Genomic DNA, 57,671 nt, shown 5'->3' on the forward strand with positions numbered 1-57,671 from the left:
AAAAACGAAAAATATAAGCCGCTTCTGTGGACTCGCTCACTTACTCAAGCTATCGCCATACTCGACGACGAACACGACGCAAGCACCTACTCTGGCGCGCTTACCGACGCAACTCCTGGCACGGAAGCCGAGCGTTCAGCCAAATACTACGCGTACGTGCTCGCCGCCATGCGCGTTGTGGACGCCTACGCTCGCGAATGTAACGCGCCAAATATGGAGCGTCGTTTGTACAATCTGCACGTCGACAGCGAACTCGACGATGCGAAATCGGGGCGAAAGTACGGGCTTGGTTCCTCTGCTGCGGTGACGGTTGCGACGGTGCGTGCGCTGTGCGAATGGTATGGTTTGAGCGTTTCTACGCCGACGATCGCTAAGTTGGCGTTGATTGTGTCGTCGACGGTTGCGAAGTCCGGTTCCGGCGGCGACGTGGCGGCGAGCGCGTACGGCGGGTGGATTATGTACCGCGCGTACAACCGCGAGTGGCTTGGGGCTGAGTTGACGCTGGTTGAGTCGGGGGAATCCAGTTTTAGTAAGTTGTTGCGCAAAAAATGGCCGCGCTTGGAGGTGAGGCGACTTAACGTGTCGCCGTCGCTAAAGTTGCTGGTTGGTTGGACTGGTTCGCCGGCTTCGAGCGCGGAGCTGGTGAGTAGCGTGGAAAGTGGCGTGGGAAGTAGCGTAGGAAGTGGCGCTGCAGAAATGCAACTTTCTGTACAAACGCAACCTTCGCGTCAAACGCAACCTTCGCGTCAAACGCAACCTTCGCGTCAAACGTTACCTTTTACTTACGAAGATTTTTGCGCGTGTAGCGAGGCTTGCGTTCAGCGTTTAATAATTACTTTGGAATCGTACGATTTGTTGGGAATTGCCCGCGGTTTTGCCTGCAATCGTCAGCTTTTGAATGATTTAGGTGCGCTCACCGGCACGACTATTGAAACGCTGCAATTGACGGAACTTATTGAAAGTGCCACAAACGTTGGTTTGCCGGCGAAAACAAGCGGAGCCGGCGGTGGTGACTGCGGAATTGCTGTGGTGAGTGTAGACGATACGGATCGTGCCGACTTTGTGAAATCGCGTTGGAAAGAGAAAAAAATACAGCCCTTGAACTTAAAAATTGCAAAAATTACGGGAACTGGTAAATCTTCCGAAAATATTGTACTTAAGTGCGCGTGTGACTTTGGTGCCGCAAATCGCCTGAGGATGAAGAAACTTAAGGCAAGAACCAAGGACGTGTGGCGGAACCAGGCTGGTTTGACGTCTGGTTTGACGTCTGATTTGAACTTTGACGACATTCGTTTTGACGACATTCGACTTCCTAAAGCGGGAGATTCGATTACAGCGGCGGCGTTCGCAACGTCTGCAACGTCTGCAAAGTTCGCAACGTCTGCAACGTCTGGCGAGACTCCGAAAGTTGAGCGTAGCGTTGGCGAGGCGTCGCTTATTACGCAACGCCGAAAAAACGAGCATATTGCCCTCGCAACTGAGCAATATCAAGCGCAAGCCGATGCAGGATTTGATGCAGTGCGGCTTATGCCGAACGCGTTGCCGCAGATTGCGTTGGAGGAAGTTGACGCTAGCGTACGCGTGCTCAACGTCGGCGGAAATAGCGTCGGTGGGAATAGTGCTGGCGAAAACAACGCTAAATGGCGCTCGCCGCTGTACATTAACGCCATGACCGGCGGAAGTGCGGCAGCGCAAGAAATAAACGCACAACTCGCGCGCGTCGCGGCAAAAACTGGAGTCGCAATGGCAAGCGGGTCCTTAAGTGCCGCCCTTCGTGACGCAACTTTGCGCGATACGTTCAGCGTGATTCGAAGCGAAAATCCGCATGGCTTCGTGATGGCGAACGTGAGCGCGGGAACGAGTTCTGACGATGCGCTGCGAGCCGTCAGCATGCTGCAAGCAAACGCGCTGCAGGTGCATTTGAACGCGGCTCAGGAGCTGGTTATGCCGGAAGGTGACCGCGATTTTCGCGATTGGTTGCACAATATTGAGCGAATTGTGCGCGCGTGCGAAGCGGAGCGAGTGCCGGTTATTGTGAAGGAAACCGGTTGTGGTATGACGGCTCGAGATGTTTTGCGTTTGCGCGATGTTGGCGTGCGAACGGTGGACGTGTCCGGGCGCGGCGGCACGAATTTCGTGGCTATTGAGAACGCTCGTCGCGCGCGTGGTGCGAATGTGCTTGGTGCGCGTGGTGCGAATATGCTTGGCAACTACGATTATTTGGCTAATTGGGGTCTTACTACCGTTGAATCGTTGCGTGATATTCGCAATTGCGAGGCGCTTAAGTCTGATCCGGTGGAAATTTTCGCGAGCGGTGGCGTTCGCACGCCGCTAGATGTGGTGCGCGCGCTTGCGTTGGGTGCGTCAGCAGTGGGTGTTGCCGGCGAGTTTTTGCACACGCTTGTGCACGAAGGTGAGGACGCACTTGCGCAACAAATTACGGAATGGCAGGAGCAGATTCGCGTAATTATGGCGCTGCTCGGTTGCACTACGGTTGCGGATTTGCAAACGAATGTGAACATTCAATTGTCTTAGTGAGTGATATACTTGTGTAGTTGTGCATTCAGGCATGCTCATTTGTTTATGCGATGTGCGTGAGTAATTTGTGTGGTTGAATGACGCAAGACTTGCAAGTCAAAGAAAATAGGAGTCCATTATGGCAGCTCGTTGCGCAGTATGTGGCAAGGGACCGCAGACCGGTTTCAGTGTTTCACATTCGCATATCCGCAATAAGCGCACCTTCCGCCCGAACCTTCAGCCGGTTCGCACCACCATTGATGGCGAGAATGTTCGCCTTCGTGTGTGCGTAAAATGCATTAAGGCTGGCAAGGTTCAGCGCGTTGAAGCGTGAATCGCGTATTAATTGCGTTGAATGGTAAAGGCCCTGAGCGATGCTCGGGGCTTTTTTGTATTCGCAGATTCTCCGGCAAATGTTCCATAAAAGCGCGAAAGTAGCTACAAAACCCGGAAAAACTCCGGCAAATGTTCCAAAAAACGGCCAAAACGCTCGCACGGATTGCGACGCGCTCGCTACGAAACTCGCGTTGGAAGTCCCCCGGACTTCCAACTTAAGCGAGTTTCCGCTCCGAGTTGCTTTCGCGCGCTAAATCGCAGCGCTCAAGCAGGTCGTCGCGCAAACCCCGGAGATTTTCCGGCAAATGTTCCATAATGTGGCTGATGTAGCTACAAAACCCGGAGAAAAAACTCCGGCAAATGTTCCATAAAACGGCCAAAACAGCAACAAATGCCGGAGAAAAAACTCCGGCAAATGTTCCATAAAACGGCCAAAACAGCAACAAATGCCGGAGAAAAAACTCCGGCAAATGTTCCATAAAACGGCCAAAACGCTCTCGCGGATTGCGACGCGCTCGCTTACGAAACTCGCGTTGGAAGTCCCCCGGACTTCCAACTTAAGCGAGTTTTCGCTTTGAAGGAGCTTGAAATCCCAATGATTTCAAGCTCGGTCAAAGCGCTCGCGCAGCGCGCTAACTGCACGCGGGTCTGAAGAACGGGATTATGGGACACTAATGCAGCGCGTAATCTGCACTGGTGTCCCAAAACGGGTGAAATGAGACCCTAACGCAGCGCGCTAACTGCACGCGGGTCTGAAGAACGGGATTATGAGACACTAATGCAGCGCGTAATCTGCACTAGTGTCCCAAAATAGGTGAAATGAGACACTAATGCAGCGCGCAGAACGCTACGCTCAGGCAGGTCGGAGCGCCAATGACTTATAATCTAGGTATGCCAAATATGCCTACGAATTCAGCTCAAATGCACACCGCGCTTGCTTCAATAATCAGCAATAAGCGTCGCGTCTCAGCGCTGAAATCGCTCGGCATCACCACTGTAGAAGACGCGCTTACTTACTACCCGTTTAGGGTCACAAATCCCCTGAAAGTCGCGCGTCTTCGCGATATCCGTATCGGCGAAGAAGTGGTGTTTTACGCACAAGTTCAGTCAATTAACGTTGTACCAATGAACGCTCGCCGCGGATCGAGGCTCGAAATCAACGTTGTACAAAATCAGTGTGACGTGGCTCAACTTATTTATTTTGCAAACAACCGTCAGTATCTTCAGTGGCTTTCTGCAAAGCTGCACGTAGGCGCAATGATAGTCGTGGGGGGTATGTCGAGTGCGTTTAATGGACGTTTGCAATTTACGCACCCTCGGATTGTGACAGTGGTTGCGGAGGAAGTAAGTAGTAACGTTGCGCAATCCGACGATACCGTTCGCAGCGTTGAGGAAGGTTTGGCGCGTTTGAGTGCGCCGCAGCCTATTTATCACGCCAACTCGCGCATTTCCAGCGAGCGTATTCACGAAACCATACTCGACATACTTTCGCTAATGCAGCCCGCGGAATCTTTGCCAACCCCAACCACAACTCCCACCCCAGCCCACCTTTCAATTCCCGACATTCTCCCCGAATCGGTGCGCACCAAACGCAATCTTATGACCCGCGCGCAAGCCATATACGCCGTGCACCATCCGCAATCAACCGAGGAATTCCACAAAGCTTTGGCAACTTTGCGCTACGAAGAAGCGTTTATTTCGCAAATAGCGGTGTTGCAATCGCGCGAAAATGTGAAAAATAATCGAGCAATTACGTGCGATAATTCCGAATTGCGGCAACAGTTCGTAGCGAGTCTCCCGTTTGCGCTTACGCACGGTCAGCAGGAAGTAATTGACGAAATTGTAGGGAATATGCGCGAGTCGCGTCCTATGCGTCGCCTGTTGCAGGGTGAAGTTGGCTCCGGCAAAACGGTGGTGGCTCTTGCGGCCATGCTTGAGGCCGTGGGATCGGGGTATCAGACGGTGTTGGTGGCGCCAACGCAAGTGCTCGCAGCTCAGCACGCCGAAAATTTGCGGCAGATGGTTGCTCGCGCGAATATCGACGTTCCGGTTGTTGTGGTGACGGGCGGCATGAAACTTGCGGAACGTAGGCGCGCGCTCGCGAGTGTGGCGAGTGGGGAGCCGGCGTTGATTGTGGCCACACACGCTGCGTTTTCTTCGAGTTTTAAGCCGACTCGTTTAGCGTTGGTGGTGATTGATGAGCAGCATCGTTTTGGGGTTGAGCAGCGAAATGTGCTGATGCGCAACGTGAGCGTAAAGGCGCGCGACGTGAGCGTAACTTCACGCAACGCAAGCGTAAGTGTAACTTCGCACGACGTCGAGTGTACGGAATATACCCCGCATCTTTTGGTGATGACAGCGACGCCAATTCCGCGCTCGGCTGCTATGACTTGGTTTGGTGACCTTGACGTTTCGTATTTAACGGAGCTTCCGGGAGGTAGAAAGCCGATTCGCACGTTTGTTGTGCAGGAAAGTGACGCGCGCACTATGGCGAGCATGTTTGCGCATATTCGTACGCGTATTGATGCGGGGGAGCGTGCGTACGTGGTTTGTGCGCATATTGAGGATGATGCTGGCGGTGACGGCGAGTCTGAAGAAGCTGAGGGCTTTGACGATATTGCGCGCTCGCTGAACTATTCGCAGCTTCCGCAATCTTCCAACTATTCGCAATCTCCCAACTATCCGCAATCTCCTAACTATCCGCAATCTCCCCAGCTTAATGAAACCCCAAACGCTCCTATTCGTAAGCTGCACACGGTTACGGGAATTATTAAGCGTCTTTCCGCACTTCCGCAGTTCAAAGGTATTAAATTTGCTCAGCTCACCGGCCGTGACGACGACAACACTAAGCGCGAAACTATGGAACGGTTTATGCGCGGCGATGTGCAGGTGTTGGTGTCTACAACCGTGATTGAGGTAGGCGTGGATGTGCCACAAGCGAGTTGCATTGTTATTTTTGATGCTGATCGTTTTGGTTTGGCACAATTGCACCAATTGCGTGGTCGCGTTGGTCGCGGCGGCACGCAGTCGTGGGCGTTTTTGGTTGCGCAAACCGAGGCTGCTAGCGTTGCTCAGGAGCGTTTGCAGGTGGTTGAACGTTCGTTGGACGGTGCGGTGATTGCGCAGAAGGATTTGGAATTGCGTAATGTTGGCGACGTTTTGGGAAGTAGTCAATCTGGGGGACATTCGAGTTTGAAGTTGCTTCGGGTGGTTCAGGATGCGCAGGTGATTGTGCAGGCGCGCGACGATGCGAAGGAGACGTTGCGTAATTGCGGAGTGAGTCTTGATTCGCTGCCGTATCTTGCGGGAGCTGTGCTGGACTTTACGCGTGGAGGAAGTGCGCAAATCGTAAGTAATTAGGATTGTTGCGTATAAAAGTGCGCAAAAAAGATAACAAAGATAACAAAATAACAAAAAAATAAAGAAAATTTATAAATTTACGTGCATATTATGAGATTTGTGAATATTCTAGAAAGTAGAGGTTTTAACAATCGCACTAGAGAGTAGGCGACCATGACTGAACGCGAACAGCAAATCTTGGCTTGGATTCAACAAAACCCGATGATTAGCCAGCAGGAGCTTGCTAATTTAGCGGGAATTACGCGTTCTGGAGTGGCGGCTCATATTTCTAATCTCATTCGCAAAGGCTACTTGCGCGGCAAAGGATATATTGTGACGCCGCCAAGTTACGTCACTGTTGTCGGCGGCATCAGCATGGACGTGCTGGGAATTGCGTGCGGCGATTTGATGGACTACACGTCTAATGCTTCCCGCGTGCGCTACATGCTCGGCGGCGTGGGGCGCAATATTGCGGTCGCGTTGGAGCGGCTTAATTTGCGCACGAGCATGGTTTCGGTGTACGGCGGTGACCATAACGGTGAGCTTTTCAGGATTGATGCTGCGGCTAATGGTCTCGATATTGGTTATGCGAAGCAGCTTCCGGATGCTATGACAGCATCCTACATGTACGTTGGTGATGCTTCAGGGCAGCGTTTGCTTGCGTTGGATGACATGAGTATTTACGATCACATGACACCAGATTTTCTGCGCGAGCGCATGTCGATTATTGAAAATGCGGATATTTTGGTGCTGGATACTAATATTCCGCAAAGGTCGATTGAATGGTTGTGCGATAGGTATCGTAGGCCTATTGTGATGCGTGCTATTACTGACGCTAAGGCTTCGCGAGTGCTTTCCAGACTGAGTTGTATTGATACGCTGATTTTGGATACGGCTGAGTCGCAGGCTTTGACTGGTATTTCGGCTGTTGACGAACGTTCTGCTATGCGTTGCGCGAGCGCGCTGCTTAAGCGCGGGGTAAAGCATGTGTTTGTGAACGCGGGGCGTGCTGGTGTCGCTTATGGTGTTGCCGAGGAAGGTGTGGCGTTTTATCCTGTGCAGGTTAAGCGTATGCAGCGTATGATGCTGGCTCGTGGCAATGGTAACGACGGTGTGCGAGCTGTTGGTAATGATAATGGTTCGAGCGATGTGGCTACTGCTGCGTTGATTTATGCTCGTTACAATGATTTTGATTCCTCTAAGACGGGGCGTTTTGCGGTTGCGGCGGCTGCTTTGAATACGGAGTCTGTGCAGCCGGTGCATGAGTCGTTCACACCTGAGTTGGTGTTGGAGCGCATGAAGAATATTCACGAGCGCGCGTAGATTAAGCGCTTGCTTTTGCGCGACGACCTGCTTTCGCGCTGCGATTTAGCGCGCGTTAGTTTCTTTACAACGCTGTAAAGTCACTGTCGCTTTTTGGGTAGATTTCGTTAGTTTCTTTACAACGCTGTAAAGGGACTGTCGTGTCGCCTAAGCCACCTCTTGCTTCCCAGTTATATTCCGACATTTCCTTTACACTCATGTAAAGTAACTGTCGTTTTTTAGCGTGATTTCGTTAGTTTCTTTACAACGCTGTAAAGTCACTGTCACTTTTTAGCGAGATTTCGTTAGTTTCTTTACAACGCTGTAAAGTCACTGTCGCGTTGCCTAAGCCACCTCTTGCTTCCCAGTTATATTCCGACATTTCCTTTACACTCATGTAAAGTAACTGTCGCTTTTTGCTGAGATTTCGTTAGTTTCTATACGTGACTGTAAAGTCACTGTCGCTTTTTGGGGAGATCCCGTTAGTTTCTTTACACGCTTGTAAAGGGAAAATCGTTTTTTATGGAACATTTGCCGGAGAATTTCCGGAGCTCGCGCAGTACGTTTTCTAATTAATTACGCAATATTATTGCGTCAAATTTAAGCCCTGCTATACTTGTAAATGGTCATTTGTTTACTTATATAAACAAATGTCAGTTTTGGTGGGTATTGCTTTTACGCAAGCTTTACGCAAGCTAGTCGTAACCAACCTTACGCAAAGGAATATTCCACTAAACGCATGTTGTTATATAAGAAGTTAGTTATATACAAAGGAGTAGCGATGACTTCAATTATTCTCGATTGTGATCCTGGTCACGACGACGCCATGGCCATTGTGCTAGCGCTTGGCAATCCTAATATTGATTTGCTTGGTGTCACCACCGTTGGCGGCAACCAAAGCCTCGAAAAAGTCACGTATAACGCGCGCGCAACGCTCGAAATGGCGCACGCAACCAACATTCCAGTACACGCCGGCTGCGATCGCCCTATGATTCGTCCGCTGGAAGTTGCGGCTGCGGTGCACGGCGAAACCGGCTTGGACGGCGTCACCCTTCCAAAACCTACGCGCCCACTCGACGAAGGCCACGCAGTCAACTGGATTATCGACACCATTATGAGCCACGAACCTGGCACAATTACGCTGGTACCAACCGGCCCACTCACCAATATTGCTATGGCAGTGCGCATGGAGCCGCGAATCGTGAGCCGCGTGAAAGAAGTTGTGCTCATGGGCGGCGGATACCACGTCGGAAATTGGAGCGCAGTGGCTGAATTCAATATTAAGACGGATCCGGAAGCCGCGCACGTGGTGTTCAACGAGCCGTGGCCTATTACCATGGTCGGCCTTGATCTGACGCACCAGGCGCTTTGCACACCGGCTGTGCAGGAAAAGATTAACGCAATCGGCACCCCGTTGGCAACGTTCGCCAGTGGTTTAATGGACTTCTTCCGCAAAGCCTACCAGAACAATCAGGACTTTATTGATCCGCCTGTGCACGATCCTTGCACCGTGGCCTATTTGATTGACCACAGCGTTGTGAGCACGCGTCGTTGCCCTGTAGACGTTGAGATTAAGGGCGATTTGACGCTTGGTATGACGGTTGCGGATTTGCGTGGACCGGAGCCTTCCGCGGAGGAGTGCCATACGCAAGTTGCTACGAAGCTTGATTTTGACAAGTTCTGGGATTTGATTATTGACGCGCTTAAGCGTATCGGCTGATACGAATGTTACTAAACGTAGCTATTAAACGTAAGTTACTAAACGTATCCTTTAATTAATCAAATTAATAAAGCAAATAAATTAATCAAATTAAGCCTTTAAATTTATACAAAATTTGATACGGAGGTTATTATGACTGAGGTTTCATCTCCGACGCCTTCCATGTTAGACAAAGGCGGTCGCTCCATTGTGGCGCTGATGACAGCGCTTCTGGTTGCCATTTTTGCGTTCCAGCTCAACGCTTCTATGCTGTCACCTGCACTGGCAACAATGACGAAAGAGCTTCACACAACCGATACGCAAATTGGCTTAACGCAAACGGTATTCTTCACCGCAGCCGCGCTATTCTCACTGTTTTTGCCTCGCTTAGCCGACTTAGTTGGCCGCAAAAAGGTGCTTATTGGAATACTTATTTCCACGATTGCGGGCTGCGTTGTTTCTGCCCTTGCGCCTGACGTAACCGTTCTTATGATCGGCCGCATTTTGCAAGGTGCCTCCGGACCTGTGGTGCCAATGTGCCTGATTATGCTGCGCGTGCGTGTTAGCGAAGAAAAGCGTTACGCAAAGCTGATGGCAATTTTGACATCCGTAAACGGCGGTATTGCAGGCGTTGACGCGTTACTTGGCGGCTGGCTTGCAGGAAAATACGGTTTCCGCTCGGTATTCTGGACGATGGCTGGTATTGCTGTTGTTGCAGTTCTTATGATTATTTTCGCTGCGGAAGAATCGCATGCGGACGATACTCCACGAATGGATTGGCTTGGCGTTATAACGCTCGGCATTGCGTTCTTGGCTGCCTACCTTGCTATTAACGAAATCGACAAGCTCGCCGCAGCAAACTGGACCATGGTCGCAGGGCTTGTGGTTGTGGCTGTTGTGTTCTTCGTTGTGTTCTGGAAGATTGAGGGCAATAGTGCGGCTCCGCTGGTTTCTACGCATTACATGAAGCAGCGCCGTACGTGGGGCTTGCTTTCCTGCACGCTTTTGACGATGACTGGCGTGTTCGCTTTGATGAACGGCGTGGTGCCGCAGTTGGCTCAGGATACTAAGTTTGGTGCGCACTTGGGTGCAGACGTGGTGAGCTTCGCAACGCTTACGCCTTACGCAATTATTGGCTTACTGTTTGGACCGGTTGCTGGCATGTTGGCGGCAAAGTTTGGGTACCGTTTGGTGCTCCGCGCTGGCATTTTGGTAAGTATTATTGGCGTGCTTTTTGGCATTTATGTTGCCGGAGTGCCATCCGTTTGGGCGCTGGTTGTGCTTTCTCTCGCCTTGGGCGTTAGCTACGCTGGCGTTGCGAACATTATGCTTAACGGCCTTGGTATTGTGCTTTCGCCAAAGGATAATCCAGGTTACTTGCCGGGTATGAACGCGGGCGCGTTTAACTTGGGTGCTGGCTTGAGTTTCGCGATTCTTTACGCTGTGATGACGAATGTTGCTGGAACTAATGGCGCAACAGGCGGATACATGGCTTCTATGGTTGCTGGAATCGTTCTTCTCGTGCTTGCGTTTGCTTGCTCCTTCTTGATTCCAAATCCTGAAGAGGTAAATAAGTAAAGGTAAGTAGGGTTGTTTTTGACTGCAAACGCCGGGGAATTTTCTCCGGCGTTTGTTGTTGTTTTGGCTGTTTTTTGGAACATTTGCGGGAGTTTTTTCTCCGGAAAATGTTGCTGTTTTGGTGGTTTTTTGGAACATTTGCGGGAGTTTTTTCTCCGGAAAATGTTGCTGTTTTGCTGGTTTTTTGGAACATTTGCGGGAGTTTTTTCTCCGGAAAATGTTGCTGTTTTGCTGGTTTTTTGGAACATTTGCGGGAAAATTCCCGGCGTTTGCGCGATGAACTGCTTGAGCGCTGCATTGTGCGCGCGAAAGCAACTCGGAGCGTGAGCTTGCTCAAGTTGAAAGCACGATATGCTTTCAACGCAAGCTCAATAGCGAGCGCGTTACCCGCGCGAGCTTAAGTGTTGATTTGTAACATTTGCCGGAAAATGCGCGGCATTTATTTCCGTTTGAGGCTGCAGCTAAGCTAGAAGTATGCATATTATTGCCGGACGTTTCAAATCTTTGCCACTTACTTCAGCGCAGTCTTGTACAAGGCCGACCACGGATCGCACGAAAGAAGCCATATTTTCGAGGCTTGATTCGTGGAATGTGTGCGGCGACGCGCGCGTGCTTGACTTATTCGCCGGCACGGGTGCGCTCGGAGTTGAGGCGCTATCTCGTGGAGCGCGCGAGCTGGTGTCGGTTGAGGCAAACGCTCAGGCGGCGGCTCTTATACTTCGTACGGCGAAGGTTTTGCAGGGTGCGAAAGCGTGGGATAGTGCGCTTTCGATGCGCGTGGTTCGTAAGCGCGCGGAGCAGTTTGTGGCGGATTATAGTGGGGAAGCGTTCGATTTGGTGTTTATTGATCCGCCGTATGCTTACGAGACCGCGGATTGTGAGAAGCTGCTTGCTTCAATGGTTGAGCATGGTGTTGCGAATGCGGCGGTTGATACGCTGATTGTGTTGGAGCGTAGCGCGCGCAGCGTTTTGCCGGCGATTCCTGAGGGTTGGGAGCTGTTCGATACGCGCAATTACGGCGAAACTGCCGTGTTGTTTATTCAGCCTTCTCGCGACTAATTTATTTTCCGGCGTTTGCGCGACGACCTGCTTGAGCGCTGCGATTTAGCGCGCGAAGGCAACTCGGAGCGGGAACTCGCTTAAGTTGGAAGTCCGGGGGACTTCCAACGCGAGTTGCGTAAGCGATTATAATCCGAGTTTGCGCGTTAGTTTCTTTACACCCGTGTAAAGTCGCTGTCGCTTTTTGGCGAGATTCCGTTATTTTCTATACGCGGCTGTAACGAAACTGTCGCTTTTTGGTGAGATTCCGTTATTTTCTATACGCGACTGTAAAGTAACTGTCACTTTTTGCGCGGGTGGTCGGCAGAAACTTCCCAACCGAGCGCTATCAACGTTTTGCGATCTGCTTTATCTAGCGCGCTGCAATCAAGTCGTTCAATTAAATCAGGGCGAATCTCGCTAGTTCGCGCAATCGCTTCATCGCGACGGAACCGGTCAACTTTCGCATGATTCCCAGAAGTCAACACTTCCGGCACACTCAATCCACGCCACGTAGTCGGCCGCGTATACTGGTGATGCTCCAAAAGCGCGTCCGCACCCGTGTACGATTCCTCAACAATCGAATCCGGATTCCCCATAAAGCCCGGAAGCAAGCGCGTAATCGCCTCAAGCATAACGCTCACTGCCACTTCACCGCCGTTAAGCACGTAATCGCCAATCGAATATTCTCGCACATCCACGCCCTGCGCACGGTAGTATTCCGGAATTCGCGCGTCGTAGCCTTCGTAGCGGCCGCAACCAAATACCAAATGATTAGCGTGACTTAATTCCGTGGCGTCTCGTTGCGTAAACAAAGGCGCGGAAGGATTAGGGAAGATAAGAATCGGCTTACTTTCAGCTTCCGGTAAATCGAGCAGCTCATCCAAGCATTCAGCCCACACTTCCGGCTTCATCACCATGCCGGCGCCGCCACCAACCGGAGTATCGTCAACCGACTGATGCACATCGTGCGTCCACTTGCGCAAATTGTACGCGCGAATCTGCAGCAAGCCGTTATTTTGCGCCTTGCCGAGCAGACTCAAGTCGAGCATGCGAAAATACTCGGGGAATACGGAAATAATATCGATGTTCATCATAATGTACTCTACTAAACAAAGTTGCGAAGGTTGCGGAAGTTTCGGAAATTACCAGAATTACGAAAGTTACGAAAGTTACGTAAGCTACGTAAGTTACGTAAGTTACGGAAGCTACGTAAGTTACGGAAGCTACCAGAATTACGAAAGTTATGGAAGTTACGAAAGTCCTGGAATCAAGCCGCCCGGCGGATCAATCGTCAAAAAGCCCGCAGCAACGTCAACTTCCGGCACAAGCGCCTCTACAAACGGCACGAGCGCAGTCTTATTCTCGGTCTTATTCGCAGTAGTATTCGCAGTCTTATTCTCAGTCGTATCCTCAGTCGTATTGTCGCCGTCAGCCGGCTGATTTAAGCGGATTTTTAGTAAGGATTGCGCGCCGTCGAGCACGTCCACCACTTTTCCAATAGTGCCAGCCGGAATTCCAAGCTGATTTCCTTCGTAAAGTCGCGCTTCCAAGCCGACTAAATCCTTAATATACCAAGCGTTTTCTGCTGCAAGTACCTGCGCGTCTTCCGCCGGCACGTATAATTCCAAGCCGTTAAGAGCTTCAGCGTCGTTGCGATTTTGGGATTCTTCAAACAGCAGAATCCAACGGTTTTTGAAGGTGCGTGCGCGTTCGATAACAAATTCTTGAGAACCGTCGGCAGTGTAGAGCACAGTGCCAGGTTCAAAACGTTCGTACGGCTCGTCAGTGAAGACTTGTACTGTAACTTCGCCCTTTAATCCTTGGGCTTTTCCGATACGACAAACCCTCAGCAGGTCATTACGACGTTGCTGAGGGTTGTCAAAAGATTGTTGGTCTAAGGCCACGTTCATCTCACTTACGTACGTCCATGATGTCTACGCGCACGTTGTGATCGCTTAAAGCTTGCACAACAATGCGAATAGCATTAGCGGTACGACCATTACGGCCAATAACGCGACCGATATCCTCAGGGTTCACGCGCACACGCAGCAGTTCGCCGCGAGCGTTTTCGTGAGAGCGTACCGACACGTCATCGGGGAAGTCCACGATGTTCTTGATGAGATGTTCCACAGCTTGAGCCAGCATGATTACTCAGCCTTTTCCTCGGCTTCAGCGGCTTCTGCAGCTTCAGCTGGGGCTTCTTCAGCCTCGTTTGCGGCGGCTTCAGCGGCAGCCTGTGCCTTAGCAGCGGCTTCAGACTTAGCGGCCTTCAACTTCTGAGCTTCAGCTTCAACAGCTTCCACGCGAGCCTGAGCGTCTGGACCAGCTTCAGAAGTCTTCAACGTGCCTTCAGCACCGTCGAGACCCTTGAACTTCTGCCAATCACCGGTAATCTTCAAAAGCTTCAACACTGGTTCGGTTGGCTGTGCGCCAACGCCAAGCCAGTACTGTGCGCGCTCAGAATCAATCTGAATCAGAGATGGCTGCTTGTTTGGATCGTATACGCCGATCTCTTCAATGGACTGACCGTTGCGCTTGTTACGAGCGTCGGAAATGACCACACGGTAGAAGGCATAGAATTTCTTGCCCAATCGCTTAAGACGAATCTTGGTTGCCAAAATGGCTCTCCTTATAACTAGAGTCGCGGAATTTCGTTCGGGTGTGGGGCACTCCTTGCGAGCTTCCACATGTTCCTCACGTGGTCGGGAAGAGGGCGCCGATTCACGCGAATAACTTATCTATTATGCCTGTTCGTACGGACGTTTTTTGCCTGGTGTTAAAACGTTTTTATTTAGTGGATAGAGGTTTTAGTGGATAGTTGATTTAGTGGATAGTTGATTTAGTGGATAGATGTCGATTTCGGCGAGGTAGGCGAGATGATCGGTGCCGTCGATTACTTCAGTTTGTTGCCAAACGGCTTGAGCGCGGCAGTTCTTTGCGCAAAATAGCACGTGATCCAGCGTAAGATTTGGCCACTTAAGCCACGTAGGCCATGTTTGCAGGCGCTTGCCAAGCGAAATTCCGGTATCTGTAAAACCGGCTTTTAGCAGCGTGCGGAAGCTGGGGTGGTCGATTGTGGAGTTGAGATCGCCTGTGAGAATCGTAAGTGTTGGTATCGTTGAAAAATCAGTACTTTCCGTAGACCTATCCGCAATGTTTGAAAGCGCGCGTATGCCCTCGCTCCAAGCCTCACACCCTCGCATAGGCGACTTTGGATGCGCGGAAGCGAACTTCACGCTAATCTGTTGCGTTTGTGCAGGGGAAGTGAGGTGAGTTGTAACGCTTGGTATGCTTGCCGCCTCAATTTTTACGGCATTGTCACAAGTAGAAATTGCGGAATATTGCGTAAAAATAGCGTTAAATCCGCCATTGTTGTGCTCACTTTGCGCACCTATGCACAACGTTGGAAAAATTTCGGAAATTCCTAGTTTTTTAAGATTTTTTACTAAAGATTCGCTTAATTCTTGTAAAAGTAACGTATTTACATGATATTTTTTCGCGATTTCGATTATTTGGTGCGCGCTCGCCTTTCCGTACCTGCAATTAAGCGTCATTACGCGGATTTCTTGAGGCTGATTTTTCTGGCGTTTGTTGTTGTTTTGGTGGTTTTGTGGAACATTTCCCGGAGTTTTTTCTCCGGCAAATGTAGCTACATCAGCCATTTTGTGGAACATTTGCGGGAGAATTTCCGGCGTTTGTTGTTGTTTTAGCCGTTTTTTGGAACATTTGCCGGAAAATTCCTGGAGTTTGTTGTTGTTTTGGTGGTTTTGTGGAACATTTCCCGGAAAATTCTCCGGCGTTTCTAGCTGCTCTCTTAGCAACTTCTGCAACTTACGCAACCTACGCAATCTCCCAAACCAGTACGGCGTATACGACTTAAGTGAAATCAAAAATAGTACCGCGTAAGCAATGCATAAATATGCGTAAGCTTGAGCGAAATTATACGATTGCGGATTTTTAGATGCGTACAGCACTTGCCATTCTGTAGCGAAAATACTAAAGAAAAGCAACACCCCTACAACATAAGTCGAAAGCGGCAAAAGCGCAATAATATACGGAAGTGGGTTATATTTGTCCATGCCAGCCGGCAGCCAACGTAGCAACTGCCAGCAAAGAAGCGCCGCAAATATAACCCACAGAATTGCTAATACAAAACTCATCTTCCGAATAACCGCTTATTTTCCAAATAATCCAGCAAGTCCGCCGCCAAAGTTTGGTGGTAGCTGTGATTCTTCGTCAGCAAGCCCCGGATTTGCGTTCATAAGTTCCTGCAAGCCGGCGGGAAGATTTGGCTGCTGCGGCTTTGCGAAAGCGGAGCCAGCAACGTCGTCACCATTTCCACTTCCGGAAGATTCTCCCGAAAGCCTCTCGCGCAGCGCGCGCTCCTCAGCTTCGCGGCGCATTGGATTGCCGGACTTTCCGCCCTTCTTCTTGGACTTTTTATCCTTGCGCTTCGACTTTCCTCCAGGGCCGCCAAAGCCAGGCATGCCACCCATTCCAGGCATTCCAGCGCCGCCGCTCATGCGCTTCATCATCTTCGCAGCCTGCTCAAAACGCTGCAACAGCGCGTTCACCTGCGACACACTCACGCCAGCACCAGCCGCAATGCGCGCGCGACGCGAGCCATCAATAATCTTCGTGTCCCTGCGCTCGGCCGGAGTCATAGAGCGAATAATCGCTTCAGTGCGGTCAATTTCCTTCTCGTCGAACTGCTCAAGCTCCTGGCGGTGAGCGGCCATTCCAGGCATCATACCCAAAAGCTTCTTCATCGAACCAAGCTTACGAACCTGCTGAAGCTGATCCAAAAAGTCGTCCAAACCAAAGCTGCCTTCAGCAATTTTCGCAGCAGCCTTGCGCGATTCTTCCTCGTCAAACTGCTTCTGTGCATGCTCAATAAGCGTTAAAATATCGCCCATATCGAGGATTCTGGAAGCCATGCGGTCAGGATGGAAAATTTCAAAATCCTTTAATCCTTCGCCGGTGGAAGCGAACAGAATCGGCTTTCCAGTAACGCTTGCAACCGAAAGAGCAGCACCGCCTCGCGCGTCGCCGTCGAGCTTAGAAAGCACCACGCCCGTAAAGTCCACGCCTTCGTTAAACGCCTGAGCCGTGCGCACCGCGTCCTGGCCAATCATGGCGTCAATAACAAACAGCACTTCCTGAGGCTGCACAGCATCGCGAATATTTCGCGCCTGCTTCATCAAAGTCTCGTCCACACCCAAGCGGCCGGCGGTATCAATAATCACCGTGTCGTACATTTTTTCGCGCGCAAAATCGACTGCCTTTCGCGCAACTTTTACTGGATCTCCTTTAGAAGCCCACGGCAAAGAAATTGCGTTACCACCCGTCTGCACGCCCTTTTCTGGAGCGAAAACTGGCACTCCCGCGCGCTCGCCCACAACCTGCAGCTGCGTGACGGCGTTAGGACGCTGCAAATCTGCCGCAACCAGCAGCGGAGTGTGACCCGCATCCTTAAGCCAGTAGCCGAGCTTTCCGGCGAGCGTAGTCTTACCGGCGCCTTGCAAACCAGCAAGCATAATCACCGTCGGCGGATATTTCGCGAAATTAAGCGGCCTGTCAACTCCAGCGCCAAGCACCTGAGTCAACTCGTCGTTCACAATTTTCACAACCTGCTGAGCCGGGTTCAACGCTTGCGAGACTTCCTCGCCGAGTGCGCGCTCGCGGATTTTAGCTGTGAAGGAACGCACCACTTCCAGCGCCACGTCGGCGTCGAGAAGGGCGCGTCGGATTTCGCGGATCGTGCCGTCGATATCCGATTCGGAAAGTTTGCCTTTACTGCGCAAATGCTTGAAAGCATTGGAAAGGCGGTCTGTTAACGAACTAAATGCTGCCATAATCTTCCTATTCTATCTGCTGTTGTTAACGTTTACGTTTGCTAGCGTTGCTGTACTCACTGCAATACTTGCTGCAATACTCACTGCTGCACTCACTTCCTCACTTACTGCAAGTGCCATGAGGAGCCTTGCGCACTATCTTCAATCACAATTCCCGCCTGATTCAAAGCGTTACGAATTGCGTCGGCAGTGGCGAAATCCTTGGATTTGCGCGCGTCTGCTCGTGCTTGAAGTTGGGACATTACTAACGCGTCTAACGCCTCGTGTTCTTTGTTTGCGCTCGTATTATTGCCGGAAGCTTGCCCCGCGTTTGTGGTCCACGGCTCTGCGCATGGATCTAGGCCGAGCGTGTCAAGCATAGCGCGCACTTGCAAAACCGCGGTGTATAGCAGCTTTTTCATGCCATCGCTTTGAGCTTGTGCAGGATCTTGTGCGCAATCGTCGAGAAGCGCGTTGCCTTGGCGGATTGTGGTAAAGATAGCTGCGTTTGCGCCGGAAACGTTAATATCGTCGTTCATTGCGCGCGTAAAGTCTTCCGGAAGCTTGTCCGCGTTTACGTTTACTACTTCCTCTCGCGTCGGCTGCGCTTCAATTACGCGTCCGGCGCGTTCGAGGAAATTGCTGATGCGCTCGTACGCTGCTTGCGCTTCTGCCAACGCTTGGTCGGACCATTCCAGCATGGCTCGATACTGTACTGCTCCCAAAGCGTATCGCACTACCCAAGCCGAATTTTTCGCCAAAACAACTGGTACAGAAAGGCCATTTCCCAACGATTTCGACATTTTCTCACCTTTGGCGGTTACCCAGGCTGAGTGCATCCACACGTTTGCGCTTTTCCAGCCTGCAGCAAGCGTTTGTGCCATCTCGTTTTCGTGGTGTGGGAAGCGCAAATCCAATCCGCCGCCGTGAATATCAAAATTCTCGCCAAGGTAACGGTGGCTCATAGCAGAGCACTCAATATGCCAACCTGGGCGACCTTCTCCGAAAGGCGTTTTCCAACGCGCGTCCGGCTGATCGAAGTCGCAAGGGGCTTTCCAAAGTGCAAAATCGCGCGGATCGTGCTTGTCTGGGGAAGCGTCGGCTGGGTCGGTCGGATTGTACTTATCGTTGCCGGCTGCGTCGACGCTAGGGCCTTGTGCGTCCGCAATTGCGGCGGCTACGTCCACAGCTGCGCCCACGGCTACGTCACCATTATTTCCATTGCAATTTTGATTTTGGTGCGTTAGCTCGCCGTAACGTTCCCAACTTGGCACGTCAAAGTAGACGTTGCCGGTAGGATTTCCCGAATCGTCTCGAATAACGTACGCGTGCCCGCGCTCAATTAAACGCTCAATCAGCTCAACCATATCCGTAATATGGCCGGTGGCGCGTGGCTCAACCGTTGGCGGCAGCACGCCTAAAGTGTTATAGGATTCAGTAAATTCGCGCTCGTAAATGTAGGCGCGTTCCCACCAAGTCTGGTCGGCTTCGCTCGCTTTTTTCATAATTTTGTCGTCAATATCGGTGACGTTGCGCACAAAAGTAACGTTGTAGCCTAAACGTAGCATCCAGCGGCGGATTACGTCGAAGGCGATTGCTGCGCGAATGTGGCCAATATGTGGGGAACTTTGCACGGTGGCGCCGCACACGTACATTCCAACATGGCCTGGTTTGCTAGGCGCAAAGGCGTTGGTTGCGTGGGAGGCGGTGTTGTATAAGCGCAGGTTTTCCGCGGCTTTAGTAACGTTTGCGGTTTCTTCGTTCAAAGTCTTATTAAGCATACTTGCTATTATAAATGTTTCTTTATACTGCGATTTGACTATAGTCAACATACTCAGCCTTGGCTATAGTCAACCGCGCACGCTTCCGCGCGACATTTCTTTTACAGCCGTGTAAAGTTTTAATCGCTTTTTCGCAAAATTCCGACATTTTCTGTACATGCTTGTAAAGTTTTTGTCGCTTTTTGGCGAGGTTTCGTTAGTTTCTTTACACCTTTGTAAAGTAACTGTCGCTTCGTTCATTTGGAACCTTCTCGGCTCTTTAGTTAGCGATACAATTATTGCGATTTAGTTTTAACGATTTAGTTTTAGCGATTTAATTATTGCGATTTAGTTTTAGCGATTTAACTAGATTCGTTTAACTAATTTTGATTTGTTCGTTGCCGAAAGGAATGAAGGAATATCATGGTTGAGATTTCATCTGCGCTTATGACTGATATGTATGAGTACACTATGCTCGATGCAGCTCTTAAAGACGGCACCGCAAATCGCAAGTGCGTATTCGAAATTTTTACGCGTCACCTTCCTCAAGGTCGTCGCTATGGCGTTGTTGCCGGCACCGGCCGTATTTTGGAGGAGTTGCAAAAGTTCCACCTTTCGGAAGAAGATTTACGTTTCTTAAGTGATCGTAAAATTGTTAGCGCTGAAACCATTAAATGGCTGGAAAATTTCCGCTTCCACGGTAAAATTTCCGGATATCGCGAAGGTGAGATGTTCTTCCCAAATTCGCCAATTTTGCAAGTAGAAGGCACTTTTGGCGAGTGCACTTTGCTTGAAACCGTGCTGCTTTCCGTGCTTAATTACGATTGCGCGGTTGCGTCTGCTGCAGCCCGCATGGTTTCTGCCTCCGCCGGGCGTCCTTGCATGGATATGGGCGGCCGCCGCACGAACGAGTATTCGGCTGTCGCTGCGTCTCGTGCCGCAGTAATTGGCGGTTTTAAGGGTACGGCAAACCTTCTTGCTGCAAAAATTTACGGTTTGAAGGCGATTGGCACAGCTGCTCACTGCTTTACGCTCGTGCACGACACTGAACGCGACGCTTTTACTTCCCAGATTGCCGCTCTGGGCAAGGGTACGACGCTTCTTGTGGACACTTACAACATTGAGGAGGCTGTAAAGACGGCTGTGGAAGTTGCAGGTCCGGAGCTTGGCGGTATTCGTATTGATTCCGGGGATTTGTGCGCGTTGGCTCGTCGTGTTAGGAATCAGCTTGACGATTTGGGCGCTAAGAACACGAAGATTACGGTTACGAACGATTTGGACGAGTACGCGCTTGCGTCACTGCAGAACGCCCCGGTTGATTCGTACGGCATTGGCACCATGCTGGTGACTGGTTCTGGCGCTCCAACTTGCGCAATGGTTTATAAGCTTACCGAACGCGAGGGTGCGGATGGCGTGATGCAGCCGGTTGCTAAGAAGTCGAAGAATAAGGCGACTGTGCCGGGGCGTAAGTTGGCGTATCGTTCCTACGATTACAGCAGCGATTCTAACGGTGTGGCCGATTGCGAGCGCGTAATTTCCGGCTCGGAAGTTGCGCTTGCTCAGTTTAAGCCTGAGGATTCGTGGGAGAATTTGCTGGTTGACTACGTGCGTGGTGGTGAAGTGGATTCGCAATACATGGGTCACGATGCGATTATGCGCGCTCAGGATTATTGCGCTTCGGCTTTGAAGCGTTTGCCGTTGGCTGCGCAAAGTTTGATGCGTGGGGATCCTGCAATTCCTACCGAGATTCACATTTTGTAGATTTCTGCTATAGGCGACAGTTTCTTTACACTAACGTAAAGTGACTGTCGCTTTTTGTGGAACATTTGCGGGAGTTTTTTCTCCGGCGTTTGTTGTTGTTTTGGTGGTTTTGTGGAACATTTGCCGGAGAATTTCCGGCTTTTGTAGCTACATCGACGTTATTTTGGAACATTTGCCGGAAATTGCCGGAAATTGCCGAAAATTGTATAAAGTCAAAAATTATATAAAAGTTATACTTTTATACTTCTTAATTACTTCTTGGTTACTAAAAATTATTGGTTACTAAAATTTTTAGTTACTAAAAACTAAACTTTCCTATTTCGTCGTAAAGTCGCTTGCACTCTGGGCATACCGGGTAATCTTTCGCCTCGTGTCGCGGAATCCAAACTTTACCGCACAACGCAACCACCGGTCGTCCAGTTAAACGCGATTCTTCAATACGATCTTTAGAAACGTAGTGTGCAAAACGATCCGCATTGCCGCCATCGTCTAAGCGGGCATCCTCGTCGACTTCAGGGCGCTCCAAAACCGAAGTGCTAGTGCCGGAACCAGAATCAGGAGCGGACTGCGAATCAGCTTCCATTGCTGCGTAAAACGCTGTATGAGACGTCATATTGTCAGTCACTAATGTTGAAAACATTGCCGCATCCTTTTTCTCAAACCAACCAAGTTGCGTAACCCAAGTCGTGCAAACTCAAGTCGTGCAAACTCAAGTCTTGCAAACTCAAGCCTTACAAACCTAAGCCTTACAAACTCAAGCCTACACGCAGTTAAGCATAAAATATTATCGCAACAAAAACCGCCTCCGCCGCGCGCCCTAATTTTTACTCTGAGCCTAATGGGTGCTACGCTAAAAGCATGACTATAGCTGTGTGTCCCGGCTCGTATGATCCAGTCACTGCCGGCCATTTAGACGTAATACAACGCTGTGCGCATCTATTTGACGAAGTGCACGTGCTGGTTGCGGTGAACGCTGCAAAGAAGCCGCTGTTTTCGGAAGCAGAACGAGTGCAAATTATTAGTGACGCTGTGCGAAAGTTCCCCAAAGTAGAGGAATGTAACTATTGCAAACAGCACACCAACAGGTTTTCTTGCAAACACGGCGGAACAATAGTCGTCACTTCAACAACAGGGTTGATTAGCGACTACTGTACGAAAGTTGGCGCAACCGCAATCGTCAAAGGACTTCGACAAAACGGAGATTACGAAGCGGAACTCGGCATGGCGTTAGTAAATCGCAAATTATCCGGTATCGAAACGCTATTTTTGCCAGCTGATCCGGTACTTGAGCATGTTTCAAGTTCGGTAGTAAAAGACGTTGCGCGTCACGGAGGTAACGTTGCTGGTATGGTTCCAGACAACGTAATACCGTTGTTGCGCAAACTTTTTGGTGGCTGTCAGTCGGATTGTAGTTCGGATTGTAGTTCGCCTTGCGACGGCAACGGTAGTAGTTCGGAATATAATTCAGCACAGAGTTCGGCGCACAATACCGTATATAATATCGTGCAAAATACTGCGCAAGGTGACGTTACACAAGACGTTGCTGCGCAAGATACCGTACAAGAACCAAAATAGGAGAGTAGAAGAATGGACGAGAACAAAACGATTAAGCCGGCTAATTTCGCCGACGCAGGAAGCGACGACACTATGGAAAGCGAAGTGCAGGTTGATAAAAATCAAAAGCTTCCGCTGCATCCGATTCTTGTTGACGAAAATGAGGAAGATGCGCCTAATGCGGCTGCGGGTGATGCTGTCGTAGATGGCGTGCCGGTTGTGCAAAATCCTGTTTTTGCAACTACGGGAAGCGGTGCGCTAATTGATACCGGTGACAACGGCGACGGCGACGTTAACGCAATTTCCGACCCCGACGATACGGAAACCTCTTCTGTTGCGGCAGTAACAAACGCTGGTAAAAACTCTCCAATTACGGCGTTCCCTATGCCAGATTTGCGCGAGCGCGAAGATGGTGGAGCAATAGATTTTGAAGAAGACGAGCCAAAAGAATCGTCAGTAGCGCAAGAAAACGTGAGTGAATCCGCGCGTTTGAAGAGTCGCGCCGAATTTACCACCGTTTACGACATTATCGACGCTATGGAAGCGATGCTTGCGGAAGCAAAAGGCGCTATTTTTGCTCCAGGAATGGTGAAAATTGATCGCGACAATTTCGTAGATCAGTTGGCACGTTTGAAAGACATGCTTCCGGTGCAATTGGAGCGTGCTTCGGCGTTGATGCGCGAAGCCGAACGACATTTGCGCACGGCACAGGCTCAGGCAAGCTCAATCGTGTCTTCGGCGCAACTGCAGTCGTCGCAAATTATTGACGAAGCGCAAGAACGTGCGCAATTCTTGGCGGGACAAGAAAACGTCACCGCTTTAGCAAGGCAGAAAGCGCGAGAAATTCTTGCTTCGGCGCAGGCGAAATCAGACAAGCTGACCCAGGGTGCAGACCAGTATTGCGCAACCGTTATGGAAGGCTTAAAGCAGCAGCTTGATAAGCTGGAACAGGACGTTCAAGCGGGGCAGCGCGTGTTGGAGGAGCGTCGTCAGGCGGCGGCTCACGTGCAGAACGACATAAGTTTGTCGTTGCGCGAACAAGAAGATAACGACGAAAGGAATTAGTAATGACTTCGCATCCATCCCAATCACCATGGGCGGTTCCAGTGGCGCAAATGGCTGCGCGCGCTGGCAATAGCATGTCACTGCACCGCGCCTTTCCAGCACCTGAGGGGATTGGAGATTGCGTTATTGGCGTAAAGCCTGGTAGTGACGTGATGGTTGACGGCGATTTTGATGCTGTAGTCGACGGTTTAATGTTTCAGGGCAGCATCACAGCTCCGGTGCATGCGGAGTGTGCGCGCTGTTTGATGCCGCTTCGTCGCGATTGGAAAGTAGACGTTTGCGTATTCTTCCCTTACGTTGACGAGCGCTCGCAACATGCGGATAATCGCAAGAACCGCAAAGATGTTGACGAAGACGAAGCGCAAATTTGGGATGATAACGACGAGTCCGGTAACGTGTATCCTTTGGTAGGCGGCGGCGATTTTGCGGATATTGAGGCGCTTATTCGAGACACGATGGTTAGCGAGCTTCCGTTGCAGCCGTTGTGTGAGCCAGATTGCCGGGGGCTTTGCCCTCAGTGCGGTGAGAATCTGAATGAGCATCCGGATCATCGCCACGATGTTACCGACATTCGTTTTGCGGCGTTGGAAGGGTTAAAAGAGCAACTTGAGCAAGCTGAAAAGCGCGAAGGCAACTCGGAGCGGAAACTCGCTTAAGTTGGAAGTCCGGGGGCTTCCAACGCGAGCTTAAGTGTTGATTTGGAACATTTGCGGGAGTTTTTTCTCCGGAGAATGTTGTTGTTTTGGTGGTTTTCTGGAACATTTGCGGGAGATTTTTCTCCGGAAAATGTTGTTGTTTCAGTGAATTTTTGGAACATTTGCGGGAAAATGTACGGCGCTTGCTGTAGTATACAGAACGCTTAAGCTCAATCGATTGAACGAAATAGAGGAAAATTATGGCACTGCCTAAATACAAGACCTCGCGTGCTAATACGCATTCGCGTCGCGCTAATTGGAAGGCGTCTGCCGTGCAGACTGTGACTTGCCCGAACTGCGGTTCTGAGGCATTCCCACACATGGCTTGCCCATCCTGCGGTACCTTCCGCGGTCGCGTGTACCGTGAAGCTGTTCGCTCGGCGCACACCAAGTAGGCACCAAGTAGGTTGTACTTGTTAAAACCCTGCCATCGACGGGTGGCGGGGTTTTTCTTTTGCTTTGACTTGCCGGAGCGCTTCAACGCGAGTTTCGTAAGCGAGCGTTTCCCCACATTTGGAGCGTTTGGTTTGGTGCAGCGCTCCAAACGCGGGGAATTTATCTCGCGTTTGGAGGGTTTGAGACTATGTATCGCTCCAAACGTGGGGAATTTATCTCGCGTTTGGAGGGTTTGGGGTTGTGTAGCGCTCCAAACACGAGGTAGGTTGCGCACATTTGGAGTCTATCGCTTTGGCTGAGCTTGAAAGCATTGGGATTTTTGCGTCGGTGTGTCGCGCTGAAAGTGGCGGTTTTGCAAGGGTTTTGGTGGCTGGTAGGGGTTTAGCGCGGCGTTACCTTAAAGTTTTCTGGGAAAAATCTTTGAAAATGTTGAAACTATTGTTTTTTACGGTATAAAGACGAAAGTTTAGTATTTTTTACGGTGTTTTTGGCTTGCGCAGTATTTTTTAATGCGTTTTAGCGTGTTTTTTATGGTTTCTTGAGCGTGTGCGGGTCTTGACTTTTGCGAACGGGGGGGGGGTATGTTAATAACAAACGCCGATTAAACGCGGGTTCGCGGCCGGCGTGAGCCGCTGGGCTTATACCACGCGGGTTTACATTTTTCTTCACACGCTTGGTGTGAAGGAGAAGAAGAAAGGAAAATATTATGTTGAATAAGAAGGCTATCGCCGCATTCGCTGCTGGCGCCACTCTTCTTTCTGGTTTGGCTGTAGCTGCTCCAGCTTTGGCTGAGAATGCTGCTGCTGGTAATGCTCCTGCTGCTACCGCTCAGAAGGATGATGCTGTTAAGAAGCAGATTGAGGCTCTTAAGGCTAAGAAGAAGGCTGCTGAAGACGCTAAGAAGGATGCCGAGAAGAAGCTGAATGATCTTAAGAATGATCATAAGGCAGATCACGCTCTTAATAAGCTTGAGAATGCTCTCGATGAGGCTAATGATACTCTCGCTGATGCGAAGGAATCTTTAACCAAGCATAATCAGGAAGTTTCTACTGCAGAAGCCAATAAGACTACTGCCGATAATAATAAGAAGACTGCTGAGAAAGCTGAAAAGGATGCTATCAAGGCCGTCAACAAGCTACTGGAGGGCGAACAGCAGCTTGCGTCCTATGCTGATGCTGCTACCAAGGCTGTCGATGCAAACTTGAAGGATGCTAAGGACGCGGATAAGCTCGCTACTGCTAAGGCTAATTTGGAAACCGCGGAAACTGCTCTGAAGAACGCTACTACCGCTGCAACCAATGCTGAAACTAAGTTGACTACGCTTAAGAACGGGACTGCTGCTCTTGAGGGTGCTGTCACCGCTGCTCAGAATGGTGTTGACGCTGCTCAGGGTAGGATTGATGACTTGAAGGATTCTGACGGCAAGTACGGTCAGTATGCTAAGGATTTGCAGGATGCTAAGGATGCTGTCGCTGTGCAGGAGACCTTGATTAAGGCTTACGACGAGCAGATCAAGCAGCTCGAAACCCCAGCTAAGACTGATGATAAGAAGCCAGAAGGTGAAAAGAAGCCAGAAGGCGAAAAGAAGCCAGAAGGCGAAAAGAAGCCAGAAGGCGAAAAGAAGCCAGAAGGCGAAAAGAAGCCAGAAGGTGAAAAGAAGCCAGAAGGTGAAAAGAAGCCAGAGTCAGGTAAGGTTGTTCTTCCTAAGAAGGCTGAAGAGCTTAAGGCTTATGTGGAGCAGGTTAAGGCTGCTTTGAAGGCTGAGAAGGATGCTAAGAAGGCTGCTGCTGTTAAGGCTGCTTTCGATGAGTTCGGTAAGGCTGCTAAGGCTCTTAAGGCTAATAAGGATGATAAGGCTGCTAAGGCTGCTTTTGCTGCTGCTTTGAAGAAGCTTGCTACTTTGGTTCCTTACACTGCTGCTAAGCCAGCTCCAAAGCCAGAACCAAAGCCAACTGAGCCTTCGCTTGTTGATCCTGCTGGTACTGATCTTCTTAAGACGAATTATCAGGGCTTGTCTGCTGAGCTTGCTGCTCGTGGTGTGACCAATGTTGCTGCTTATGATGCTTTGCTTAATAGGCTTCAGTTTGGTTTGAAGCAGACTGGCTGGGAGAACATTTTGAAGAACTTCGGTGGCAATAACTGCGCTTACTTGAATGGTCTTCGTCGTCAGCTTCAGAAGGCTGTGCTTCACTATGGTCACGTTGAGGCTGCTGTGAATGATATCAAGGCTGAGCTTGGCGAGGATATGAAGGATGCGAAGGCTTCCGAGAATTTTGATGCTGCTAAGGTTATCAAGGAGAAGCTTGCTAAGGCTGCTGGTTTGTTGAAGATTGCTGATAACAACCGTACTCGTGCTGCTGGTTTGCTTGATTCTGCTAATGATCATGCTAAGGATTTGAGCTGCGATACTGGTGCTAAGGAAGTTCGCGATGCTATGGATAAGGAGCCTAACTCCCCATTCAAGCCAGCTCCTGCTCCAAAGCCAGCTCCTAAGACTCCTAAGGCTCCTAAGCTTCCTAACACGGGTGCTGTGGTAGCTTTGGCTGCTGTTGCTGCTTCTGTGCTTGCTGGTATGGGTGCTGCTCTTCGCAAGATCCGCCACTAAGCTGCTTTAAGTGGTGAGTGCGTGGTTAATGCCACGCGCTCACTGCTTGGCTTTTGATTCTTGCACTCAACGCACGGTTTCGAGAGTATAGGGCTGTTGAAACTGGTGTTTAGTTGCGTGGGCTGTTGCTTGCTGGACTGTTTTGCCAAATTTCTTTTCTTCGCAGTCTAGTGTGGTAGTGGTTTTATGCGGCTTTGTTGAGTGTGTTGCTTCCGGTTTTGTGGACGCTACTAGGGGCGTTCGTGAAACCGGAGGCTTTTTTGTTTTCTGCAAACATTTGCGCGACGACCTGCCGAAGCGCTCAAAGCGTAGCGCGCGAAGGCAACTCGGAGCGGAAACTCGCTTAGGTTGGAAGTCCGGGGGACTTCCAACGCGAGTTTCGTAGCGAGCTTATTCCTCACGGCTATTTGGTAGCCGTTCGGCTGATTTGGCATGTGAAGCACCCCGTGCTTCACAATTGAGCCAAATCACGCTTTAAAGGAGCTTGAAATCCCAATGATTTCAAGCTCGGTCAAAGCGCTGCGCGAGCGTTTTAACCGTTTTTTGGAACATTTTCCGGAGTTTTTTCTCCGGCGTTTGTTGTTGTTTTGGCTGGTTTTTGGAACATTTTCCGGAGTTTTTTCTCCGGCAAATGTTCCATATTTGCGCTGATGTAGCTACAAAATCCGGAGAATTCTCCGGCAAATGTTCAAAATTACTAAACCGACATTTCCTTTACAGTCATGTAAAGGAAAAATCGAAATTAAGCCAAAAAGCGATTAAAATTTTACAGCCACGTAAAGGAAAAATCGAAATTAAGCCAAAAAACGACAAAAACTTTACAGCCACGTAAAGGAAATGTCGGAATCTCGCCAAAAAGCGACAAAAACTTTACAGTCGTGTAAAGGAATAATCGCGCGCTAAATCGCAGCGCTCAAGCAGGTCGTCGCGCTCGTTTTTGTGGACTTAATGGCTGGTAAGTAGGGGGACTATAATGGTAGGCGCTATGAACAATCAGAAGAATCAGAACAATCAGAACGGCCAAGCCAGCCAAACCAGCCAGCACCTCCAGAACAATCACCGTACCCAAAGCATCCAAGCCGCTCAACAAACTCACCAGAACCTCCACAACTCGCGCGAGCAGCATGACGCGAGCGGAGTGTTGAGACTAGACAATAACGAAGTTCGTCCGGGGGATCCAACGCAGGAGCTTCTAAGCGCTTTAGGAACCAGCATTTCGCCGGATTTGCTAGTGGAGGCGCTTACGCATCGTTCGTTCTCGCACGAGCATCCAGGCACTCACAACTATGAGCGCCTCGAGTTCTTAGGCGACGCCGTTTTGGAACTCGTTTCCACGGAAACGCTATTTTCCGCGCATCCAGATATGACTGAAGGCCAGCTGGCAAAGATGCGAGCTAAGGCTGTATCCGAGTGGGCGCTTTCCGCAGTCGCGCGCGAAAAACTTCACGTTGGACCGTATATTCTGCTTGGTCGCGGCGAAATGGAGCAGGGCGGCAGCAATAAAGATTCTATTTTGTGCGATATTGTAGAGGCTTTAATCGGCGCAACTTTTGTGGAACACGGTATTGATGAGGCGCGTCGAGTGGTACATCGCTTAATTGACGATACCTTGGCAGAGGTGCTTACGGAAGGTCCGGCTCTCGATTGGAAGACTTCGCTGACTGTTAAGGCGCACGACATGGGCTTGGAAGATCCAGAGTACCGTATGTCGGTTTCCGGGCCAGAGTATGCGCCGGTTTTTGAGGCGCGGGCAGTGTTGGCGCACGATACTGGTGACGAAGTGCTGGGGTCGGGTAGTGGTTCCAGTAAGCGTAAGGCGCAGCTTGCTGCGGCTGAGCAGGCTTGGCATGTGCTTGATTCGCGCGCTGGTAAGAAGCGTTCGTAAGAAGCGCTTATTGCACTTGACTTTGTTGCACTTGACTTGAGTTCGATTCCTCACGTATCTATTCCACGAGAGTTAATTCCTCGGTTGATTTTGCTTGCAATAGGCGTATTTGCGTGTCAATTATGAGTATGAGATAATAGTGCTCTGTGCATAAACCGCTGTTGCGTAGCAATGTGGCGCAATTTGCGTGTTTATCTGTATATTGCGAGGTTTCTATGGTAGATTCTGTTCCGGTTTTTGGCGCAAACACTTACGCCGCTACTAATGAAGAAGTTCCAGCGGTTTCTATTCGCGGATTCGTTAAGACTTTCGGCAAAAAAGTTGCTGTAGATAATCTTTCCTTAGACATTCCAGCAGGCTCTTTCTACGGCTTGGTTGGTCCGAACGGTGCCGGCAAAACCACTACGATTAAAATGCTTACGGGCTTGCTTATGCCAGATGCTGGTTCGGCTTCGATTTTTGGCAACGACGTTTGGAGCGATGTAAATAGCGCCAAGCGCGCAATCGGTTTGATGCCACAAGCGGATGAGATTTTTAAGACGATTACCGGCCTTCAGCTTTTAACTTACGCTGGCATGCTTCGCGATATGAGCCGCGCGGAATCCGTAAAGCGCGCGAACGATTTGCTTTCTGCATTCGACTTAACAGAAGCTGCAAACACTATGGTTTCTGACTATTCAACTGGTATGACGAAGAAGATTTGCCTTGCAACAGCTATGATTCACAGCCCTCGCGTGCTCGTGCTCGATGAGCCTTTTGAAGCAGTGGACCCTGTTTCTAGCGCAAATTTGAAGGATATTCTAGTCGAGTATGTTTCTACTGGCGGTACTGTGATTATTTCTTCGCACGTTATGGAATTGGTTGAAAAAATGTGCTCGCACGTGGCGATTATTAACGAAGGTCATGTTGCAGCTTCTGGCACTCTTGCGGAAGTAGCTCAGGGCAAGGATCTTGAAGATCGCTTTATGGAGCTTGTTGGCGGACGTCACGCTGCTGCGCGCATTGACTGGCTTAACGGCGGTAAGTCTGATAACGCTCCTACTGCTCTTAGCACCGATTACGCCAATTTCAACGCTTAAAAAAGGAGAGCCGTAATGTCTATGATTGTTACCATGGTTCGCCTTCGCTGGGCGCTTACTTTTTCAGTTATGCGAAAGTCGACGTGGCAAAAAATTGGCTTTGGTATAGTCATTGTTTTTGGACTTGCGATTATATGCGCTCTTGGTTTTGCAGGCTGGGAAGCAGGAAAGTATCTTAATCCAGGAATGCTTGCAGATACTAAAGATTGGCAGGAATTCCAATTGATTCCAATAATGCTTGCGTCGATTGTGTCAATTTTTACGCTGTTTATAAACTTGTTTATGTTAGGCAGCGACACAACACTAAAATCGCGCAGTTTTGCGCTTTACGGCATTCCTTACATAAAGCAGCAAGCTGGTATGCTTCTTGGCTCTCTTTTTGGAGCGCTTTCTGTAAGCTGCACAATCGCGCTTGCTTTGTGGTCTTTAGCGTACCGAAACTTTGGAATTGTGCCAGTTTTAGCAAGCGTAATTGCGGCTCCGCTTTACGTTGCAACAATCGTGTCTTTAAGCAAAATGCTTATTGAGCTTTTGGACACTATTTTAATAAACAAGCGTTCAAGAAACATTTTTTACTTTGCTATTTTCGTAGTGTACATGATTTTTGTTTCGTCAATGAACACTCATAGCAGCACGCCAAATGGAGTTTGGTTTGGCTCAAGTTTCTGCGCTGTGTCCGCTTTTACACCATTAAGTGCAGCTATGGCTTTGCCGCTTGACGCTATTAATAGCAACTATTTTGCGCTTGTTATTCGCTTCCTTATTTGCGTTGTAACAATTGCTGCTTGCTTTGCAATCTCTGTATTTTGCGCAAAATTAGAGCCGAAGCTTATTCGCGGTGAACAAAAAACAGTTGTTAAAACTAAAGGAATTGGCTTATTTACAGCAGTTCCAGACAACATAGTTGGTGCGATTATTGCGCGAATTATTAGCGTTATGAGAAGAGATATGCGTCAACTATTTTTGCTTCTTACGCCGCTTTTTATTCTGATAGTTGCAGGAGGAACCAGTTTTAATGCTAAAGGATTTGGTTCTATAGCACAGGACATAGGCGTTTCTAGTTGGCTTATGTATTCTGGTTTGCTTATGGGCATGGTTGTTGGGAACAATATTGCATACGATGGCACAGCTTTTACTATGCACGCGATTATTGGCGTAAAAGGTTTGTATGATCGCTTAGCGCACGCAATAGTTTGGTCCGTGATTTGCGCTGTGTACTTTGCAATTCTTGGAATAGGGGTTTACGCTTTCCTTTTCTTTGTAGCAAATGTTCATCAAAATATGAATGCAGTTATGTTCCAAACTCTTTCTCCAATCGGAGTAGCTTTTGCGACCATAGGCATAGGCTTAATTTCTTCGTGCATTGCAATGTACCCTGTAGCGTCAATCGAAAAGCCATTTTCTAGGCCGCAAGGTTCTGCAGGCGCTAGATCCTTTGCTCCAATAGGTTTTTCGCTTCTTTCTGCTGTATGCATGATTCCGTCTATTGCTTTGGCTATGGCATTTTTGGCTATTAACGCGAATCTTTTGTGGATTGCAAGCATTATGTTCGTAGTGAACGGCGCAATTGTGTTGGCTGTTGGCGTAATTCTTGGCGGCAAAGTAATGGATAAGCGCATGATTCGCATTGTAGAAAACTTGCGCAGATTCGCGTCGATTACTGCGTAATTTGCGCATTTACCAAGCTACTTCTGAACGAATTGCAATATAAGCCATACGTTTTGTTACAAGTGCAGGATATAGTTAGTCGAGGCTGTAGTAAGGCATAATGGTGGCAAATCAGGTGAAAGTAGTGCTCGCATGAACGATAAGAAAGGGTTCAGGAAAAATTCTGATCGTACTCGTAAAGTGAGCACTTTCTCTGATATTGAGCCAATCGACGGCACATATCCACCGATTGCGAACCAAACCACGGATCTAAGCGCGAATCAAAGCGCGAATCAAAGCGCAAATCAAACGATGGACGCTACTCAACCTGCTCCACAAAAAGATACCCCTCTTGATTCTAAAGTCGTATCCGCAAATACTAGCAATACTTCGTCTTCTAAACCATCCACAATTGAAACGCTCTCACGTTCGTGTGAAAAATATGCCTCCATGCTTTGCAATGGAAAGTACCCCTCACGTTGGAGGCTTCCGATTATTGGCATTTCGGCACTGCTTTGCATAGCAATAATTGTTTCGTATTGCATGCTCGACTTGCTGGATATACTTCCCGGGCCTTTAACGTTACGTCCGCAAGAATCAGCTTTATCGGTTGCGCCAATCCGACAAATTAAAGAGGTATCAACGCTTACTCAGCCTGTAGGCTACGGTAAAAAAATTAGCAACCAGAAAGCGAATAAACTGGTAAAAGATTTATTATCAGACCCCTCAGTCGGCAATGATACTTCCGCTGTTATTATGGACGCGCGCGGACAGATTGTTGCCGAACGTTTTGCGCGCACACCTCGAGAACCTGCTTCTACGCTCAAAACGCTCACTGCCGCCGTTGCTTCCCGCACGCTCGACATGGGCGCAACGCTTGATACACAAGTGTTTATGCTATCTACAAAAACTAACGCACCAAAGGCAGCTTCTCGTCGCGCTCAACTAGTACTTCGCGGAAGTGGAGACATGCTACTGGGTGTTGGCGAAAACGACATTCACCACGTAAACGGTCGCGCCGGTTTAGCAACGTTAGCAAACAGGACAGCAGAGGTGCTCGCTATCGATAAGATTCACGAAGTGACGTTAGCGGTAGACGATTCTCTTTTTGGCGCAAAGCGTGAGCCTTCGCTAGTCTACGAAACGGACGACGAGCATCGCTTCTATGCGAAAACGTCGTCAGTGGCAATTGATTGCGCTCGTCAACGCGATATCGTCGCGCAAGGAGTGGATGCTGACGCTGGATCGGATTTCCCACTTTCTGATCCAAATCCTGCAGCAAGCGTGGGGCGCGTGTTTGCGCAATTGTTACGTAACAAGGGTATTCAAGTTCACGCCGCAAACCTTAGCAATCTTACTAAATCTGCAAAAACTAAAGGTAACCAGCCCGCTACTTCCTCAGCACCCGCGTCTGATTCCGAAATACCGGTGAGTTTTACGCAATCTTTGATCGTCGCTAATTCCCAGCTGATTGCGAAAGTATCGTCTGCGCCTCTGAACGAAATCATGGGTTACATGCTTCGACTTTCCGACAACACTTTGGCGGAGGAATTTGGCCGTTTAACAGCGTTGGCAGCGCATAAGTCTAACGATCCTGAGGGAGGAGTAAAAGCGGTTGAGGAAGGCTTGCATAAGCTCCATATAGACACGCGCGGGCTTCACATGTCGGATTGTTCTGGATTGTCGCCGAAATCGTCCATTCGTGCGCTCACCCTTGCTCAAGTGCAATTACTGAACGTTGCTCGCAACAGTGGAGGTTCGGCAGCAGCTCAAGGATTGTCACTTCCAGGGTTAGTTGGCAGCACGAGGAGACGTTTAGTAGATCCTTCCGCTAAGGGATTGTTGCGCGTAAAAACTGGTTCGCTTTCAAATGTCACTTCTATGTCAGGTAATGTTTCTCGCCGCGGCGGAGGCGTGCTTACATTCGCTGTTATTGTGAACAATCCTAACAATGGTTGGGGTGCTTCTGTGGCCATTAATAAGTTTATGGCGGAATTGCCAAATTTGTGACCTGCATTGCCCAAAAGCAAGCCTGTGATCTACTCCGATTCGCGCTACACTAGAACCCATGGTGTATTCGTCTCGCATGCGCGCTGGTATTGGAGCGGTAAAACGCTGTTTTGACTCGCTTTCACTTAGCGCACAACACACTTGTTTTACTCAGCATGGTCAGCATTCTCCGGCACCCGATGCTCCGTTAGTGTTGGTGGCGTGCTCCGGAGGTAGGGATTCGCTTGCGTTGACTGCGCTGGCGGCCATCGTGTGTGCCAGCAGAGGGCTTCGCTGTGGTGTAGTAATTGTTGATCACCGTATGCAGGCCGGTTCCACTCAAGTTGCTTGTGAGGCTGCGAAAAACTGTGTGAAAGTTGGTGTGGAGGCGTCGAACGTTACTGTAGTGTCGGTAAAGGTGACGGATTCCGGAAAAGGCGAGGAGTCTGCGGCCCGCGATGCCAGGTATCAAGCCATTATTGATGTTGCCAAACGCGAGGAAGCTGCTGTGGTTTTGTTAGCTCACACGGCAAACGATCAGGCAGAAACAGTGCTTATAGGCTTAAAAGATTCCGCAGGATTAGAAGCGGTTGCAGGCATGAAAACCGTGACACAACGCCAAAATGTACGTTTTGCGCGTCCGCTTATTGAGCTAACTCGTAAAGATACCACCGGCATTTGCGAAGATTTAGGAATTGCGTGGTGGGATGATCCAACCAACGGTGACACGCTTTCTCAAGACTTACAACTTGGGGACGAGTATCCGTTACGTTCGCGTATTCGACACACGCTTATGCCGTATATTTCGCGCTTTTTACAAGCAAATATGGTTACGTTACTTTCGCGAGGTGCGAAACTTGCGCAAGACGATCTCGATTATATAAATACTCAAGTCGATACGGTATTGCCAAACGTAATGCGCGTTGACGAAAGTTCACACAGCATAACGTTAGAAAGTGAACGGTTGGCACAGTATCATCCGGCGATTCGCAGACGCATCATAGCCAGAGCTTTAACAGCACTATCTTTGCGTTTTTCCGCAAGTCATATACAGGCAATTGACGAGCTTTGCGTAAATTGGCACGGTCAAAAGCCTTTAGCGTTGCCAGATTGTTACCAAGCCGCCCGACATCATAGGAATATCGTCATTCGTTTATGCAAAGATAGTGAACATGCAAGTTGCAGATATACGAGATGACATCGACTATGAATTAATCAGCCACGAAGAGCTTATGAAGCGTATTCGTGAGGTTGCTAAGCAGGTGAGTGAAGATTACAAAAATCGTAATACTTTACTGGTTGCAGTGTTAAAAGGCGCTGTAAACACGCTCGCCGTTTTTTCGCAAGAACTCAGTATTCAAGCTCCTATGGATTTTATGAGCTTGTCAAGCTACGGTAGTGGAACGAAAACAAGCGGACAAATCACCGTTCGTGAAGACTTAAGTACCGATGTGCGCGGCCGTGACGTGCTTATTGTGGAAGATATTGTTGACTCAGGTCGCACTTTGGCTTGGTTAGTAAACGAGTTGAAGAGCCGTGGTGCCGCGAGCGTTAAAGTTTTTGCGTTGCTCAGTAAGCCTGCTCGTCGCGAAGTTGAAGTAACTATCGACTACTCAGGTTTTGAAATTCCTGACGCTTTTGTCGTTGGCTTTGGTATGGATTACGACGAGCGTTACCGCAATTTGGATAGTATTGCGGTGCTGAAGCCATCTGTGTATGGCGCTTGATTTTTATTGACGACACTTTACGCAACGTATATACAAAAACGTTCTATGCGTAACGTTGTATAAAAACGTTCTGTACGTAACGTTGTATAAAAACGTTATAGACAAAACGTTATATCCAAATTTTATGTGAGGAGTTTGAAAGGAGCCTTACTTATATGGGCGCTTCTCCTATGACACCACGAGGTCCAATGGGTGGCGGCAACGGAAATAATGGAAACAATCCATTTTTAAATCCGCGTAATCCGCGTAATCCACGTAATCCACGTAATAATAACGGTAAGCAAAATAACAACCACAATGCCAACAATGGTGGCCGTCGTTCGTTCTGGCAGTCGCCTTGGACGTGGATTGTGCTGTTGGTGCTGCTGTCGGTTGCCGGATTCCAAATGTTTGCTCACAACGGTGCGCAAACTATCGATACTCAAGACGGCATAGCTTTGGTGCGTTCTAACGCTGCCAACTATGTAGAGATTATCGACAATAAGCAACTGGTGAAGCTTACGTTAGATAAGCCGTTTAAGAAATTTGATAAACGGGATAAGCAGAAGCGCGATTACGGTAAGGAAGTGCAGTTCTACTACACGCTTTCTCAGGGTAAGTCGATTATTCACGACGTCGAGACCGTTAAGCCAAGCAATGGTTGGAACGTAAGTATGCAATCTTCCAGCATACTTTCTTACCTCATAACTTCCATGCTGCCGATTTTGATTCTGCTTGGACTGCTGTGGTTTATGTTTGGGCGTATGGCTGGCTCTGCTGGAGGCGGATTGCTGGGCATGAGCGGCGGTCGTGGCCGCGGTAAGCTGCTTGAAGGACAAACTCCTAAGACTAAGTTTGCCGACGTTGCTGGCGAGCAGGCTGCTGTTGAAGAAGTTGAAGAAATTAAGGACTTCTTGAAGGATCCTTCGCGCTACAAGGCTTTAGGTGCGCGTATTCCTCGCGGCGTACTGTTGTACGGCCCTCCAGGAACCGGTAAGACGCTTCTTGCGCGTGCTATTGCAGGCGAAGCAGGCGTGCCGTTCTATGCGATGGCTGGTTCTGACTTTGTGGAGATGTTCGTTGGTCTTGGTGCTTCTCGCGTGCGTGAGCTGTTCGACGAAGCAAAGAAGAACGCTCCTGCAATTATCTTTATTGATGAGATTGATGCAGTAGGTCGTCGTCGCGGAAGCGGTATGAACGGTGGCCATGACGAGCGTGAGCAGACACTGAATCAGCTGCTGGTGGAGATGGATGGTTTTGACAACGATACGAATTTGATTATTATCGCTGCTACGAACCGACCGGATGTGCTTGATTCCGCGTTACTTCGCCCAGGTCGATTTGACCGCCAGGTTGCTGTTGAAGCTCCAGACTTGGAAGGCCGTGAGGCAATTTTGAAGGTTCACGCTAAGGGCAAGCCTTTTGTTCCGGACGTTGACCTTCACATGGTTGCTGTTCGCACGCCTGGTTTTACTGGCGCTGATTTGGCCAACGTTCTTAACGAAGCTGCTCTGCTTTGCGCTCGCTCTGGCGCGCAATACATTGATAATCGTGCCATTGATGAGGCTATTGATCGCGTTCAGGCTGGTCCGCGCAAGAAGTCTAAGGGTATGGCGTTGGATGAGTTGCGCAACACTGCTTACCATGAGGGTGGTCACGCTTTGGTTGCGGCTGCTTTGCATCACACGGATCCGGTGACTAAGGTGACGATTTTGCCGCGCGGCCGTGCGCTTGGTTACACTGCCGTTATGCCGACAACGGATCGTTACTCTCAGTCTCGCAACGAGCTTCTCGATCAGATGGCTTACGCTATGGGCGGTCGTACTGCTGAGGAAATCGTATTCCACGATCCAACAACCGGCGCTTCTAACGATATTGAAAAGGCGACGGCAATTGCTCGTAAGATGGTGGTTGAGTTTGGTTTCTCCGCTAAGCTTGGTGCTGTTAAGTGGATGGATGCTGACGAGGATTCTGGTTCGCTCGATTCGTTGCAGCCGCGCAAGTTCTCAAACCGTACGGCTGAAGTGATTGATGACGAAGTGCATAAGCTGATTGAAACTGCTCATACTGAAGCATGGGAGATTATTAACAATAATCGCGATGTGCTTGACGAGTTGGTTCGTCAGTTGCTTGCAAAAGAAACGTTGAACGAGAAGGAACTTAAGGAAATCTTTAGTAAGATTCGTAAAGCTCCTGAACGTACGCTGTGGTTGTCTGACGAGCGTCGTCCGGATTCGGATGTTCCGCCGGTTCAGATTCCAGAAAATCTGAAGCACAACGAAAATTCTGCAAGTTCTGAAGAAACGAGTTCCGAAGAAACGAGTTCTGAAAAATCTGAGTAGAAAATTCGTAAGAAGGCGTTGTAAAAAAGCCTTGTATTAATGAATTTCCGGTAAGCGCTGATAACAGTATTGTTATCGGCGCTTATTTTTTTGACTTGTGGATTATTTTTACGGAAGTTTACGTATTATTGCCATATTGCGAGTACAATGTATCAAAATATAAATAATTGAAGATTACCGTACAACAAATATTATGCTTACAAGGTGCTTCGTATGCCAGTAGACTGGTAACATATCGATTCACTGATGAGGGGGGAGATGAGAAGATTATGGACACAATAAGTTTGATGGGCATTCGTCCGAGAGGCAATGAGATAGTAATCGGCGTATACCGTTACTTATATATTGACGCTGTTTTACAGTTAGATTTGCATACAGCGGCACGGGGAGTGGAAGAAAACGCTGTTGATATTCCGCAGATTTCCGACCGTCTTGCCTCTGTTTTGACTCAGTGCGGAGAAAATAGCGAGCTTCAGGAGAAGCCTTCTATTGCGTTGGAAGTTATTGCGAAAGCTGCGTCTGATGCTGCAATGCGCACGTGGCAGGTTCGCGAAGCCGATATTACCGTTCATGCTTCGATGAGAAGTGAATACTACGATTTGCAGAGCACAGTTGACGATGTTTCTGTTACTATGCACAGCTACGCTACCAACGATTTTGAGGTAAAAAGTAGTGCTATACCTGAGTCGATTGCCACTGTTGCTGCGCGACTTGGGCAGCTGGAGGTAGATGATTTTGACGATAGTCCAGATGCGCAGGTGCGTCGTTCAATTATTGAAAAAGTAGAAGAGGAAGCTCGTAATAAAGATGCTGCGAACGCTGCCGCAGCTGCTGCTTCCGGATCGGATGATGCTAATCAATCGGAAAACGACACGCCGCACGGCACTGACATAGTTAAGAAGGAAAAACTTTCGCCATTGTATGGTATATGTCCTGTTCCTATGCAAACGAGTGCGGTAATTTCACTGCGCGGCGAAGCGAATCGAGCTACGCGTTCTGCTATGCTGAGAACAGTTGCACTGCTCGAGCAGGATCGAAATTCGCAGGTCGACGGCGTATCAGCATTGTATATTGCTAATAGGCTTGAAGGAGATATTTTTTCTGCGGTTTTGGTGTTGTCAACGAGTGCTGACGATTATGAGTTACTTCGCCTTGTCCGCGCTGTAAATTCTTTACACAAGGATATAGTGAACGTACACATATTAGGCACTCGCTCGTATGGTGCTTCCGCTTTAGAAACTAAAACGTTGAGTGACAAACTTGCCTCTCAGCGAACTGTGGACATTGTTCTAGCAGACCCTACGGCAGATGAACTGATACCGTGGATGCAGATAGAGCCTGATGCGGCGTTGGATGGTGATCCAATTTCGTACTCGTTGGCGTTTTCTGCCGATGCTCAATGCGTTGGTTTATACTCAGATCAATGGCTTATGGGGGATGATTACTGATGAAAGCGTATCGCACACCTTGGTGGTACTTGGTACTAGGTTTGCTATTCGGCTTCGTATTGGGTGCATTTTTGGTATCTTCTACGGAATCGAGCGCTATGTCGCTGGCTGGAGCACCGTGGGTTGTAGTAGCAATCATGGTGGTTTTTGGCATAGTGACTTTTATTATGTCTTGGCAAACGCATCAGAGTGTCGTCTCAAAGTCTAAAAATAAGAAGCGCACCAATCCGCAATTTGCTGTTGCAGCACTAATGTTGTCCAAATCTTTGGGGATGGCTGGAGCTATTTTATCCGGCTGGTACGTAGGACAATTGCTAATGAGTTTGCCACACAGCGAAATAATTTTGTATGCTTCAGTTATTCGCGAATGTGCTATTGCGGGTTTGATTTGCTTTGTAGATATGTGCTTGGGTATTTTAGGCGAGTGGCTGTGCCAATTACCTCCTGAAGATGGTCCTGAAGCTACGTCAGCAAAATCCTCCAAAACGACGGCATTCTGCTGAAATCCTGCTGAAATTCTGCTTAAATCTTAAGTACGCGTATTTCTGTAGCCTTTGTTTTCTCTGCGCTACTATTTTTTGTTAACGCTTGTTAGCGTTTCTATGCCGGTTAGAATCTGTTATCGTTTGTTTTTTTGTGTGTTTTGCGTGCGGAGATTGCTGCGAGGTTGCAGCGATGTAATGTATTTGCCGCATGAGAGAATAGTTCCCGGTACTTTTGCTGCTTTTGCTAACGATTTTCCTCTATGACACGCGTAGTGTGCACGTAGTTTTTTGTATGGCGTATGAAGCGTGTGAAACTTGCGCACCAAGCCAAGGCACAGTGTCAAGGTTAAGTTTTCGCAAAGCCGCAGCAAACGCTGGAATTCCAACGTTATTAAGGATGGTATATTACTTTGGCTGAATTTATTTATCAAATGATTAAGGCGCGTAAGTCGTATGGGGACAGGGTGATTCTCGACGACGTTACCTTAAGCTTCCTTCCAGGCGCAAAAATTGGCGTGGTTGGCCCTAATGGTATGGGTAAGTCGACGTTGCTGAAAATTATGGCAGGTTTGGAAAACGTTTCAAACGGTGAAGCTTCTCTTACTCCTGGCTATACGGTAGGTATTTTGCAGCAGGAGCCGCCGTTGGATGAAACCAAGACGGTTGGCGAAAATATTAAGATGGCTTTTGGTGAGATTGCCCAAAAAGTGGCGCGTTTTAACCAAATTGGCGAAGAAATGGCCAATCCGGACGCCGATTTTGACGCTCTGATGGAAGAAATGGGCAAGCTGCAGACGGAAATTGATGCGGCGAACGGTTGGGATTTGGATTCTCAGCTCGAGCAGGCAATGGACGCTTTGCAATGCCCAGATCCGGATTCTCCTGTTTCTGTGTGCTCTGGTGGTGAGAGGCGTCGAGTGGCGTTGTGCAAGCTCCTGCTTGAGGCCCCAGATTTGCTGCTTTTGGACGAGCCTACTAACCATTTGGACGCGGAGTCTATTTTGTGGTTGGAACAGTTCCTGCACAAGTATGAAGGCGCTGTTATTGCCGTAACCCACGACCGCTACTTTATGGACAACGTAGCTGAGTGGATTTGCGAAGTTGATCGTGGTCAGCTTTATCCATACAAGGGCAACTATTCCACGTACTTGGAAACCAAGGCTAAGCGTATGGAAATCCAGGGTGCCAAGGATGCCAAGCTTGCCAAGCGCTTAAAGAACGAGTTGGATTGGGTGCGTAGTTCGCCAAAGGCTCGTCAAGCAAAGAACAAGGCGCGTTTGGAACGCTACGATCAGATGGAGCAGGAAGCACGTAATTCCAAGAAGCTCGATTTTTCCGAGATTCAGATTCCGGCTGGTCCACGTTTGGGCTCGCAAGTTTTGGAAGCCAAGCATATTCACAAGGCTTTTGGCGACCGTGTGCTCATCGACGACTTGTCGTTTACCTTGCCGCGTAACGGTATTGTTGGTGTGATTGGTCCGAACGGCGTTGGTAAGTCTACGCTGTTTAAGACGATTGTGGGCTTGGAACCGCTTTCTGGCGGCGAGCTTATTGTGGGCGACACGGTGAAGATTTCTTACGTAGATCAGAATCGCGCTGGCTTGGATCCTAATAAAAACTTGTGGGAAGCTGTTTCAGGAGGCCTTGATTTTATTGAGGTTGCTGGCGTTGAGATTCCTACTCGCGCTTACGTTGCTAGCTTCGGTTTCAAGGGTTCGGATCAGCAAAAGCTGACGGGCGTACTTTCCGGCGGTGAGCGCAACCGTTTGAACTTGGCTTTGACGCTTAAGCAGGGTGGCAACTTGCTGCTTCTCGATGAGCCTACGAACGATTTGGACGTTGAAACTTTGGAAAGTTTGGAGAATGCTTTAATCGAATTCCCGGGTTGCGCTGTGGTTGTTTCGCACGATCGTTGGTTCCTCGATCGCGTTGCCACGCATATTCTTGCTTGGGAAGGCGACGACGAGAATCCTGCAAAATGGTATTGGTTTGAGGGTAACTTCCAAGCGTACGAGGAAAACAAGATTGCGCGCTTGGGTGAGGAAGCTGCTCGACCACATCGTTTGCACCGTAAGCTCACGCGATAATTTGTAGGTAAGTTGACCTCGTTGCTACTTTGATACGTTGCTACGCTGTTAGTTAGTTACTTAGCTACTTAGCTACTTAGTTACGTCGTAACGAAAAAGTCGTAACGAAAAAGTCGCAACGAGGCCGTGCAAACCGCATCTAATAGCGCTACAATCTCATTCGGACTGAAATCAAGGAGAATATATGCCTATACTCGATAAAAATGATGCTGCCAAAGTTTTGGAATACGAGGAATTTGTAAAAAATTCTCCATTCGGCAACGCAATGCAAGATATGCGGTGGGCGCAAGTAAAGAACAATTGGATTAGTGAATACGTTTACCTCGAGAAGGATGGCAAGATTACGGCTGCAATGTCGATTCTTGGCATTAAAGCCGTAGACGACAAAATGTTTCTTTACGCTCCGCACGGTCCTGTGAGCGACTTTTACGATATTGAAACTACGAAAAAGCTTATTGAAGAAGCTAAGCCGCTTGTCGAAAAATACCATGCGTTCCTGTTAAGAATGGATCCGTGCGTTCAAAACGACCAGGATCTCGTTAAAAAGTATAGGGACGAAGGTTTTACTTTCAGAAGCGACGGGGAACCGTTACATTCGTTCTCAAACCCACGTTATGAGATGATGCTCAGTCTTGAGGGTAAAACAACTGACGACCTGCTTGCTGGTTTTAGCGTTATGACAAGAAGGCATATCAGGGCTTCTCTTAAAGCCGGTGTGACTTCGCGTTATGGGCGCTCGCAGGAAGATATTGATACGTTCTATGAGCTTACCGAAATTATGGCAAATAGGCACGGTATTACGTATCGTCCTAAGGAGTATTTCGAGCGCATGCTCGCAGCCTATCCGGAAATGCGAATTTACAGCACTGAATATGAAGGAAAGACTATTGCCAGCATGATTGGTTTGCCTTATAACGGCGAACTTTGGTACATGTATGGTGCCACCGCAACTATGCAGGGAAAAGTAAGCCCAGGCTATCTTTCTATTTGGGATCTCATTCAGTGGGGTCATGAAACCGGTATGAAGTATTTCAATATGGGCGGCGTTTTCTCGTTGGATGTGAGCGACGGATTGTACTTCTTTAAGTACGGTTTCTGCAAGGCGAACGATCCGTTTGTGTGGATTGGTGAGTTAGACGTGGTAACTGACGAGGCTGCGTACGCTAAGTTCATCAATAGGTGATTAGCTAGTTTGTACGTGCGTTTGTGCATACGTTCATGTGTATGCTTCGTGTGCATACGTTCGTGCAATAAAGGGGCTTGAGATGGTGTCTCAGGCCCCTTTTGTATTGCTATCAACCAAAGTCGCGTGTAGGAGTTGATATTATTCGATTTGTTCGGAGAGCTGCATCCACTCTTCTTCTAACGCATCCGCTTCCGCAGTATTCTTTTGCAAATCTTCATTAAGAGCCTGCAAGCCTACGAAATCGCTCGGATCGTGTGCAGCCATGCTCGATTCGATTGCTGCTTTCTGCTCCTCAAGTTTTGCTAGCTTTCGCTCTATTGCAGCCACGCGCCTAGTTGCTTCATGGTATGCTTTGCCGGTTAATTTTGGTTCGCTGCTCGCGGCTTGCGCAGCGTCGTTTTGAGAGTCGCTATCCTGTGTTTGCGTTTGGTTTTGTGCCTGCGTTTTGTTTTGCGTTTGCGCTGCACCAAGCTTATTTTCGTGTTCGCGTTGCAAGCGTTCTACAATTTGCAAATATTCGTCAACTCCTCCCGGAAGGTGGCGAATATTGCCGTCAATCAGCGCAAACTGCTGATCGGTTACGCGCTCGAGTAAGTAGCGATCGTGGGAAACCACAATCAACGTTCCTGGCCACGTATCGAGCAGGTCTTCCATAACCGCAAGCATATCGGTGTCAAGATCGTTTCCCGGCTCGTCCATAATGAGCACGTTCGGTTCATCGAGAAGAATCAGCAGCAGTTGCATGCGTCGCTTTTGTCCACCGGAAAGATCGGCAATCGGCGTCATAAGTTGCTCAGGTCTGAACCCAAGCCGTTCCATGAGTTGGCCAGGAGTTACTTCCTTGCCGTCGATAATGTAACTTGGCTTGTAACGGCTCAGCACTTCCTTGACTTTATATTTTCCAAGCTTTTCAAGTTCTTCCAAACGTTGCGAAAGTACGGCAAATTTAACTGTTTTGCCAATATTTACGTGTCCTAACGTAGGTTTGAGTGATCCGTCAATAATGCTTAACAGTGTCGATTTGCCGGCTCCGTTTGCTCCCACGATTCCGAAGCGATCGCCAGGTCCTATAAGCCATGTTGCATTGTCGAGAATCATGCGGCCGGTAATCGTTTTTTGTTCGGCTGCTGAAGTTTCCTGATTGTTATCGTCGAGTGTGGTTGAATCGTTGTCGACGGCAATGGTGACGCTTCCTACGTGCGTTGGTTGTGCAAAAGTAGATTCGACAATATCGATTTTTTGTAAAGCCTTTGTTGCGTTTGCGTTTTCTGTTGCGTTTGCGTTTTCTGTCGCAGTTACGCTACTTTCTGCAATATCGGGATCGATACTAGTCAACTGTTGATTATTCTCAAAAATTTGCGTTACGTTAATTAAATCAACAACTTGCTTACCTAAACGTGACGTCGCCATTTTTTTCAACTCAAGCGTATTTCGCAACGGCGGCACATCCGCAATCAATTCGCGCGCCTGCTTCACATGGAATTTCTGCTTGGTGGAACGTGCTCTGGCTCCTCGAGAAAGCCACGCTAATTCCTTGCGGGCAAGGTTGCGCCGGCGTTCTTCGCGCACGTCGGCCTGGCGGTCGCGTTCTACGCGTTGCATCATATATGCGCTGTACCCGCCCTCAAACGGATCAATGGTGCCGTCGTGCACTTCCCACATTGACGTACAAACCTCATCCAGGAACCAGCGGTCGTGGGTCACAATCAGCAACGCGCCTTGCCCATCCTGCCAGCGGTGCATAAGGTGTTCGGCTAGCCAATGAATAGTTACCACGTCCAGGTGGTTGGTAGGTTCGTCCAAGGCGAGAATATCCCAATCGTGCAGCAGCAGCCTTGCCAAGTCGGCGCGTCTACGTTGACCTCCGGAAAGTGTGCCTACGCGAGCTTCCAGGTTGATTCCACCAAGCAGTGCTTCTACAATTTCGCGCGATTGCGGATCTGCCGCCCACTCGTAGTCTTCACGATTTTCCAAAGCCGCTTCACGGACGGTTGCGTTGTCGTCCAAAGGATCGCGTTGATCGAGTATGCCAAACGTAAGCCCTCCACGTTTGGTGACGCGTCCTGAATCTGGTTTCATACGTCCAGATAGTAGGTGAAGTAGTGTTGATTTTCCGTCACCGTTGCGTCCCACAATTCCTATACGGTCGCCTTCAAAAACGCCGATGGTTACGTCAGCAAAAATCGTTTTGGTAGCAAATTCTAACGAAACTCGTTCTAGTCCCAAATCATACGTAGGCATAATGCACCAATATAGCTGTAGAGTCCTACGAAAAGGGTGGGGCAAGTAAAGTGGTCGAGTAAAGTGACGTAAGTAAGTTGCAAATAAAGTGACAAATAAAGTGACAAGTAACGTGGCAAATAGAAGATAAACGCCACGTGCTAAATTGGTGGATTATGGCTCAAATTAAGGATATGTTGTCGTCGAAAGAAATAATTCGTGCGGATGGACGTGCTGTTAACCAATTGAGACCAGTGCGTATAACGCGTAAATTTACTGACGTTCCGGAAGGATCAGTGCTTATTGAGTGCGGGAATACGCGCGTTATGTGCACAGCAACATTTACTGTTGGGGTTCCGCGTTGGAGGAGAGACTCGGGCTTGGGTTGGGTTACAGCAGAATATTCGATGCTTCCTCGAGCCACTGCAGAGCGCACTAATCGCGAGTCGGTGAGTGGAAAAATAGGTGGTCGTACGCACGAAATTAGCCGTCTTATTGGCCGTTGCTTGCGTGGCGTGGTTGATATGAAAGCCATGGGTGAATGCCAGATTCAGATTGATTGTGACGTGTTGCAGGCAGATGGTGGCACTCGCACCGCTTCGGTAACTGGAGCTTATGTGGCATTGGTTGACGCACTTAATTGGGCTGAGCGTAATGGTCACATTCGTTCCGCGGCCAACGTGCTGAAGGATTCTGTTTCTGCGGTTTCGGTAGGCGTTATCAATGGAACTCCTATGCTTGATTTGCCGTATGTGGAAGATAGTCAGGCAATGACCGATATGAACGTGGCTATGACTGGTTCTGGTGAGTTTATTGAAATTCAGGGCACGGCTGAGCATCGTCCGTTTAATCGTGACGAATTAAATACGTTGCTCGATTTGGCGACGCAAGGAAATCGTGCATTACAAGCTGCCCAACGTGAGGCGTTATCAAAGTAGCGTTTGGTTCGGCGATTGCGCGGTGCGTGATTGCGCGGTGCGTGATTTCGCAAAGCATACACATAATTAAACAGACATTATAAGGAATATTAAGAGTTGAAGGAGAACGGGCGTGAAACTTGTTGTGGCTACACATAATGAGGGAAAACTCGTTGAAATTAAGCGCATCTTATCGGAACAATTGGAGCATTTAGCAGATCGTTTTGAATTAGTTACTGCGGGATCGCTTGGGTTGCCGGATCCTGTGGAAACTGGCGTAACCTTTGAGCAGAATGCCTTGATTAAGGCGCGCGACGTTGCTGCGAGAACGGGATTGCCTGCTATCGCCGACGACTCGGGCCTTATTGTCGATGTTTTAGGGGCTGCTCCGGGAGTGCTGTCGGCGCGATGGAGTGGTGTACATGGCGATGACCGCGCAAATAATGAACTGTTGCTTCGTCAGCTTGCGGACATTCCTGACCAATTCCGCACTGCGCGTTTTCGTTGTGCTGCGGCTCTTGCTATTCCGGATTCTTGCAGTGAAGTGCCGCTAAGTAGTGCTATGTCTCACGAGCGTGGTTTTGAAACAGTTCGAGTTGGGGAAATGATTGGTCGCTTAATACGTGAGGAGCGTGGCAAGAACGGCTTTGGTTACGATCCGCTGTTTGTGCCTGATGAGCAGCCGATTCGTGACGGGGTTCGTATGGAAGGTTTGACGAGTGCGGAGCTTACGCAGGAAGAAAAAAATGCAATTTCTCACCGTGGGCATGCTTTGCGCGCTTTGATGCCGGAATTTAGAGCGTTATTTATTGCAGAATAATAGTGGAAATTTTTGTGCGCGAGATGGGACTTGAACCCACACGTCGTAAGACACAGGAACCTAAATCCTGCGCGTCTACCATTCCGCCACTCGCGCATCAACCTGGAAAAACCAACCGAGCGCGTACGCACAAACAAGAAGCATTGATGCGCCCGAATGGGCCAGAGAGCCACTTGACAGAATCGAACTGTCGACCTTCTCATTACGAGTGAGACGCTCTACCGACTGAGCTAAAGTGGCAAGTTGCCCGAGAAGCATTCGCGACTCGCGCACAAATCAAATACTATATAGCATATTTTTATATTTGTCCAATTGGGCGCGCCGTGCCGCGCTGACTGCACCAGTGTCTCAAAACGACCAAAATGAGACACTCACGCAGAACGCCAACTGCACGCGGGTCCGAAGAACGGGATTAAGAGACACTAGCGCAGAACACCAACTGCACCAGTGTCTCAAAACGACCAAAATTAGACACTCACGCAGCGCGTTGACTGCACCAGTGTCCCAAAGACCTCCAAACGTTAGATGTGTTGCGCGCGTTTGGAACGACGCGCTAAACAAGATGCAACATAGACTATAAGATTTCATGCGCGAACCATCAGTATTATTGTGTTCATTTTTATGTTCAGCTTCGCGTGTTTCTGTCTGCTTTTGTGAGTATCTTGTGAAGTGGATGATAGCGACAATTGCTGTCGCATCAGTTGAAGAAATGAAAGGACCAAAACAAATGGCCATCAATCCGCCAGTTGACGCCGTAAAGACCCCAGAATGGGCTGCATTGCAGAAGCATTACGACGAGTTACAGTCTGAAGGCGTTTGCCTGAAGAAGTGGTTTGCAGAGGATGCAAACCGTGTGGATAAGTTGAGCTTCGAAGCTGGAGATCTCCACTTCGATCTTTCTAAGAATTTGATTAAGCCAGAAACGCTGAAGCTTTTTGCTGACCTTGCTAAGGCTGTAAAGCTTGACGAGCGCACCAAGGCAATGTACACCGGCGTGCACATTAACAATACCGAAGATCGTGCAGTGTTGCACACCGCTTTGCGTCGCCCAGCAGAGGATGCTGGTAAGTTCATGGTTGACGGTCAAGACACCGTTGCTGACGTGCGTGAAGTGTTGGGTCGTATTTACGATTTTGCTAACGAAGTTCGCTCCGGCGCCTGGAAGGGCGTTACTGGCAAGAACATCAAGACCGTTGTGAACATTGGTATCGGTGGTTCCGACTTGGGCCCGGTCATGGTTTACGAAGCCTTGAAGCCATACGCTGACGCTGGCATTAGCGCTCGCTACGTTTCTAACATTGATCCAAACGACATGGCCGAAAAGACCAAGGATTTGGATCCAGAAACCACGCTGTTCATCATCGTTTCCAAGACTTTCACCACTTTGGAAACCTTGACCAACGCTCGTACCGCTCGCACCTGGTTGCTTAACAAGCTTCAGGAATCCGGCGCTATCGACGGCTCCGACGCAAAGAAGGCTGAAGCTGTTGCTAAGCACTTCGTGGCTGTTTCCACCAACCTCGAAAAGGTTGAAGAGTTCGGCATCAACCCAACCAACGCCTTTGGCTTCTGGAACTGGGTTGGCGGTCGTTACTCTGTGGATTCCGCCGTTGGTACTTCTTTGGCTGTGGTTCTCGGCCCAGAGCGTTTCGAAGAGTTCTTGCACGGCTTCCACGCAATCGATACTTACTTTGCTGAAACCCCGTTCGAGAAGAACGTTGTGGTGCTTCTCGGTATGCTCAACGTTTGGTACCGCAACTTCTACAAGGTTGCTTCCCACGCTGTGCTTCCATACGACCAGTACTTGCACCGCTTCCCAGCTTATTTGCAGCAGCTCACCATGGAATCCAACGGTAAGTCTGTGCGCTGGGACGGCACTCCTGTAACCAGCGAAACCGGCGAAATCTTCTGGGGCGAGCCAGGCACTAACGGCCAGCACGCTTTCTACCAGTTGATTCACCAGGGCACCCAGCTTATTCCAGCTGATTTCATCGCCTTTGTGAACACGCCAAATCCTACTAAGGATGGCGACCAGGATGTGCACGAGCTCTTCTTGGGCAACTATCTTGCACAGACTAAGGCTCTTGCTTTCGGTAAGACTGCTGACGAAGTTCGCGCTGAAGGCACTCCAGAGGAGATTGTGCCAGCTCGCGTATTCGAGGGCAACCGTCCAACCACTTCCATCTTCGGCGATGCTTTGACCCCATTCAGCTTGGGTGAGCTTATTGCTCTCTACGAGCACATCACCTTCGTTGAAGGCACTGTGTGGGGCTTGGATTCCTACGATCAGTGGGGTGTGGAACTTGGCAAGCAGCTTGCAAAGCAGATTACTCCTGCAATCTCTAAGGATGACGATGCTTTGGCAGCTCAGGATGCTTCTACCCAGAGCTTGATCCGCTTCTATCGCGCTCATCGCAAGTAATTGCGTAGTAGTTTTATTTAGCGATTGCTGATTTATAGGCCTCTTGGCGTTAATTCGTCAAGAGGCTTTTTGTTTTGAACATTTTCGGGAGTTTTTTCTCCGGCGTTTGTTGTTGTTTTGGCCGTGTTGTGGAACATTTGCGGGAGAATTTCCTGGTTTTGTTGTTGTTTTGGTGGTTTTTTGGAACATTTGCGGGAGTTTTTTCTCCGGAAAATGTTGCTGTTTTGGTGGTTTTTTGGAACATTTGCGGGAGAATTTCCTGGTTTTGTTGCTGTTTTGGCCGTGTTGTGGAACATTTGCGGGAAAAACTCCGGCGTTTGTTGTTGTTTTGGCCGTTTTGTGGAACATTTTCGGGGAATCTCCCCGGCTTTTGTAGCTTGACACAGTATCTGCGATATTTTATAATTAGCACGAACTTAAGGAGGTGATTTGCCGTGAAACATGACAGTAAAAGCCATAATTCTAGTACTCGTACTGATGAAGGCTCCGACACTATTGGCAGTAGTAGTTCGGACGTTCCTCCTGAATATATGAAGCCGGCAATCACCAAAGTTAGGTTACAAAACTTGCGAAATATATAACTTGCGAAATATATAACTTACAGAGTTAAAAACGTGAGTTCTAGTTATTTGTGCCTGTAACGTAATCAATGGTGATACGGCTACACAAGAATTATGCAAAATTACGCAAAGAAATTACGCAGAGAAATTACGCAAAATAATTACGCAAAAATTACAAAATCTAAATAGAAATCCGCAAAGAATCTAAATAGATATCTGCGTAATAAATAACGTAACAAATCGTAATAAGCAACGTAATAAATAAATAGAAATAAACACAATAGACGAAGGCGAACTCACTTATTGCCTATTCGAGGATTTTATTATGACCATATTTACGACGTCGCGCAAGGAAAGCGCAGCAACGCAGGTTGACGAGAACACTCGATTCTTGTCAGACATTCTTGTGTGCATTGGCATTATAGCCGTTTTTGGCGTTACTGCTTTCCTCATCCAGCGCATTAATCAGCCGATTGGCCCAAGCGGTATTCCTTCCCAAGTGTCTACCGATTTAATTAATTTGCCATATTACACATTGCGTTCAGTGTTCCGCATGCTGATTGCTTTGGTGGCTTCTCTTATTTTCACCATTATTTACGGCTCACTTGCAGCGCGCAGCCGTCGCCTTGGGAAAGTACTTATTCCGCTTCTCGACATTCTGCAGTCGGTGCCAATCTTGGGCTTCCTTTCGGCAACGGTTACCATTTGGTTGGTGCTGTTCCCGGGTTCCATGCTTGGTGTTGAAGCAGCTTCGATTTTTGCTATTTTCACCAGCCAGGCGTGGAATATGACCTTCTCATTCCACCGTTCGCTACTGAGTGAACCAAAAGAGCTTGATGAGGCGGTTCGTAGCCTTCAGCTTACGCATTGGCAGCGTTTCTGGGTATTGGATATGCCAAACGCGATGATTCCGCTGCTGTGGAACTGCATGATGTCCGTTGGCGGTGGTTGGTTCTTCCTGACCGCTTCGGAAATGATTTCTGTTAACAATCATACGTATGCGCTTCCTGGCATTGGAAGCTTCGTAGCGCAGTCTGCTGCCGAAAATAAGCTTGGTCACATTTGGTGGGCTATTGTGGCGATGGTACTTGTGGTTCTTGCACTTGATTTCTTCTTGTGGAAGCCACTTACGGCTTGGGCTGAGCGTTTTCGTATTACGCAAAGTGCTTCAGATAATGAGCGTCACAGTGCTATTTTGACGTTGATTCGCCATTCCCACGCGGACGAAGTTATTAGTAAGCTGTTTTTGCCTATTCGAGAATGGCTTGAGAAAATTACGCGTCCGTTTGGGCGTACTGGTTCTAAGTGGCCGCACAAGGCTTCGCAACGCAAGCTTGGGGATATGGCATTTAATGTGCTGATGTTCCTGATTATTGCAACTGGAGCCGCGCACATGATTTATTTTGTTGCCACCACTGCTGGGTTGCAAGAGTTTGCTAAGGCTGGTTTGCTGGGTGGAATTACGTTTGTGCGCGTGGCTTTATTGATTTTGGTAAGCTCGCTTATTTGGGTTCCGGTTGGCGTGTTAATTGGCATGAATCCAAAGATTTCGCGCATTATGCAGCCGATTGTACAGATTCTCGCAAGCTTCCCAGCAAACTTTATTTTCCCGTTTGCTATGATGTGGTTCTTGGCTTGGCATATTGATTTAGGCTGGGGCAGTATTATTTTGATGGCACTTGGTACGCAATGGTACATTTTGTTTAATGTTATTGCTGGAGCAAGTGCTATTCCAGATGATCTTCGCGAGATGACACGCAGCTTCCGTTTAGGACGTACTTTGCGTTGGAAGACACTTATTTTGCCGTCTATTTTCGGATCGTGGTGCACCGGTGGTATTACCGCTGCAGGCGGCGCGTGGAACGCTTCTATTGTTTCCGAAATTGTGGAATATGGCAAGAATCGTATGGCAACTTCCGGCTTGGGAGCGTATATAACGAACGCTACTACCGTTGGTGATTCTGCGCGTACTTTAGTCGGTGTGACGGTGATGAGTTTGATTGTGGTGTTAAGCAATCGTTTGTTCTGGTCACCTTTGCAGCGTATTTCTGAGAGGCGTTACGTGTTGAATTAGCATTTCGCAATATGCGTTGCAAAATGTTTCACGCGACGTTTCACAAAGAATCGTAAGACGTAAGAAAAACGCAAAACGCAAAACGCAAAAACGCAAAAATGCAAAAGCGCAAAACTTGAAAACACAAAACTTGAAAATGCAAATAAAAATGTAAGAAAATCACACGAAATTTTCTTATAAAACGGATTGGCAAAAATTATGACTACTTTGAACAATGCTGCGGCAACTAGGCCATCATCAATCACCGGCGACATCATTGACGCTAAGCACATTAGCCAAAGCTTCACTTCCGACAGCGGTACCACTCAGCACGTGCTGCACGATATCTCCTTCACCCTGAGAGAAGGCGAAATTGTGGCAATTCTCGGTCGTTCTGGTGCCGGCAAATCAACCTTCCTTCGCACAATGGCAGGTCTCGTGCAACCAACGGAAGGCACAGTCACCTATCGTGGGCGAGAGCTTACAGGACCAAACCCAGGGGTGGCAATCGTGTTCCAAACCTTCGCGTTAATGCCGTGGCTTACTGTGCAAGACAATGTGGAACTTGGTTTGCGCGCTCGCGGAGTTAGCAAAGAGAAGCGTACTGAGCTTGCGCTCGCTGCAATTGACGCAATCGGTTTGGACGGCTTTGAAACCGCTTATCCGAAGGAGCTTTCCGGCGGTATGCGTCAGCGCGTTGGTATTGCGCGTGCGTTGGTGCTTCGTCCGGATGCGCTGTTCATGGATGAGCCGTTCTCCGCGCTCGATGTGCTTACTGCAGAAAACTTGCGTCAAGAAGTGCTTAAGTTGTGGTCGAGCGAGGAGCGCGATATTAAGTCGGTGCTTATTGTGACACACAATATTGAAGAAGCGGTACAGATGGCTGATCGCGTGGTTGTTTTGGGTTCGCATCCGGGTCACTTGATTGCGGACGTTAAGGTTGATTTGCCGCGTCCTCGAGATAAGCACAGTGCAGAATTTGAAGCAATGGTCGATAATTTGTATGCGATTCTCACCGGTTCCGCACCTGATATCACGTCAGAACAAGACAATACTGAAGTTGCAGCTAATCAGGATCAAACGCAGGTTGCAGACGCTGAGGATGCTGAAGATACTGAGGCTGCTGCAATTGCAGATCTGCTTATTCAGCATCATCATGAGGATGAAACTGAAGCTAGTGCAGAAGATCAGGATGAGCCTAGCGATAGTAAGCAGGAGCCGGTGTCAGTACATTTGCTCCCGAACGCAACTCCAGGCGGTATGGCTGGTTTGCTCGACGTAATTTCAGAATATCCAGACGGTATCGATTTGGCTGATTTAGCAGCTGATCTTTCCTTCGAAATTGATGACTTGTTCCCGTTGGTTGATGCCGGTCGCATGCTCAATCTTGTTACTGCTGAAAACGGTCATATTGCTATTACTTCTGCGGGTGAGGAATGGCATAACGCTGATATTTTGCACAGTAAGCAGGTGTTTGCTCGTCTTTCCTTGGAACACGCGCCTTTGGTGCACGCTATTGACCAGGCTTTGAGCCGTAATCGTAATGGTAAGCTTCGTGGCGAATTGATTTTGGATTTGCTTCGCAGTAAGCATACGGATGCGCTTGCGCGTCAGCAGTTTGATATTGCGATTAGCTGGGGTCGTTACGGCGAGTTATTTGATTACGACGCGGATGATGACGAGTTGACACGCACGGTGGAAACTGCTCCGCTTGATGGCGTGTCGCGCTGAATTTGTGTGGATGTGCTAGTAGCTAAACCTTCGTTGTAAGCGTCCGTTACAAGCGATAGTTTGCAAGCGGTGGTTACCGGCAGGAAGCGGTAGTAATAACGCCAAAATGTCCATTACACTGCATAAATTTATTGCTTGTATGCTTTCGATAAAAGGATGCCGCATGGTTCTTTTGTCTCTAAGGTCTAGTCGCTTCTTGTTGTGAGATTGCGCGGATCGGAAGCCCCAAAAAGCAGACTTTTTGGGAACGAGTACGCTAGGTTTATCTAGCTAACTTTTCGTCGATATGCGGCGGCGATGGAGGAATAATTATGGTGAATGCTGTAGAAGCATTTGATGCTAAGCATCTTAAGGCTGCTGAGGAAATCCCAGCTTTCCGTCCTGGCGACACTGTTGATGTCAACGTGAAGATTCAGGAAGGTAACAACACTCGTATCCAGACCTTCACTGGCGTAGTAATCGCTCGTAAGGGTGCTGGCGTGCGCGAGACTTTCGTTGTGCGTAAGGTGAGCTTCGGCACTGGTGTTGAGCGTCGTTTCCCACTTCATTCCCCAGCTATCGATTCGATTAAGCTGGTTCGTAGCGGTCGCGTTCGTCGCGCCAAGCTTTATTACCTTCGCGCTTTGCGCGGTAAGGCTGCTCGTATTGCCGAGCGTCGCGATAACAGCGCTGCTAAGTAACTATAAATTTAGGGTGAAGGATTATGTATGGCATCTCGTGGCACGCAATTAAGCGATAATCATATCGTTACCGTGGCGGGTCATGGTGTCGATCCTTCCCCCGTTCCGCCAGAGCCTCCGGAGGGTTATATACCTTCCGGCTCTGGTAGTTCAGGCAAGAAGTCTGGCGGTAATCGTTTTGCACACGCACGCAAAAGGGAGGGTGAGCATTTTTCTTGGAAAGATTTGCTCACATGGTTTGGTATCCCTGTGCTTCTGGTGTTGTTTGTGCGCATATTTTTGCTTGGAGCGTACACTATTCCTTCCGGCTCTATGCTTGATACGATTCACATCGGTGACTATGTGATTACGTCGAAACTCACTCCGCGTATTTTCCCGTTGCATCGTGGCGACGTTGTGGTTTTTGAGGATCCTGCTCATTGGTTAAGCGGCGAATCTACTTCTGGCGCCACCTCTGGTAACGATTTGATTAAGCGTCTTATTGGATTGCCAGGAGATACGGTTGAGTGCAATGGTCCAGGGGAGCCTATTGTAGTTAATGGCGTGCCGGTTCACGAATCCGCTTATATTCGTCCTGGTGTGGACCCAAGTTCTTTCCCATTTAAGGTGAAGGTTACTGAGGGGCACGTGTTTGTACTTGGTGATAATCGTGCTAATTCTGCCGATTCTCGCTATCATCGCAACGATGGCGACGATGGCTTGGTGCCAATTTCTAAAATTGAGGGCGTGGCGGTATTCCGCACATGGCCATTTGATCGCATAGGATTATTAGACGATCATCACGACGCTTTTGATAGTGTTCCTGATCGTCCTGCTAAGTAGTAGCAATTATGCAATCCCAGCTTCATAATATTCCAACTGTGCCGTCTTGTCTGCATGAGCAAAACCTTCTCAATCAAGGCTACAACTGGGTGATTGGACTTGACGAAGTCGGACGCGGTTCGTTGGCAGGGCCAGTAATGGTTGGTGCAGCGATTATTGGGCAGAGCCAAGTTGAAGCGAAAACTATGCCTGAAGGTTTAGCTGATTCCAAACTTCTTACGGAACATCGCCGAAAAGCATTGTATGAGCCTTTGCAATCTTGGTGTTCCGCTTGGGCGGTTGGTTCGTGCACGAATAAAGAAATTGACGAGTGGGGGATAAGTTATGCTCTCGGCGTGGCGGCTTTGAAAGCAATTGCGTCAGCGCAGGAGCAGCTTGCTAAACGTTACGTCAACGATCCAATAGCAGGGCAGCGATTTGCGGCTATTTTGGACGGTCCTTGTGACTATATTGACAACGTAGCTAATACCTTTGATGCTCCAGACGTTCCTTTCGCTGTGAAAGTGAATACTTTAGTGAAAGCGGATCGGCAGTGTGCGAGTGTGGCTGCTGCGGCTGTTCTTGCGAAAGTAACTAGAGATGAACTTATGGTTTCGCTTGCGAACAAATCTGAGTATGCGCCTTACGATTGGGCACACAACAAAGGTTACGGTTCCTTAGCGCATCGTAACGCAATTAAAGAAAACGGGCCGAGTGATTTGCACAGATTGTCCTGGCATTTGTAATTAGAAGTTACTTTTTTGGAAGTAATTTTCTTTACAGCGGTGTAAAGAAAGTGTCGTTTGCATACAAAAAGTTGCTAAAAATGGTAAATTATGCAGTACAAAGTTATTGTTAGCGGGGGTTCGGGTATGGCGAAAAGCGAAGCAAAACGCGCGTCGATGATTGACGTTGCGCGAGCTGCTGGAGTAAGTCACCAAACGGTTTCACGAGTGATTAACAATTCTCCGGACGTTTCTGCAGAAACTCGCGTGCGTGTACTGCGTATTATCGAAAAATTAGGATACCATCCCAGCAATTACGCAAGGGCTTTAGCAACTCAACAATCGCGTACGTTAGGGCTTATTGTGGGGGCTGCATCGCGTTGGTCGCAAAGTATTATTGCCCCTATTGAAGCCCAGGCCAAAGCTTGTGGAATGTTCCTCTCATTAAGCATGGTGAACGAAACGTTGTGTGAACAAAGCGACATTCGCGCACTTACTGAAAGTTTTGAAGAACAAAATGTAGACGGCATCGTTATAGATGCGCCAACGGACGCTATTTTTACTGCGCTTTGTCGCACTAATATGGTTAAGCCATGCGTTTGTGTCACCTCAACGCACGGTTCTTTAAGCGCACACGAAGGCATGAATATACTTAAGCGTCACAGCAACATTGAATATTCTGTTATTGGCATAAACCAGTGGCGTGCTATGAGCGATATTGTGTCGCTGATTGCACAATACGGACATCGCAATGCCTTATATGTTGCTGGACCTGCTCAATGGCGCGGTTCTGCAACCCGTCTTGTTGCGTGGAGATCGCTTTCTGCAACGCAAGGAATACATTCGCATATTGTGCAATGCACTTCTTGGAAATCTTCGGAAAGTTACGCGCGAATGAATCATATGCTTGAAAAATTTGGTGTGGATGGCGCTGCCATACCGAGCGTCGTAGTAACGTCAAGCGACGAGCAGGCGGTGGGCGTGATGCGCTCGTTATATGAGCATGGTTTGAAAATTCCTAACGATGTCAGCGTTGTGGGATTTGGCAATGTGCCTTCGATGGGGGATCTATTTCCTCCGCTTACTACCGTCAGTCCGGATGTGCAACAGTTGGGGTCCCTGGCTGTTCGTGAGGTGCTTCGTTTAATAAATCATGGTCCAGAACCCGCGTTTCCAGATATGGCTCGCGGTGTTGGTCAAATACCGGCGAATGTGAATCTTCGTTCTTCACTTGCAGCGGTGTTGAGATAGCGTGAAAACGGCTTAAAATCAGCCAAATTATGCGGTTGCCGGCGTGTTGATGGTGCGTGCGCAGCGTAATCTTGAAGGGTAATCTTGGAGGCTATAAGGGGAATTTACTGTTAAGCAAATCTGAGATATACCAGTTGACCAAAGAAGTACGAAAT

Annotated in this window: 46 protein-coding genes, 2 tRNA genes and 2 pseudogenes (1 of these 50 only partly in view); 36 read left to right on the forward strand and 14 right to left on the reverse strand. The window is 48.8% G+C overall.

Annotation, left to right across the window (positions count from 1 at the left end):
* Both fni and rpmB read left to right on the forward strand, forming a co-directional pair.
* On the forward strand, positions 1 to 2,535 hold the 3' portion of the coding sequence (gene fni, locus HXT56_RS00260) for a type 2 isopentenyl-diphosphate Delta-isomerase (protein WP_421778131.1). The gene continues 180 nt to the left of window position 1, outside the view; the window shows 2,535 of its 2,715 coding nt (coding positions 181-2,715); the start codon falls outside the window, past its left edge; the stop codon is at positions 2,533 to 2,535.
* Positions 2,536 to 2,656: 121 nt separating this feature from the next.
* Positions 2,657 to 2,851, forward strand: a complete 195-nt coding sequence (gene rpmB, locus HXT56_RS00265) for a 50S ribosomal protein L28 (protein ID WP_004105392.1) — start codon at positions 2,657 to 2,659, stop codon at positions 2,849 to 2,851.
* Positions 2,852 to 3,068: 217 nt separating this feature from the next.
* Here rpmB and HXT56_RS00270 read toward each other — a convergent pair whose 3' ends face one another.
* Entirely contained in the window at positions 3,069 to 3,332 is a 264-nt protein-coding gene (locus tag HXT56_RS00270) for a hypothetical protein (RefSeq protein WP_421778132.1), read from the reverse strand.
* A 394-nt stretch (positions 3,333 to 3,726) separates the two neighbouring features.
* Here HXT56_RS00270 and HXT56_RS00275 point away from each other — a divergent pair, with 394 nt between their 5' ends.
* From HXT56_RS00275 to rsmD, 6 genes are all read left to right on the forward strand, one after another.
* Positions 3,727 to 6,213 carry an ATP-dependent DNA helicase RecG gene (locus HXT56_RS00275; RefSeq protein ID WP_421778133.1) on the forward strand — a complete coding sequence of 829 codons (2,487 nt, stop codon included), beginning with the start codon at positions 3,727 to 3,729 and terminating at the stop codon, positions 6,211 to 6,213.
* A 153-nt stretch (positions 6,214 to 6,366) separates the two neighbouring features.
* Positions 6,367 to 7,515: a PfkB family carbohydrate kinase gene (locus HXT56_RS00280; RefSeq protein WP_116712117.1), complete on the forward strand. Its 1,149-nt coding sequence runs from the start codon at positions 6,367 to 6,369 to the stop codon at positions 7,513 to 7,515.
* A 760-nt stretch (positions 7,516 to 8,275) separates the two neighbouring features.
* A complete protein-coding gene (locus HXT56_RS00285) occupies positions 8,276 to 9,214 on the forward strand; it encodes a nucleoside hydrolase (protein WP_116712119.1) in 939 nt (312 codons plus the stop codon).
* A 132-nt stretch (positions 9,215 to 9,346) separates the two neighbouring features.
* Complete coding sequence (locus HXT56_RS00290; RefSeq protein ID WP_421778134.1) at positions 9,347 to 10,771, forward strand: MFS transporter; 1,425 nt, start codon at positions 9,347 to 9,349, stop codon at positions 10,769 to 10,771.
* 18 nt (positions 10,772 to 10,789) lie between these two features.
* Positions 10,790 to 11,098 (forward strand): hypothetical protein, encoded by a 309-nt coding sequence (locus HXT56_RS00295; protein WP_421778135.1) that lies wholly within the window; start codon positions 10,790 to 10,792, stop codon positions 11,096 to 11,098.
* A gap of 147 nt (positions 11,099 to 11,245) precedes the next feature.
* Entirely contained in the window at positions 11,246 to 11,830 is a 585-nt protein-coding gene (gene rsmD / locus HXT56_RS00300; protein WP_421778136.1) for a 16S rRNA (guanine(966)-N(2))-methyltransferase RsmD, read from the forward strand.
* A gap of 281 nt (positions 11,831 to 12,111) precedes the next feature.
* Here the strand turns inward: rsmD and trmD are convergent, their stop codons facing one another.
* The 7 genes from trmD to cysS form a co-directional block, all read right to left on the reverse strand.
* A complete protein-coding gene (gene trmD / locus HXT56_RS00305; RefSeq protein ID WP_205727523.1) occupies positions 12,112 to 12,903 on the reverse strand; it encodes a tRNA (guanosine(37)-N1)-methyltransferase TrmD in 792 nt (263 codons plus the stop codon).
* A 159-nt stretch (positions 12,904 to 13,062) separates the two neighbouring features.
* Positions 13,063 to 13,722, reverse strand: coding sequence for a ribosome maturation factor RimM (gene rimM / locus HXT56_RS00310; protein WP_421778137.1), 660 nt, complete (start codon positions 13,720 to 13,722; stop codon positions 13,063 to 13,065).
* A 1-nt stretch (position 13,723) separates the two neighbouring features.
* Positions 13,724 to 13,957 carry an RNA-binding protein gene (locus HXT56_RS00315; RefSeq protein WP_116712104.1) on the reverse strand — a complete coding sequence of 78 codons (234 nt, stop codon included), beginning with the start codon at positions 13,955 to 13,957 and terminating at the stop codon, positions 13,724 to 13,726.
* 2 nt (positions 13,958 to 13,959) lie between these two features.
* Positions 13,960 to 14,430, reverse strand: a complete 471-nt coding sequence (gene rpsP / locus HXT56_RS00320) for a 30S ribosomal protein S16 (protein ID WP_116712103.1) — start codon at positions 14,428 to 14,430, stop codon at positions 13,960 to 13,962.
* Positions 14,431 to 14,619: 189 nt separating this feature from the next.
* Positions 14,620 to 15,972, reverse strand: a complete 1,353-nt coding sequence (locus tag HXT56_RS00325; RefSeq protein WP_421778138.1) for an endonuclease/exonuclease/phosphatase family protein — start codon at positions 15,970 to 15,972, stop codon at positions 14,620 to 14,622.
* A 15-nt stretch (positions 15,973 to 15,987) separates the two neighbouring features.
* Complete coding sequence (gene ffh / locus HXT56_RS00330) at positions 15,988 to 17,667, reverse strand: signal recognition particle protein (RefSeq protein WP_421778139.1); 1,680 nt, start codon at positions 17,665 to 17,667, stop codon at positions 15,988 to 15,990.
* A 104-nt stretch (positions 17,668 to 17,771) separates the two neighbouring features.
* Positions 17,772 to 19,427 carry a cysteine--tRNA ligase gene (cysS, locus tag HXT56_RS00335; RefSeq protein ID WP_421778510.1) on the reverse strand — a complete coding sequence of 552 codons (1,656 nt, stop codon included), beginning with the start codon at positions 19,425 to 19,427 and terminating at the stop codon, positions 17,772 to 17,774.
* 402 nt (positions 19,428 to 19,829) lie between these two features.
* Here cysS and HXT56_RS00340 point away from each other — a divergent pair, with 402 nt between their 5' ends.
* A complete protein-coding gene (locus tag HXT56_RS00340) occupies positions 19,830 to 21,167 on the forward strand; it encodes a nicotinate phosphoribosyltransferase (RefSeq protein WP_421778140.1) in 1,338 nt (445 codons plus the stop codon).
* Positions 21,168 to 21,465: 298 nt separating this feature from the next.
* Here HXT56_RS00340 and HXT56_RS00345 read toward each other — a convergent pair whose 3' ends face one another.
* The gene (locus tag HXT56_RS00345) at positions 21,466 to 21,807 is read right to left on the reverse strand and encodes a DUF3039 domain-containing protein (RefSeq protein ID WP_421778141.1); all 342 of its coding nucleotides are present in this window, start codon (positions 21,805 to 21,807) and stop codon (positions 21,466 to 21,468) included.
* A 218-nt stretch (positions 21,808 to 22,025) separates the two neighbouring features.
* On the opposite strand from HXT56_RS00345, the gene coaD reads away from it, so the two are divergent.
* The 17 genes from coaD to HXT56_RS00430 all read left to right on the forward strand — a co-directional run bounded on the left by coaD (position 22,026) and on the right by HXT56_RS00430 (position 43,333).
* Positions 22,026 to 22,742, forward strand: coding sequence for a pantetheine-phosphate adenylyltransferase (coaD, locus tag HXT56_RS00350; protein WP_421778142.1), 717 nt, complete (start codon positions 22,026 to 22,028; stop codon positions 22,740 to 22,742).
* A gap of 12 nt (positions 22,743 to 22,754) precedes the next feature.
* Positions 22,755 to 23,786, forward strand: coding sequence for a hypothetical protein (locus HXT56_RS00355; protein ID WP_250310147.1), 1,032 nt, complete (start codon positions 22,755 to 22,757; stop codon positions 23,784 to 23,786).
* Positions 23,787 to 23,788: 2 nt separating this feature from the next.
* Positions 23,789 to 24,442: a YceD family protein gene (locus HXT56_RS00360; protein WP_116712095.1), complete on the forward strand. Its 654-nt coding sequence runs from the start codon at positions 23,789 to 23,791 to the stop codon at positions 24,440 to 24,442.
* A gap of 239 nt (positions 24,443 to 24,681) precedes the next feature.
* The gene (gene rpmF, locus HXT56_RS00365) at positions 24,682 to 24,876 is read left to right on the forward strand and encodes a 50S ribosomal protein L32 (RefSeq protein ID WP_116712094.1); all 195 of its coding nucleotides are present in this window, start codon (positions 24,682 to 24,684) and stop codon (positions 24,874 to 24,876) included.
* A 707-nt stretch (positions 24,877 to 25,583) separates the two neighbouring features.
* Positions 25,584 to 27,482, forward strand: a complete 1,899-nt coding sequence (locus tag HXT56_RS00370; protein WP_421778143.1) for a hypothetical protein — start codon at positions 25,584 to 25,586, stop codon at positions 27,480 to 27,482.
* Between the two features lie 495 nt (positions 27,483 to 27,977).
* A complete protein-coding gene (locus HXT56_RS00375; protein ID WP_421778144.1) occupies positions 27,978 to 28,133 on the forward strand; it encodes a hypothetical protein in 156 nt (51 codons plus the stop codon).
* A 322-nt stretch (positions 28,134 to 28,455) separates the two neighbouring features.
* The gene (gene rnc, locus HXT56_RS00380; RefSeq protein ID WP_421778145.1) at positions 28,456 to 29,367 is read left to right on the forward strand and encodes a ribonuclease III; all 912 of its coding nucleotides are present in this window, start codon (positions 28,456 to 28,458) and stop codon (positions 29,365 to 29,367) included.
* Between the two features lie 215 nt (positions 29,368 to 29,582).
* Positions 29,583 to 30,446, forward strand: coding sequence for an ABC transporter ATP-binding protein (locus HXT56_RS00385; RefSeq protein WP_421778146.1), 864 nt, complete (start codon positions 29,583 to 29,585; stop codon positions 30,444 to 30,446).
* 15 nt (positions 30,447 to 30,461) lie between these two features.
* Positions 30,462 to 32,114 (forward strand): hypothetical protein, encoded by a 1,653-nt coding sequence (locus tag HXT56_RS00390; protein ID WP_421778147.1) that lies wholly within the window; start codon positions 30,462 to 30,464, stop codon positions 32,112 to 32,114.
* A 132-nt stretch (positions 32,115 to 32,246) separates the two neighbouring features.
* A complete protein-coding gene (gene dacB, locus HXT56_RS00395) occupies positions 32,247 to 34,103 on the forward strand; it encodes a D-alanyl-D-alanine carboxypeptidase/D-alanyl-D-alanine endopeptidase (RefSeq protein ID WP_421778148.1) in 1,857 nt (618 codons plus the stop codon).
* A gap of 58 nt (positions 34,104 to 34,161) precedes the next feature.
* On the forward strand, positions 34,162 to 35,280 hold the full coding sequence (tilS, locus tag HXT56_RS00400; RefSeq protein ID WP_250310069.1) for a tRNA lysidine(34) synthetase TilS: 1,119 nt from the start codon (positions 34,162 to 34,164) through the stop codon (positions 35,278 to 35,280).
* Positions 35,255 to 35,809, forward strand: a complete 555-nt coding sequence (hpt, locus tag HXT56_RS00405) for a hypoxanthine phosphoribosyltransferase (RefSeq protein WP_250310070.1) — start codon at positions 35,255 to 35,257, stop codon at positions 35,807 to 35,809. Before tilS ends, hpt begins: the two co-directional genes overlap by 26 nt.
* 155 nt (positions 35,810 to 35,964) lie before the next feature.
* Positions 35,965 to 38,130, forward strand: a complete 2,166-nt coding sequence (gene ftsH / locus HXT56_RS00410) for an ATP-dependent zinc metalloprotease FtsH (RefSeq protein WP_421778149.1) — start codon at positions 35,965 to 35,967, stop codon at positions 38,128 to 38,130.
* 269 nt (positions 38,131 to 38,399) lie between these two features.
* Positions 38,400 to 39,578, forward strand: coding sequence for a dihydroneopterin aldolase (locus tag HXT56_RS00415; protein ID WP_421778150.1), 1,179 nt, complete (start codon positions 38,400 to 38,402; stop codon positions 39,576 to 39,578).
* Positions 39,578 to 40,081, forward strand: a complete 504-nt coding sequence (locus HXT56_RS00420) for a DUF3180 domain-containing protein (protein WP_250310073.1) — start codon at positions 39,578 to 39,580, stop codon at positions 40,079 to 40,081. The genes HXT56_RS00415 and HXT56_RS00420 overlap by 1 nt, the downstream gene beginning before the upstream one ends.
* A gap of 392 nt (positions 40,082 to 40,473) precedes the next feature.
* Positions 40,474 to 42,150 (forward strand): energy-dependent translational throttle protein EttA, encoded by a 1,677-nt coding sequence (gene ettA / locus HXT56_RS00425; protein ID WP_116712499.1) that lies wholly within the window; start codon positions 40,474 to 40,476, stop codon positions 42,148 to 42,150.
* Between the two features lie 184 nt (positions 42,151 to 42,334).
* Positions 42,335 to 43,333, forward strand: a complete 999-nt coding sequence (locus tag HXT56_RS00430) for a lipid II:glycine glycyltransferase FemX (protein ID WP_421778151.1) — start codon at positions 42,335 to 42,337, stop codon at positions 43,331 to 43,333.
* Between the two features lie 141 nt (positions 43,334 to 43,474).
* Here HXT56_RS00430 and HXT56_RS00435 read toward each other — a convergent pair.
* Positions 43,475 to 43,711, reverse strand: a pseudogene (locus HXT56_RS00435) (ABC transporter C-terminal domain-containing protein); the annotation flags it as partial.
* 123 nt (positions 43,712 to 43,834) lie between these two features.
* A pseudogene (locus HXT56_RS00440) lies at positions 43,835 to 45,577 on the reverse strand (ABC-F family ATP-binding cassette domain-containing protein); the annotation flags it as partial.
* A gap of 155 nt (positions 45,578 to 45,732) precedes the next feature.
* Between HXT56_RS00440 and rph the strand changes: the two are divergent.
* Positions 45,733 to 46,494: a ribonuclease PH gene (rph, locus tag HXT56_RS00445; RefSeq protein ID WP_116712502.1), complete on the forward strand. Its 762-nt coding sequence runs from the start codon at positions 45,733 to 45,735 to the stop codon at positions 46,492 to 46,494.
* A gap of 112 nt (positions 46,495 to 46,606) precedes the next feature.
* Positions 46,607 to 47,293: a non-canonical purine NTP pyrophosphatase gene (locus tag HXT56_RS00450; protein WP_116712503.1), complete on the forward strand. Its 687-nt coding sequence runs from the start codon at positions 46,607 to 46,609 to the stop codon at positions 47,291 to 47,293.
* 15 nt (positions 47,294 to 47,308) lie between these two features.
* Here the strand turns inward: HXT56_RS00450 and HXT56_RS00455 are convergent.
* Together HXT56_RS00455 and HXT56_RS00460 are read right to left on the reverse strand one after the other, a co-directional pair.
* Positions 47,309 to 47,389 (reverse strand) — tRNA-Leu (locus HXT56_RS00455).
* A gap of 71 nt (positions 47,390 to 47,460) precedes the next feature.
* Positions 47,461 to 47,533, reverse strand: a tRNA-Thr gene (locus HXT56_RS00460).
* A 487-nt stretch (positions 47,534 to 48,020) separates the two neighbouring features.
* Here HXT56_RS00460 and pgi point away from each other — a divergent pair.
* Positions 48,021 to 49,715 (forward strand): glucose-6-phosphate isomerase, encoded by a 1,695-nt coding sequence (gene pgi, locus HXT56_RS00465; RefSeq protein WP_116712543.1) that lies wholly within the window; start codon positions 48,021 to 48,023, stop codon positions 49,713 to 49,715.
* A 57-nt stretch (positions 49,716 to 49,772) separates the two neighbouring features.
* Here pgi and HXT56_RS00470 read toward each other — a convergent pair whose 3' ends face one another.
* On the reverse strand, positions 49,773 to 50,063 hold the full coding sequence (locus HXT56_RS00470) for a hypothetical protein (RefSeq protein ID WP_421778152.1): 291 nt from the start codon (positions 50,061 to 50,063) through the stop codon (positions 49,773 to 49,775).
* An 86-nt stretch (positions 50,064 to 50,149) separates the two neighbouring features.
* Here HXT56_RS00470 and HXT56_RS00475 point away from each other — a divergent pair, with 86 nt between their 5' ends.
* The 7 genes from HXT56_RS00475 (at position 50,150) to HXT56_RS00505 (ending at position 57,516) form a co-directional block, all read left to right on the forward strand.
* Complete coding sequence (locus HXT56_RS00475; RefSeq protein ID WP_165846091.1) at positions 50,150 to 50,296, forward strand: hypothetical protein; 147 nt, start codon at positions 50,150 to 50,152, stop codon at positions 50,294 to 50,296.
* 304 nt (positions 50,297 to 50,600) lie between these two features.
* Positions 50,601 to 52,349, forward strand: a complete 1,749-nt coding sequence (locus HXT56_RS00480; protein ID WP_116712505.1) for an ABC transporter permease — start codon at positions 50,601 to 50,603, stop codon at positions 52,347 to 52,349.
* Positions 52,350 to 52,547: 198 nt separating this feature from the next.
* A complete protein-coding gene (locus tag HXT56_RS00485) occupies positions 52,548 to 54,059 on the forward strand; it encodes a nitrate/sulfonate/bicarbonate ABC transporter ATP-binding protein (RefSeq protein WP_421778153.1) in 1,512 nt (503 codons plus the stop codon).
* Positions 54,060 to 54,370: 311 nt separating this feature from the next.
* The gene (rplS, locus tag HXT56_RS00490) at positions 54,371 to 54,739 is read left to right on the forward strand and encodes a 50S ribosomal protein L19 (protein ID WP_004127473.1); all 369 of its coding nucleotides are present in this window, start codon (positions 54,371 to 54,373) and stop codon (positions 54,737 to 54,739) included.
* Positions 54,740 to 54,766: 27 nt separating this feature from the next.
* Entirely contained in the window at positions 54,767 to 55,561 is a 795-nt protein-coding gene (gene lepB, locus HXT56_RS00495) for a signal peptidase I (protein ID WP_116712507.1), read from the forward strand.
* An 8-nt stretch (positions 55,562 to 55,569) separates the two neighbouring features.
* Complete coding sequence (locus HXT56_RS00500) at positions 55,570 to 56,286, forward strand: ribonuclease HII (protein ID WP_421778154.1); 717 nt, start codon at positions 55,570 to 55,572, stop codon at positions 56,284 to 56,286.
* A gap of 126 nt (positions 56,287 to 56,412) precedes the next feature.
* Positions 56,413 to 57,516 (forward strand): LacI family DNA-binding transcriptional regulator, encoded by a 1,104-nt coding sequence (locus HXT56_RS00505; protein WP_250310081.1) that lies wholly within the window; start codon positions 56,413 to 56,415, stop codon positions 57,514 to 57,516.
* Positions 57,517 to 57,671 lie beyond the last annotated feature (155 nt).

This window comes from Gardnerella nova (assembly GCF_049244055.1).
GTDB classification, from domain to species: Bacteria; Actinomycetota; Actinomycetes; order Actinomycetales; family Bifidobacteriaceae; genus Bifidobacterium; species Bifidobacterium vaginale_H.

Excerpts from the sequence above, each read along its gene's own strand:
- rnc (WP_421778145.1), top strand. The coding sequence starts at position 28,456 with ATGGTAGGCGCTATGAACAATCAGAAGAATCAGAACAATCAGAACGGC.
- HXT56_RS00500 (WP_421778154.1), top strand. The coding sequence starts at position 55,570 with ATGCAATCCCAGCTTCATAATATTCCAACTGTGCCGTCTTGTCTGCAT.
- ftsH (WP_421778149.1), top strand. The coding sequence starts at position 35,965 with ATGGGCGCTTCTCCTATGACACCACGAGGTCCAATGGGTGGCGGCAAC.
- tilS (WP_250310069.1), top strand. The coding sequence starts at position 34,162 with ATGGTGTATTCGTCTCGCATGCGCGCTGGTATTGGAGCGGTAAAACGC.
- HXT56_RS00385 (WP_421778146.1), top strand. The coding sequence starts at position 29,583 with ATGGTAGATTCTGTTCCGGTTTTTGGCGCAAACACTTACGCCGCTACT.
- HXT56_RS00485 (WP_421778153.1), top strand. The coding sequence starts at position 52,548 with ATGACTACTTTGAACAATGCTGCGGCAACTAGGCCATCATCAATCACC.
- HXT56_RS00345 (WP_421778141.1), bottom strand. The coding sequence starts at position 21,807 with ATGTTTTCAACATTAGTGACTGACAATATGACGTCTCATACAGCGTTT.
- HXT56_RS00480 (WP_116712505.1), top strand. The coding sequence starts at position 50,601 with ATGACCATATTTACGACGTCGCGCAAGGAAAGCGCAGCAACGCAGGTT.
- rph (WP_116712502.1), top strand. The coding sequence starts at position 45,733 with ATGGCTCAAATTAAGGATATGTTGTCGTCGAAAGAAATAATTCGTGCG.
- hpt (WP_250310070.1), top strand. The coding sequence starts at position 35,255 with ATGCAAGTTGCAGATATACGAGATGACATCGACTATGAATTAATCAGC.
- lepB (WP_116712507.1), top strand. The coding sequence starts at position 54,767 with ATGGCATCTCGTGGCACGCAATTAAGCGATAATCATATCGTTACCGTG.
- HXT56_RS00275 (WP_421778133.1), top strand. The coding sequence starts at position 3,727 with ATGACTTATAATCTAGGTATGCCAAATATGCCTACGAATTCAGCTCAA.
- HXT56_RS00355 (WP_250310147.1), top strand. The coding sequence starts at position 22,755 with ATGGACGAGAACAAAACGATTAAGCCGGCTAATTTCGCCGACGCAGGA.
- HXT56_RS00280 (WP_116712117.1), top strand. The coding sequence starts at position 6,367 with ATGACTGAACGCGAACAGCAAATCTTGGCTTGGATTCAACAAAACCCG.
- dacB (WP_421778148.1), top strand. The coding sequence starts at position 32,247 with ATGAACGATAAGAAAGGGTTCAGGAAAAATTCTGATCGTACTCGTAAA.
- HXT56_RS00470 (WP_421778152.1), bottom strand. The coding sequence starts at position 50,063 with ATGTTCCACAAAACGGCCAAAACAACAACAAACGCCGGAGTTTTTCCC.
- rpmF (WP_116712094.1), top strand. The coding sequence starts at position 24,682 with ATGGCACTGCCTAAATACAAGACCTCGCGTGCTAATACGCATTCGCGT.
- HXT56_RS00430 (WP_421778151.1), top strand. The coding sequence starts at position 42,335 with ATGCCTATACTCGATAAAAATGATGCTGCCAAAGTTTTGGAATACGAG.
- HXT56_RS00390 (WP_421778147.1), top strand. The coding sequence starts at position 30,462 with ATGTCTATGATTGTTACCATGGTTCGCCTTCGCTGGGCGCTTACTTTT.
- coaD (WP_421778142.1), top strand. The coding sequence starts at position 22,026 with ATGACTATAGCTGTGTGTCCCGGCTCGTATGATCCAGTCACTGCCGGC.
- HXT56_RS00325 (WP_421778138.1), bottom strand. The coding sequence starts at position 15,972 with ATGAGTTTTGTATTAGCAATTCTGTGGGTTATATTTGCGGCGCTTCTT.
- ffh (WP_421778139.1), bottom strand. The coding sequence starts at position 17,667 with ATGGCAGCATTTAGTTCGTTAACAGACCGCCTTTCCAATGCTTTCAAG.
- cysS (WP_421778510.1), bottom strand. The coding sequence starts at position 19,427 with ATGCTTAATAAGACTTTGAACGAAGAAACCGCAAACGTTACTAAAGCC.
- rsmD (WP_421778136.1), top strand. The coding sequence starts at position 11,246 with ATGCATATTATTGCCGGACGTTTCAAATCTTTGCCACTTACTTCAGCG.
- rimM (WP_421778137.1), bottom strand. The coding sequence starts at position 13,722 with ATGAACGTGGCCTTAGACCAACAATCTTTTGACAACCCTCAGCAACGT.
- rplS (WP_004127473.1), top strand. The coding sequence starts at position 54,371 with ATGGTGAATGCTGTAGAAGCATTTGATGCTAAGCATCTTAAGGCTGCT.
- HXT56_RS00370 (WP_421778143.1), top strand. The coding sequence starts at position 25,584 with ATGTTGAATAAGAAGGCTATCGCCGCATTCGCTGCTGGCGCCACTCTT.
- HXT56_RS00285 (WP_116712119.1), top strand. The coding sequence starts at position 8,276 with ATGACTTCAATTATTCTCGATTGTGATCCTGGTCACGACGACGCCATG.
- HXT56_RS00315 (WP_116712104.1), bottom strand. The coding sequence starts at position 13,957 with ATGCTGGCTCAAGCTGTGGAACATCTCATCAAGAACATCGTGGACTTC.
- HXT56_RS00340 (WP_421778140.1), top strand. The coding sequence starts at position 19,830 with ATGGTTGAGATTTCATCTGCGCTTATGACTGATATGTATGAGTACACT.
- HXT56_RS00270 (WP_421778132.1), bottom strand. The coding sequence starts at position 3,332 with ATGGAACATTTGCCGGAGTTTTTTCTCCGGCATTTGTTGCTGTTTTGG.
- pgi (WP_116712543.1), top strand. The coding sequence starts at position 48,021 with ATGGCCATCAATCCGCCAGTTGACGCCGTAAAGACCCCAGAATGGGCT.
- rpmB (WP_004105392.1), top strand. The coding sequence starts at position 2,657 with ATGGCAGCTCGTTGCGCAGTATGTGGCAAGGGACCGCAGACCGGTTTC.
- HXT56_RS00420 (WP_250310073.1), top strand. The coding sequence starts at position 39,578 with ATGAAAGCGTATCGCACACCTTGGTGGTACTTGGTACTAGGTTTGCTA.
- HXT56_RS00360 (WP_116712095.1), top strand. The coding sequence starts at position 23,789 with ATGACTTCGCATCCATCCCAATCACCATGGGCGGTTCCAGTGGCGCAA.
- HXT56_RS00415 (WP_421778150.1), top strand. The coding sequence starts at position 38,400 with ATGGACACAATAAGTTTGATGGGCATTCGTCCGAGAGGCAATGAGATA.
- HXT56_RS00505 (WP_250310081.1), top strand. The coding sequence starts at position 56,413 with ATGGCGAAAAGCGAAGCAAAACGCGCGTCGATGATTGACGTTGCGCGA.
- HXT56_RS00290 (WP_421778134.1), top strand. The coding sequence starts at position 9,347 with ATGACTGAGGTTTCATCTCCGACGCCTTCCATGTTAGACAAAGGCGGT.
- trmD (WP_205727523.1), bottom strand. The coding sequence starts at position 12,903 with ATGAACATCGATATTATTTCCGTATTCCCCGAGTATTTTCGCATGCTC.
- HXT56_RS00375 (WP_421778144.1), top strand. The coding sequence starts at position 27,978 with ATGATTTCAAGCTCGGTCAAAGCGCTGCGCGAGCGTTTTAACCGTTTT.